This window comes from Aminobacter sp. DSM 101952, assembly GCF_001424795.1.
Classification (GTDB): Bacteria; Pseudomonadota; Alphaproteobacteria; order Rhizobiales; family Rhizobiaceae; genus Aminobacter; species Aminobacter aganoensis.
Window position 1 is genome coordinate 380 of record NZ_LMCL01000033.1, and the last position, 55346, is coordinate 55725.

The 55346-nt window shown below is 65.5% G+C and carries 56 protein-coding genes and 3 pseudogenes; 23 read left to right on the forward strand and 36 right to left on the reverse strand.

Features of this window, described 5'->3' with window-relative positions; translation table 11 throughout:
* The 22 genes and pseudogenes from ASC75_RS26810 to ASC75_RS21820 form a co-directional block, all read right to left on the reverse strand.
* Positions 1–581: pseudogene (locus ASC75_RS26810) on the reverse strand (NAD(P)/FAD-dependent oxidoreductase); the annotation flags it as partial.
* A gap of 1 nt (position 582) precedes the next feature.
* Positions 583–892 (reverse strand): annotated as a pseudogene (locus ASC75_RS26815) (electron transfer flavoprotein-ubiquinone oxidoreductase); the annotation flags it as partial.
* Between the two features lie 97 nt (positions 893–989).
* Positions 990–1310: pseudogene (locus ASC75_RS26820) on the reverse strand (NAD(P)-binding protein); the annotation flags it as partial.
* Between the two features lie 151 nt (positions 1311–1461).
* Positions 1462–3561, reverse strand: coding sequence for a molybdopterin cofactor-binding domain-containing protein (locus ASC75_RS21730; RefSeq protein ID WP_055980344.1), 2100 nt, complete (start codon positions 3559–3561; stop codon positions 1462–1464).
* Entirely contained in the window at positions 3558–4034 is a 477-nt protein-coding gene (locus ASC75_RS21735) for a (2Fe-2S)-binding protein (RefSeq protein WP_055980347.1), read from the reverse strand. The genes ASC75_RS21730 and ASC75_RS21735 overlap by 4 nt, the downstream gene beginning before the upstream one ends.
* Positions 4031–5107 carry an AraC family transcriptional regulator gene (locus ASC75_RS21740; protein WP_055980350.1) on the reverse strand — a complete coding sequence of 359 codons (1077 nt, stop codon included), beginning with the start codon at positions 5105–5107 and terminating at the stop codon, positions 4031–4033. The genes ASC75_RS21735 and ASC75_RS21740 overlap by 4 nt, the downstream gene beginning before the upstream one ends.
* Before the next feature lie 51 nt (positions 5108–5158).
* Entirely contained in the window at positions 5159–6109 is a 951-nt protein-coding gene (locus ASC75_RS21745) for an FAD-binding protein (RefSeq protein WP_055980353.1), read from the reverse strand.
* Positions 6109–6858 (reverse strand): electron transfer flavoprotein subunit beta/FixA family protein, encoded by a 750-nt coding sequence (locus ASC75_RS21750; protein ID WP_055980356.1) that lies wholly within the window; start codon positions 6856–6858, stop codon positions 6109–6111. Before ASC75_RS21750 ends, ASC75_RS21745 begins: the two co-directional genes overlap by 1 nt.
* A gap of 65 nt (positions 6859–6923) precedes the next feature.
* Entirely contained in the window at positions 6924–8168 is a 1245-nt protein-coding gene (locus ASC75_RS21755; protein ID WP_055980359.1) for an acyl-CoA dehydrogenase family protein, read from the reverse strand.
* A gap of 215 nt (positions 8169–8383) precedes the next feature.
* Positions 8384–9436 (reverse strand): alpha/beta fold hydrolase, encoded by a 1053-nt coding sequence (locus ASC75_RS21760; RefSeq protein WP_055980362.1) that lies wholly within the window; start codon positions 9434–9436, stop codon positions 8384–8386.
* A gap of 52 nt (positions 9437–9488) precedes the next feature.
* Complete coding sequence (locus ASC75_RS21765; RefSeq protein ID WP_055980365.1) at positions 9489–10046, reverse strand: gamma carbonic anhydrase family protein; 558 nt, start codon at positions 10044–10046, stop codon at positions 9489–9491.
* 10 nt (positions 10047–10056) lie between these two features.
* Positions 10057–10389, reverse strand: coding sequence for a cupin domain-containing protein (locus ASC75_RS21770; RefSeq protein ID WP_055980367.1), 333 nt, complete (start codon positions 10387–10389; stop codon positions 10057–10059).
* A 12-nt stretch (positions 10390–10401) separates the two neighbouring features.
* Positions 10402–11406, reverse strand: coding sequence for a zinc-binding alcohol dehydrogenase family protein (locus tag ASC75_RS21775; protein WP_055980370.1), 1005 nt, complete (start codon positions 11404–11406; stop codon positions 10402–10404).
* 32 nt (positions 11407–11438) lie between these two features.
* The gene (locus ASC75_RS21780) at positions 11439–12317 is read right to left on the reverse strand and encodes a 3-keto-5-aminohexanoate cleavage protein (RefSeq protein WP_055980373.1); all 879 of its coding nucleotides are present in this window, start codon (positions 12315–12317) and stop codon (positions 11439–11441) included.
* Positions 12317–13078, reverse strand: a complete 762-nt coding sequence (locus tag ASC75_RS21785; RefSeq protein WP_055980378.1) for an SDR family oxidoreductase — start codon at positions 13076–13078, stop codon at positions 12317–12319. The genes ASC75_RS21780 and ASC75_RS21785 overlap by 1 nt, the downstream gene beginning before the upstream one ends.
* A 3-nt stretch (positions 13079–13081) precedes the next feature.
* Positions 13082–14008 carry a dioxygenase gene (locus ASC75_RS21790; protein WP_055980380.1) on the reverse strand — a complete coding sequence of 309 codons (927 nt, stop codon included), beginning with the start codon at positions 14006–14008 and terminating at the stop codon, positions 13082–13084.
* A 23-nt stretch (positions 14009–14031) separates the two neighbouring features.
* Positions 14032–14817 carry a glutathione S-transferase family protein gene (locus ASC75_RS21795; RefSeq protein ID WP_055980384.1) on the reverse strand — a complete coding sequence of 262 codons (786 nt, stop codon included), beginning with the start codon at positions 14815–14817 and terminating at the stop codon, positions 14032–14034.
* 64 nt (positions 14818–14881) lie between these two features.
* Complete coding sequence (locus tag ASC75_RS21800) at positions 14882–15925, reverse strand: branched-chain amino acid ABC transporter permease (protein ID WP_244487910.1); 1044 nt, start codon at positions 15923–15925, stop codon at positions 14882–14884.
* Complete coding sequence (locus ASC75_RS21805; protein WP_055980390.1) at positions 15925–16803, reverse strand: branched-chain amino acid ABC transporter permease; 879 nt, start codon at positions 16801–16803, stop codon at positions 15925–15927. Before ASC75_RS21805 ends, ASC75_RS21800 begins: the two co-directional genes overlap by 1 nt.
* Positions 16804–16814: 11 nt before the next feature.
* Positions 16815–17543 carry an ABC transporter ATP-binding protein gene (locus ASC75_RS21810; RefSeq protein ID WP_055980393.1) on the reverse strand — a complete coding sequence of 243 codons (729 nt, stop codon included), beginning with the start codon at positions 17541–17543 and terminating at the stop codon, positions 16815–16817.
* Position 17544: 1 nt separating this feature from the next.
* Positions 17545–18291: an ABC transporter ATP-binding protein gene (locus ASC75_RS21815; RefSeq protein WP_055980977.1), complete on the reverse strand. Its 747-nt coding sequence runs from the start codon at positions 18289–18291 to the stop codon at positions 17545–17547.
* Between the two features lie 143 nt (positions 18292–18434).
* Positions 18435–19712, reverse strand: coding sequence for an amino acid ABC transporter substrate-binding protein (locus ASC75_RS21820; RefSeq protein WP_055980396.1), 1278 nt, complete (start codon positions 19710–19712; stop codon positions 18435–18437).
* 312 nt (positions 19713–20024) lie between these two features.
* On the opposite strand from ASC75_RS21820, the gene ASC75_RS21825 reads away from it, so the two are divergent.
* Positions 20025–21056: a LacI family DNA-binding transcriptional regulator gene (locus ASC75_RS21825; protein ID WP_055980398.1), complete on the forward strand. Its 1032-nt coding sequence runs from the start codon at positions 20025–20027 to the stop codon at positions 21054–21056.
* A 21-nt stretch (positions 21057–21077) separates the two neighbouring features.
* On the opposite strand, the gene ASC75_RS21830 is transcribed toward ASC75_RS21825, so the two are convergent.
* From ASC75_RS21830 to ASC75_RS21845, 4 genes are all read right to left on the reverse strand, one after another.
* The gene (locus ASC75_RS21830) at positions 21078–21638 is read right to left on the reverse strand and encodes an NADPH-dependent FMN reductase (RefSeq protein WP_055980401.1); all 561 of its coding nucleotides are present in this window, start codon (positions 21636–21638) and stop codon (positions 21078–21080) included.
* A 59-nt stretch (positions 21639–21697) separates the two neighbouring features.
* Positions 21698–22651, reverse strand: coding sequence for a ring-cleaving dioxygenase (locus ASC75_RS21835; RefSeq protein WP_055980405.1), 954 nt, complete (start codon positions 22649–22651; stop codon positions 21698–21700).
* Positions 22652–22788: 137 nt separating this feature from the next.
* Positions 22789–23475 carry a hydrolase gene (locus tag ASC75_RS21840; protein ID WP_055980408.1) on the reverse strand — a complete coding sequence of 229 codons (687 nt, stop codon included), beginning with the start codon at positions 23473–23475 and terminating at the stop codon, positions 22789–22791.
* Between the two features lie 129 nt (positions 23476–23604).
* Positions 23605–24471: a pirin family protein gene (locus ASC75_RS21845; protein ID WP_055980978.1), complete on the reverse strand. Its 867-nt coding sequence runs from the start codon at positions 24469–24471 to the stop codon at positions 23605–23607.
* Between the two features lie 120 nt (positions 24472–24591).
* Here ASC75_RS21845 and ASC75_RS21850 point away from each other — a divergent pair, with 120 nt between their 5' ends.
* Positions 24592–25512: a LysR family transcriptional regulator gene (locus ASC75_RS21850; protein WP_055980411.1), complete on the forward strand. Its 921-nt coding sequence runs from the start codon at positions 24592–24594 to the stop codon at positions 25510–25512.
* Between the two features lie 78 nt (positions 25513–25590).
* Here the strand turns inward: ASC75_RS21850 and ASC75_RS21855 are convergent, their stop codons facing one another.
* Complete coding sequence (locus tag ASC75_RS21855) at positions 25591–26757, reverse strand: Mrp/NBP35 family ATP-binding protein (protein ID WP_055980413.1); 1167 nt, start codon at positions 26755–26757, stop codon at positions 25591–25593.
* A gap of 207 nt (positions 26758–26964) precedes the next feature.
* On the opposite strand from ASC75_RS21855, the gene ASC75_RS26220 reads away from it, so the two are divergent.
* The 14 genes from ASC75_RS26220 (at position 26965) to ASC75_RS21920 (ending at position 38703) form a co-directional block, all read left to right on the forward strand.
* Positions 26965–27162 (forward strand): hypothetical protein, encoded by a 198-nt coding sequence (locus ASC75_RS26220; protein WP_156381352.1) that lies wholly within the window; start codon positions 26965–26967, stop codon positions 27160–27162.
* Positions 27143–27553, forward strand: coding sequence for a DoxX family protein (locus ASC75_RS21860; protein ID WP_055980416.1), 411 nt, complete (start codon positions 27143–27145; stop codon positions 27551–27553). Before ASC75_RS26220 ends, ASC75_RS21860 begins: the two co-directional genes overlap by 20 nt.
* Before the next feature lie 24 nt (positions 27554–27577).
* Positions 27578–28129: an SRPBCC family protein gene (locus ASC75_RS21865; RefSeq protein WP_055980420.1), complete on the forward strand. Its 552-nt coding sequence runs from the start codon at positions 27578–27580 to the stop codon at positions 28127–28129.
* A 90-nt stretch (positions 28130–28219) separates the two neighbouring features.
* Positions 28220–28597, forward strand: a complete 378-nt coding sequence (locus tag ASC75_RS21870; RefSeq protein WP_055980424.1) for a VOC family protein — start codon at positions 28220–28222, stop codon at positions 28595–28597.
* A gap of 62 nt (positions 28598–28659) precedes the next feature.
* The gene (locus ASC75_RS21875; RefSeq protein WP_055980427.1) at positions 28660–29559 is read left to right on the forward strand and encodes a LysR family transcriptional regulator; all 900 of its coding nucleotides are present in this window, start codon (positions 28660–28662) and stop codon (positions 29557–29559) included.
* Positions 29560–29700: 141 nt separating this feature from the next.
* Positions 29701–30180, forward strand: coding sequence for a formate dehydrogenase subunit gamma (locus ASC75_RS21880; protein WP_055980430.1), 480 nt, complete (start codon positions 29701–29703; stop codon positions 30178–30180).
* Positions 30177–31733 (forward strand): NADH-quinone oxidoreductase subunit NuoF, encoded by a 1557-nt coding sequence (locus ASC75_RS21885; RefSeq protein ID WP_055980434.1) that lies wholly within the window; start codon positions 30177–30179, stop codon positions 31731–31733. The genes ASC75_RS21880 and ASC75_RS21885 overlap by 4 nt, the downstream gene beginning before the upstream one ends.
* Positions 31734–31744: 11 nt before the next feature.
* Positions 31745–34624, forward strand: coding sequence for a formate dehydrogenase subunit alpha (fdhF, locus tag ASC75_RS21890; protein WP_055980437.1), 2880 nt, complete (start codon positions 31745–31747; stop codon positions 34622–34624).
* Between the two features lie 7 nt (positions 34625–34631).
* Complete coding sequence (fdhD, locus tag ASC75_RS21895; protein WP_055980439.1) at positions 34632–35459, forward strand: formate dehydrogenase accessory sulfurtransferase FdhD; 828 nt, start codon at positions 34632–34634, stop codon at positions 35457–35459.
* Between the two features lie 10 nt (positions 35460–35469).
* On the forward strand, positions 35470–35700 hold the full coding sequence (locus ASC75_RS21900; protein WP_244487911.1) for a formate dehydrogenase subunit delta: 231 nt from the start codon (positions 35470–35472) through the stop codon (positions 35698–35700).
* 93 nt (positions 35701–35793) lie between these two features.
* Complete coding sequence (locus tag ASC75_RS21905) at positions 35794–37347, forward strand: alpha/beta fold hydrolase (RefSeq protein WP_055980981.1); 1554 nt, start codon at positions 35794–35796, stop codon at positions 37345–37347.
* Between the two features lie 107 nt (positions 37348–37454).
* Positions 37455–37928, forward strand: coding sequence for a carboxymuconolactone decarboxylase family protein (locus ASC75_RS21910; protein WP_055980985.1), 474 nt, complete (start codon positions 37455–37457; stop codon positions 37926–37928).
* Positions 37929–37980: 52 nt separating this feature from the next.
* On the forward strand, positions 37981–38343 hold the full coding sequence (locus ASC75_RS21915) for a nuclear transport factor 2 family protein (protein WP_055980445.1): 363 nt from the start codon (positions 37981–37983) through the stop codon (positions 38341–38343).
* Between the two features lie 42 nt (positions 38344–38385).
* Complete coding sequence (locus tag ASC75_RS21920; RefSeq protein ID WP_055980447.1) at positions 38386–38703, forward strand: hypothetical protein; 318 nt, start codon at positions 38386–38388, stop codon at positions 38701–38703.
* 21 nt (positions 38704–38724) lie between these two features.
* On the opposite strand, the gene ASC75_RS21925 is transcribed toward ASC75_RS21920, so the two are convergent.
* Entirely contained in the window at positions 38725–39342 is a 618-nt protein-coding gene (locus ASC75_RS21925) for a DedA family protein (RefSeq protein ID WP_055980450.1), read from the reverse strand.
* Complete coding sequence (locus ASC75_RS21930; RefSeq protein ID WP_055980453.1) at positions 39339–39938, reverse strand: methyltransferase domain-containing protein; 600 nt, start codon at positions 39936–39938, stop codon at positions 39339–39341. The genes ASC75_RS21925 and ASC75_RS21930 overlap by 4 nt, the downstream gene beginning before the upstream one ends.
* A 220-nt stretch (positions 39939–40158) precedes the next feature.
* On the opposite strand from ASC75_RS21930, the gene ASC75_RS21935 reads away from it, so the two are divergent.
* A complete protein-coding gene (locus ASC75_RS21935; protein WP_055980455.1) occupies positions 40159–40833 on the forward strand; it encodes a response regulator transcription factor in 675 nt (224 codons plus the stop codon).
* A complete protein-coding gene (locus ASC75_RS21940) occupies positions 40830–42221 on the forward strand; it encodes a HAMP domain-containing sensor histidine kinase (RefSeq protein ID WP_055980458.1) in 1392 nt (463 codons plus the stop codon). Before ASC75_RS21935 ends, ASC75_RS21940 begins: the two co-directional genes overlap by 4 nt.
* On the opposite strand, the gene ASC75_RS21945 is transcribed toward ASC75_RS21940, so the two are convergent.
* On the reverse strand, positions 42218–42982 hold the full coding sequence (locus ASC75_RS21945) for a DeoR/GlpR family DNA-binding transcription regulator (protein WP_055980461.1): 765 nt from the start codon (positions 42980–42982) through the stop codon (positions 42218–42220). The genes ASC75_RS21940 and ASC75_RS21945 overlap by 4 nt on opposite strands.
* A gap of 214 nt (positions 42983–43196) precedes the next feature.
* Between ASC75_RS21945 and ASC75_RS21950 the strand changes: the two genes are divergently transcribed.
* From ASC75_RS21950 to ASC75_RS21970, 5 genes are all read left to right on the forward strand, one after another.
* The gene (locus ASC75_RS21950) at positions 43197–44081 is read left to right on the forward strand and encodes a choline/ethanolamine kinase family protein (protein ID WP_055980464.1); all 885 of its coding nucleotides are present in this window, start codon (positions 43197–43199) and stop codon (positions 44079–44081) included.
* Between the two features lie 2 nt (positions 44082–44083).
* Positions 44084–46525, forward strand: a complete 2442-nt coding sequence (locus ASC75_RS21955) for an FAD-dependent oxidoreductase (RefSeq protein WP_055980467.1) — start codon at positions 44084–44086, stop codon at positions 46523–46525.
* A gap of 90 nt (positions 46526–46615) precedes the next feature.
* The gene (locus tag ASC75_RS21960) at positions 46616–47179 is read left to right on the forward strand and encodes a hypothetical protein (protein ID WP_055980470.1); all 564 of its coding nucleotides are present in this window, start codon (positions 46616–46618) and stop codon (positions 47177–47179) included.
* A gap of 12 nt (positions 47180–47191) precedes the next feature.
* The gene (locus tag ASC75_RS21965; protein ID WP_055980473.1) at positions 47192–47563 is read left to right on the forward strand and encodes a hypothetical protein; all 372 of its coding nucleotides are present in this window, start codon (positions 47192–47194) and stop codon (positions 47561–47563) included.
* A 161-nt stretch (positions 47564–47724) separates the two neighbouring features.
* On the forward strand, positions 47725–48210 hold the full coding sequence (locus tag ASC75_RS21970) for a CAP domain-containing protein (protein WP_244487912.1): 486 nt from the start codon (positions 47725–47727) through the stop codon (positions 48208–48210).
* Positions 48211–48394: 184 nt separating this feature from the next.
* On the opposite strand, the gene ASC75_RS21975 is transcribed toward ASC75_RS21970, so the two are convergent.
* From ASC75_RS21975 to ASC75_RS22005, 6 genes are all read right to left on the reverse strand, one after another.
* Positions 48395–49315, reverse strand: coding sequence for a DMT family transporter (locus ASC75_RS21975; RefSeq protein WP_055980476.1), 921 nt, complete (start codon positions 49313–49315; stop codon positions 48395–48397).
* A 116-nt stretch (positions 49316–49431) separates the two neighbouring features.
* On the reverse strand, positions 49432–49686 hold the full coding sequence (locus ASC75_RS21980; protein WP_055980479.1) for a hypothetical protein: 255 nt from the start codon (positions 49684–49686) through the stop codon (positions 49432–49434).
* A 311-nt stretch (positions 49687–49997) separates the two neighbouring features.
* Positions 49998–51290 carry an amidohydrolase family protein gene (locus ASC75_RS21985; protein ID WP_055980482.1) on the reverse strand — a complete coding sequence of 431 codons (1293 nt, stop codon included), beginning with the start codon at positions 51288–51290 and terminating at the stop codon, positions 49998–50000.
* Positions 51287–52228 carry an ABC transporter permease gene (locus ASC75_RS21990; RefSeq protein ID WP_055980485.1) on the reverse strand — a complete coding sequence of 314 codons (942 nt, stop codon included), beginning with the start codon at positions 52226–52228 and terminating at the stop codon, positions 51287–51289. Before ASC75_RS21990 ends, ASC75_RS21985 begins: the two co-directional genes overlap by 4 nt.
* Before the next feature lie 271 nt (positions 52229–52499).
* On the reverse strand, positions 52500–53549 hold the full coding sequence (locus ASC75_RS22000) for an ABC transporter permease (RefSeq protein WP_055980997.1): 1050 nt from the start codon (positions 53547–53549) through the stop codon (positions 52500–52502).
* A gap of 222 nt (positions 53550–53771) precedes the next feature.
* Positions 53772–55292 carry an ABC transporter ATP-binding protein gene (locus ASC75_RS22005; RefSeq protein WP_055980492.1) on the reverse strand — a complete coding sequence of 507 codons (1521 nt, stop codon included), beginning with the start codon at positions 55290–55292 and terminating at the stop codon, positions 53772–53774.
* Between the last annotated feature and the right edge of the window lie 54 nt (positions 55293–55346).

A 55346-nucleotide genomic window follows, 5' to 3' on the forward strand; every position in this document is an offset into this window, starting at 1 on the left:
CGGCCTCGTAAGCGACGAGCTCGTCATTGGCGCGGCCGGCGGCGATGGCGTCGGCGACGTGCTCGGCGGCGAGCATGCCCGACAGCACGGCGTTGTGCGACCCCTTGATGCGGGGCACGTTGACCAGGCCTGCCGAGCAGCCCAACAAGACGCCGCCGGGGAACGACAGCTTCGGCACCGACTGGTAGCCGCCCTCGGTGATGGCGCGTGCGCCATAAGACAGGCGCTTGCCGCCCTCGAAGGTGGCGCGGATCGCCGGATGGGTCTTGAAACGCTGGAACTCCTCGAAGGGCGCGAGATAGGGGTTCTTGTAGTTGAGGTGGACGACGAAGCCGACCGCCACCATGTTGTCTTCGAGGTGGTAGAGGAACGAGCCGCCGCCGGTCTTGAAGTCGAGCGGCCAGCCGAAAGAATGCTGGACCAGGCCCGGCTTGTGCTTTTCGGGCGCGACCTGCCACAGCTCCTTCAGGCCGATGCCGAACTTCTGCGGCTCCTTGCCGGCGCCGAGGTCGTACTTTGCGATCAGCTGCTTGGCGAGCGAACCGCGGGCGCCCTCGCCGATCAGCACGTATTTGCCCATCNTTCTGCGGCTCCTTGCCGGCGCCGAGGTCGTACTTTGCGATCAGCTGCTTGGCGAGCGAACCGCGGGCGCCCTCGCCGATCAGCACGTATTTGCCCATCAGCGCCATGCCGGGCGCAAAGCCAGCACCGCGGCTGCCGTCGCGCTCGACGCCCATGTCGCCGGTGACGACGCCGGTGACGGCACCGTCGTCATTGTAGAGCAGGCCGGCTGCGGCAAAGCCGGGATAGATCTCGACGCCGAGCGCCTCGGCCCTGGTCGCGAGCCAGCGGCAGACATTGCCGAGCGAGACGATGTAGTTGCCGTGGTTGCNGGCAAAGCCGGGATAGATCTCGACGCCGAGCGCCTCGGCCCTGGTCGCGAGCCAGCGGCAGACATTGCCGAGCGAGACGATGTAGTTGCCGTGGTTGCCCATCAGCGGCGGCATCAGGATGTTGGGCAGCCTGACCGAGCCGGCCGGCCCGAGCACCAGGAAATGGTCGTCGGTGACCGGTGTCCTGAACGGATGGTCGGCATCGTCGCGCCAGTCCGGCAACAGCCGGTCGATGCCGATCGGATCGACGACAGCACCCGACAGGATATGCGCGCCGACCTCGCCGCCCTTCTCCAGCACCACCACCGACAGCTCGGGATTGACCTGCTTGAGCCGGATCGCCGCCGCCAGTCCCGCCGGCCCGGCGCCGACGATGACAACGTCGAATTCCATGCTCTCGCGTTCGATATCGCTCATCNCTGACCTGCTTGAGCCGGATCGCCGCCGCCAGTCCCGCCGGCCCGGCGCCGACGATGACAACGTCGAATTCCATGCTCTCGCGTTCGATATCGCTCATCTGTCCCTCGCTGCGGTCTTGGCAATAATCTGGTCGGAAGGCGGCAATCGCTCAGGCGCCCATGAGTGCTGCGACCAGCCTGTCGCGCGTCAGTGGCAGGTCGCGCATCCTGAGCCCGAGCGCCCGCGACGCGGCGTTTCCGATCGCCGCGGCCACCGGTCCTTGCGACGCCTCGCCGGCGCCGAGCGGCGGCCTCGCCGGGTCGACGATGAAGCGCGTCTCGATCTCGGGAATCTCCGAGAATTTGAGGATGGGATAGGCGCTCCAGTCGAAGGCCGGCACGCGGTCGTCCTCGACCCTGACCTCTTCCTTCAGGGTCCAGCTTGCCGCCTGGATCGCGCCGCCCTCGATCTGGCTGCGGGCGCCTTCCGGATTGATCACCAGGCCGATGTCGGCACACAGCCACAGCCGCTCCAGCCTGATCTCCTCGTCGACCGAAACCTCGGCGACGGCGGCCAGCCACGCACCCTTGTTCTTGTAACGGGCGGCGGCGATGCCGAGCGCCCGGCCCTCGCCCGCCGGATGGCTGCCGGGCCAGCCGCTCATTTCGGCCACGCCTTGGAGCACGGCACGGCAGCGGTCGTCGCTCAGATGGCGGAGCCGGAAATCGAGCGGATCGGCGCCGGCAAGATCGGCCAGTTCGTCCACCGCAGACTCGATGGCGAAGACATTGAGGTGGGCGCCGAGCGAACGCAGCGACGATGTCCTGATGCGGCTTGCCGTGTCGAGCCGGACCCCGACCTCCTGGCCGGGAAAATCATAGATCGCGACCGAGTTGCGCGCCGCTCCCCCGCCCGCCGCATCGGGAAGGTCGTCGACCTTCTGCGGCCGGCGCGCACCGTCGAGCGCTTCGGCCGAGCTGAGGTTGAAATGGCCACCGAAGCCAGGACGCTGGGCGTGCGGCGCGCTCACCACCGAAAGCTTCCATGAGGCCACTTGCCCGCCGGAATCGAGCTCGGCCTCGACCGAAGCGGACATCGCCGCGCCAAGCGGGCCGCGGCTGAGTTCGTCTTCGCGCGACCATTGCACCCGCACCGGCTGGCCCGGCATTTCCATCGCCACGATGGCCCCATCGAGCGCCACGTCGTCGGCGCCGTTGTGGCCGTAGGAGCCGGAGCCATGGGCGTGGATGACACGCACCATCGAGGGGTCGAGGCCAAGGCACTTGGCGATCTGGCCGCGCAGCGGGAAGATGCCCTGCGAATGGCTCCATACTGTCAGCCGCCCGGCGTCGAACTGCGCCAGCGCGCAGGACGGCCCGATCGAGGCGTGGGCGACATGCTGCCGCGAATACCGGGCGGCGATGCCTGGCGATCCGGCATGGGGCGCCGCGGCGCCCAGGACCGTGATCTTCTCGCCAGAAGTCGCGGCCGGTTGCCAGAGGCCGGCGACCTCCTCCCAGCGGGCAAACTTTTCGGCCTCGCCATGGGCCGAATGTACGGCATGTTCGTCGGCCGCGACCAAGGCGAGGAAGTCATTCTTCCTCACGGCCCTGACGCCGGGGTAGCGGCGCTGCAGCCACGCCATGTCGACATCGGCCAGGCGGGCCAGCCGGAACGGCTGCCTGATCACCCTGACATGGAGCATGCCTGCAAGCGACAGGTCGTGGATGAAGCCGGCGCCGCCGCGCTTCTGCGCCATGTCGATGCGCGGCTGGCTGGCGCCAACCGCGGAATAGGCACCGACGGGCATGGCCGGGACGTTGCCGGTGACATGCTGGCGCCAGTCGATATCGGCTGCCAGCATCCAGTAGTCGAGGCCGGTCGGCTGGCCGTCGATCAGGATCGCGCCGTCCCGGCAGGACAGGCTGGCGACATCGGCACCAAGGCGTGTCGCGGCGGCGTCGACCAGGGCCGACCGAGCCTGCGCCAGCGCGAGCCGGATCGACGCGCCGGAGACCTCGACGGATTGGCTGCCGGCGGTGATGCCTTCGTCCGGCGCACTGTCGGTATCTACCGGCAGCAGCGCAACCAGCACTGGATCGACCGCCAGTTCGTCGGCGGCGATCTGGGCCAGCGCGGTGAGGATGCCCTGGCCGAGCTCGACCTTGCCGGAGCCGACACCGATCAGGCCCGGCCTGTCGAATGACACCCAGCAGCCGAGCTCGGGATTGTCCTGAAGGCTCTTGGGCAGCGCGTTGCCGATCATCATGCGCCTCCACCAAGGCTGGCGGCGGCGCGCTCGACGGCGCGCAGGATGCTGCCATGGGCGCCGCAGCGGCACAGGTGCTTGTCGAGTGCCGAGACGATCGCCTCGCGGCCAGGCCGGCTCTCGGCCTTGAGCAGCGCGTAGGCGCTCATCAGGATGCCGGAGATGCAGTAGCCGCACTGGCCGGCCTGCTCTTGCTCGAACGCATCGAGCAAGGCCGCCCCGACAGGGTCGTCGCCAAGCGCCTCGGGGGTCGTCACGCTGGCACCGGCCAGCGCCGACACGGGCAGTGTGCAGGAATATCGCGCCTCGCCGTCGATGGCGACGACGCAGGCCCCGCACTGCTCGAGGCCGCAGCCGAAATGCGTCGCCTTGAGATCGAGCGCGTTGCGGAGCGCGAAGAGTAGCGGCTCGTCGCCACTGGCTTTCAGGCTCACCTCGGAGCCGTTGAGCCGAAACGAGATGGAATTGCTCATGACTTGCGCCCCGCAACCTTGTCGCGGCTGTCCCTGGAGGCCGCGAGTTTCGCGCCTGGCCGCGGCGCAGTGCGCACGCGCGGGGGACCGGCATCGGGCTCGGATGCCGCGGCGAGGCTTTCCTTAGCCCGCTTCAGCCGGTAGGCGCTCGGCGTCATGCCGACGGAATTCTTGAAGGCGCGAAGGAAGTACTTCTCATCGTTGTAGCCGACGGAATAGGCGATCTGGCCGATGGTTTCATCGGTCAGCACCAGGCGCTCGCGCGCGTCCTCGATGCGCATCTCGCGGATCAGGGCATTGAAGCTGGTGCCGGTGTACTGGCGGATCAGGGCGCAGAGCCGGCTCTTGGAGAGGCGCGCCGCGTCTGCCGCTTCGTCCAGGCTCGGGCCGCGCGTGTAGTTCTCGCCGATGAATTCGGCGATACGGCGCATGTGGCCGCTGTCGCGCCCGACGACCGGCAGCTTCTTCGACAGTTCGGCAAACTCGGCCTCGTAGTCCTGGCACAGGGTGGCGAGCATCAGTGTCAGTTCCGCACGCACGATCTCGGTCTCGCACATGCGCTCGGAACCATGCTGGGCGATCATCGAGGCGACCGCGCGATCCGTGCGCTCCGCCTGTGAACTCCCCAGATCGAAATTGACATGGTTCTGCCAGGCAAAGGGCGTCAATTCCGGCGCCAGCCGGACGAGTTCCGTCACCGGGTAGGACCGGGTGATGCTGGGGCGGAGGAAGTCGAGATCGAAGTAGATGACCGCGCAGCGCGTGGCATGGTCGAACCTGATCTGGTGCGGCACCATCGGCGCGATGAAATAGATCGACCCGGCCTTCGGCTTGTGCGAGGTCAGGCCGATCCGGGTCATCGGCGCATCGGACATGAAATAAATGATCTGGAAGTAGTCGTGCTTGTGGGCAGGGTAGAGCCGCTGGGTGTTTTCCACCAGCCGGATGTGGAACCGCGGACTGTCGGACCGGTCGAGCGCATAGGAGCGGAACGGAGCCGCCAGGGTCCCTTCCTCCTCCGCATCGCGTTCAGGACGAAAACGCACAGGCTTTTCGATCCCACCCTTTGCCATCTTGGCTCCTCCGGTCCGACATCGCCGCGACAAGCGGCTAGCCCGATTGACTCACGCCCTCATCTTTTCGGCAACCGTCGCGTGGAACTCCGGCACCGCCTCGAACAGGTCGGCGACCAGGCCATAGTCGGCGACCTGGAAGATCGGCGCTTCGGGGTCCTTGTTGATGGCGACAATGACCTTGGAATCCTTCATGCCGGCGAGATGCTGGATCGCTCCCGAAATGCCGCAGGCGATGTAGAGGTCGGGCGCGATGATCTTGCCGGTCTGGCCGACCTGCAGGTCGTTCGAGACGTATCCGGCATCGACCGCCGCCCGGCTCGCGCCGATCGCGGCACCGAGCCGATCGGCCAACGGGGCCAGGACGGTCTCGAAGTTCTCGGCCGAGGCCAGCGCGCGTCCACCCGAGACGACGATACGGGCGCCGGTCAGTTCGGGGCGCTCCGAACCTGACAGCTCGCTTCGCACGAATGACGACCGCGCGGGATCGGCCGAAATGGCCGCGGCTTCGATCGGCCGTGTGGCAGCGGTGACCGCGGCAGCCGGGAAGGACGACACGCGCACGGTCAGCACCTTCCTGGCATCGGTAGAGCGCACGGTCTGGATCACGTTGCCGGCATAGATCGGGCGCTGGAAGAGATCCGGGCCTTCGACCGCAATGACGTCGGATATCTGCATCACGTCGAGCAACGCGGCCACGCGCGGCATGATGTTTTTGCCGCTGGTGGTCGAGGGTGCAAGCAAGGCGTCGTAGCCGCCGGCGAGGCTGACGACCAGGGCCGCAACCGGCTCGGCAAGCCGGTTCGCCAGGCTTGGGTCGTCGGCAAGCAGGACCTTGGCGACGCCCTCCAGCCGAGCGGCGGCTTCGGCTGCGGCACCGCAACCTGAGCCGGCCACCAACACATGCACGTCGCCGCCCATGCGGCCAGCGGCCGAGACCGCCTTGGCGGTGGCCTCGTCGAGCTGCGTGTCCTGATGTTCGGCCAGAACGAGAATGGTCATCACAGAACTCCTGCTTCGGTGCGCAGCTTGTCGACGAGCTCGGCCACGGAGCCGACCTTGATGCCTGCCTTGCGGGTTGCCGGCTCGTGCACGCGCACGACGGTCAGGCGCGGCTCGACGGCGACGCCGTAGTCGGCGGGGGTCTTCTCGTCGATCGGCTTCTTCTTGGCCTTCATGATGTTGGGCAGCGAGGCGTAGCGCGGCTCATTCAACCTGAGGTCGGCCGTGACCAATGCCGGCAGCGGCAGGTTGACCGTCTGCAGGCCGCCGTCGACCTCGCGGGTGACCTCGATCGCAGCGCCGCCAATGGCGATCTTCGAGGCAAAGGTGCCCTGGCCCCAGCCGAGCAAGGCCGCCAGCATCTGGCCGGTCTGGTTGGCGTCGTCGTCGATCGCCTGCTTGCCGACGATGATCAGGTCCGGCTTCTCCGTCTCGGCGACAGCCTTCAGAATCTTTGCGACGGCAAGCGGCTCGACGACCGCGTCCGAACGCACCAGCAGGCCACGATCGGCGCCCATGGCGAGCGCCGTGCGCAACGTTTCGGCCGATTTCTCCGGGCCTACCGAAACGACCACGATCTCGGTCGCGTGCCCGGCTTCCTTGAGCCGAACCGCCTCCTCGACGGCGATCTCGTCGAAAGGATTCATCGTCATCTTGACGTTGGCGAGGTCTACGCCCGAACCGTCCGCCAAGGCGCGCACCTTGACGTTGGGATCGGCAACCCGCTTCACCGCAACCACTACCTTCATCTGTTCCTCCCTTGCCCGATCAGGGACGGCCACGCCTGCTGGCGCCGCCGCCCCGGCCGATTGCCTCAGCTTTCCGGACCGGCGTACTTGCCGGCGGTCGCGGGGAACATGTTCTTGATGATCTTCATCCGGCTGACGTCGACCGTCGCATCCATGTGCAGGAAGATCGCGGCGTCGCGGAACAGCTTCTCGATCCCGAACTCGAGCATCGCGCCATTGCCGCCGTGCAGTTCAAGCGCATGGGTGGCGACCTTCATGATCTCCTCCGAAGCATAGACCTTGGCCATATTGCAGAGGATGTCGGCGTCGGGATGGGCTTCATCGACCGCCTTCGCGGCACGCTCGACCAGCGACCGGACCGCCTCGATGCGGGTCGCCATGTCGGCGAGCCTGAGCGCCACGGCCTGGTGCTTGATCAGGATGCGGCCGCCCTGGACATAGTTCTGGACGTAGTCGGCGGTGCGCTCGAAACAGGCGACGCCGACGCCGAGGTTCTTGGCCGCCTGGATGATCTTGCCGGCCCGGAAGTACTGGCCGGCGGAGGCCAGCGCGGTGCTCTTGACGAGCAGGTGGTCGGCCGGCACGCGGCAATCCTCGAAGACCAGCTCGCCATTGTTCATGAAGCGGCAGCCCATCGTCTCGTTGCACTTGGTGATGGTGAGGCCGGGGGTGCCGCGGGGCACCAGGAAGCTCGACGTGCCCTGCAGCATGCCGACCGAAGGATCGGTGTTGGCATAGACGACGTAGAGGCTGGCATCGAAGCCGTTGGAGATGAACTGCTTGCGGCCGTTGATGACCCAATGGTCGCCGTCGAGCACGGCCTTGGTGTGCATCGAGGCCTCGGGCACGTTGTAGGGCAGCCAGCGGTCGGATGCGCCGCGCGGCTCGGTCAGGCAGTGCGCCAGCAGGAACTTGGGGTCTTCCAGCAGGCGCGGGAACCACTTCTCCTGAAGATGCTTCGGCGCGAACTGCCGCAGCACGATCGAGACCTTCCAGTTCTGCACCAGCTTGTCGGCGAGACCGGAATCGCCGCGGGCGATTTCCTCGGAGATCAGGGCGAAGGTGCGAACCTCCGTCTCCTTCTCCAGGTCGATGCCGCCGAATTCCTCCGGCACGCCGAGGGTGCGGACGCCAATCGCCTCAGCACCTTCGAGGATCGCGCTCGGCAGGCGCTCGCCGGGGCTCATGTCCCATTCGCGCTGCCAGTTCGAGCGGATGAACGGTGTCACCACGTCGTCGACAAACGACCGGCAGCTGTCGCGCATCAGGCGCTGTTCCTGGGACAGGATCCCATCATCGGCGTGAATCATTTTCGCTCCCTTCGAGTACAATTCGGTCGGCTGCCAGTGCCTTCCGTCCATGCCGAAATTGGTATCAGCGCCGGTGATCCAGGGTCAGGCCGTGATGTCCGCTAATGGTGGACTATCGTCCAATTGTTGGTGGATGCTTCACGCAACACGCTTGCACAATCAACCAATCAGCCGGCGAATGCCGGCTGATATCTGCGTCGGGAAGTTGATCTTCTCTAGGCTTTGAACCGCTCCGACAGCCAGTCAGCGACCAGCGGCCGGTAGAGCCAGGGGATGTTGTTGCAGACATGGTTTCCGGTGGGAAAGACATGCAGTTCGACGTCCCCTCGGCACATGTCGGCGCTTTTCTGCGCTTCCGAAGGCGGGAAAATCTTGTCGCGGGCGCCATGCAGGATGAGCGCGGGGACCGTTGGCCCCTCGACGCCGGCCAGGGTGAAGCGGCGGGCGCTTTCGAGAACGTCGTCCCCGCCGAGCGCGAAGGTCATGTTGTCCTGATAGACCTTCGGCAGCGTCGGCCACATCGCGCCAAGGTCATGGAAGCCGTTGATGGAGATCACGCCTGCGAGGCCGTCCAGCGCCGCTGCCGCCCGCAGCGCCATGAAGCCGCCGAAGGCCATGCCGACCAGGCCGACGGCACCCGACAGGCCAGGCTTTCCCTTGACCGCCGCGATGGTCGCCGCGATCGCGGCGGTGATGTCGGCGCGCAGGTGGCCGTGCGAGCGTCCTTCGCCCTGCCCCGGGCCGTCGAGCGACAGCGTTGCGATGCCACGCCCGAGGAAATGACGCTCGAACGCCGGAAACTCCTCCTTGGTGGAATCGGAACCGGGAATGATCAGTGCCAGCGGATGCGGCCCCGAGCCCTGCGGCCGCCTGAGATAGGCGCGCAGCACGCCGTCCTCGAACGGCACCTCGACCAGTTCGGCCGGCTGCTCGAGCAGGGGCGCGGCCTTGCGGTACAGCGCGACCTTGCGAGCCGACGCCGCGTCCTTGGCCTTGAGGTCGTCGAAGGCCATGAACTGACCGAAGTGATAAAACAGGCTCGCGCGGGAAAAGGCCTCGCCGGCGGTGATCCTGCGTCCAAGCGCGAGCGCTTCTTCGCCCATCGCGTCGTGGCGGTCGCCTTCGGCGCTCCAGGCCGTGAGCCAGTTCTCCCAGACGCCGGCGGCTTCGATCACCGACTTGGCCGTTGCCGATGGAATGCCGGCGACCTCCATGCGGGGCAGCCAGTGTTCCACCACGCTCAACAGCCGGTTTTCAGTCTCGCTCATTCTCAGTGTCCTTCCAGGGTTGGCACGTCGGGTGCCGGTCATCGCTTGGCCGCTACGGGTCGATCGCCTCGAGTTCGAGCGGATAGGTTTCGGCTTTTGAACGGTATCGAACGGCCCCCTGGGACAGCTTCGCGGCCGCCTCCGCATCGAGTTGCCTGACGATCTTGGCAGGAACGCCGATGACGAGCGAGCCGTCCGGCACGACCATGCCCTCGCGGACGAGCGAATTGGCGCCGACCAGGCAGCGTTCGCCGATCCTGGCTCCGTTGAGGACCGTCGCCCCCATGCCGACCAGGCTGCCATTGCCGATGCTGCAGCCATGGATGATCGCGTTGTGGCCGATGGTGACGTCCTCGCCGATCTCGACGGGATATCCGGGGTCGGTGTGGATGACGCAGCCATCCTGGACATTGGAACCCTTGCCGATGGTGATCGGCTCGTTGTCGCCGCGCAGCACGGCGTTGAACCAGATGCTGGTGCCGCTGGCGAGGCGCACATCGCCGATGACGGCAGCGCCCGGAGCAACGTAGCAATTGCCGTCCGCCGGCAGGCTGGGCATGCGTTCGCCCAGCCGGTAGATCGTCGCCTTGGTCACGCTGTGCCTGCCCATTGGTTGCGCTTCACGTCGGCATCGCCAGGAGGATCGAGGCCGGGGCGTTGGTGCGGTTGACCAGCGCGCGCGCCTCGCCGGGCGCCAGCCGGCAGCTGTCGAGCACGCCAAGCGTCACCGCGCCGTCCACGGTCTCGACCGTCACCTCGCCGGCAACGACGATGTAGATCTTCTCCACCGCCGCGTCCTTGAGCGACGTGCGCCCGCCCGGCAGCAGATGCGACAGACCGATCCAGATCGTGTCGGTCGTCGTCGCCTCCTTGCCCTGCAGGCGCAGACAGCGCATGTCGTAGTGCTCCGGCGCCTCGTAGGGCTTGGCCTCGCTGTAGCGGGTGACCTGCATGGCGGCTTCTCCTTACGGCTTGAGCAACACGCGCTCGGGGGTGCCGCGCAGCACCGAGGCATAGGCCTTGGCGGCATCGCCCAGACCGTAGCAGCAGGCCGGGTTGATCGGGAACGGCTTGAGCAGGCCTCCCTCGAACTTCAGCTTCAGCTTGTCGAAGATCCGCGCACCATCGATCGAAGACAAGGCCAGCGTGTCGACGCCGATGTATTTGTGGCGGCCGCGGAAGAAGTTGAAGATGTCGAAGGGCACGGCGCGATCGAAGGTCGAAATGAAGATCTGCCGCGCCTGCTTGGCCATCGCCTTGTTGGCGATCTCGAAATAGGGGCTGCCGACGGTGTTGAAGACGATGTCGGCGCCGTGGCCGCCGGTCATGTCGCGGACGATCGCCGCGACGTCGTCGACCGCGCTGTTCAGCATCGTGACCGGGCCGTTGGTGTGTCCCATCAGCGGCTGGTCGTTGTATTCGACGGCAAAGACCGTGGCGCCGGCCAGGGTGGCAAGCTGGATCGCGGCCTGGCCGACCTTGCCATTGGCGCCACAGACCAGGACCACGTCGGTCGGCTGGGCGCCGCCGGCCTCGCGCAGGCCTTCATAGGCGGTGATGAACGGGACACCGACCGAGCCGGCCTCCTCCATGGAGAAGTTCTTCGGCTTGGCGCGCACCGCCTTCTGGTCGAGCACCATCCACTTGCCGTGGCTGCCGTCCTGGCTGATGCCGAGTTCGCCGCCGCCGCCCCAGATTTCCATGCCGATCATCTGGGGGGGGCCTTCGCGGACGATGCCGCCGAAGTCGCGGCCCGGCGTGCGCGGCCAGATGGCATGCGGCATGTGGCCGAGCGATGCCTTGACGTCGCTCGGGTTGACGCCCGCCGCCACGATCTCGACCAGCACCTGGCCGGGACCGGGGCGCGGAGCACCCACTTCGGCCACGTCGATCAGGAGATTGTCGAGGTCGGGCGATTTCTGCGACACCCTGAGGGCGTTGCCGGACTTGGCGCTTGCTTGAATGTTCATCTTCTCAATCTCCTTGACTCAAGCTGCGCCGCTCAGGCGGCAAGCCCCAGCATTTCCCTGGCTTCCGACGGGCTGGCGATCTGCCCGCCGAGTTTTTCGATAAGGTCGCGGGCGCGCTCCACCAGTTCGCCGTTGTCCCTGGCGAGCACACCCTTGGCGATGTACGAATTGTCCTCCAGGCCGACGCGGACATGGCCGCCGAGCAGATAGGCCTGGACCGCCATCGGAAACGACATCCGACCGACACCGAAGCCGGTCCAGACCGCGTCGCGCGGCAGCATCCGCGCGGCGGTGGCCATGACGTCGGTCGTCGACGGGAAGCCGTATTTGACGCCGGTGACGATGGTGAACATGGCCGGCGACTTCAGCACGCCCGCCTTGATCAGGTCCTGTGCCAGCACGATGTGGCCGGTGTCGAAGACCTCGAGCTCCGGCTTGGAGCCGGCCTCGTTGATGATGTCGGCCATGATCTTGACGTTGGCAGGCGTGTTGATCACCACCTCATTGCCGAAGGTCATGGTGTTGAGGTCGAGCGTGGCGATGTCGGGCTTCAGCGCAACGATATGCTCGACGCGCTTTTCCGGCCGGATCAGCGTCGTGCGCGGCCCGGCCACCGCCGGGTTCTCGTCGCTCGGATGGTAGCGCCCGCCGGGTCCGGTGGTGACGTTGAGGATCAGCGCGTTGTTCTTCGCCCGGATCCGCTCGACCACCTCGCGATAGTGCTTCAGCTCCATCGACGGCTTCGCCGTCTCGGGGTCGCGGACATGGATATGGGCGATGGCCGCGCCGGCATCCGCCGCATCGAGGCAGGCATTGGCGATCTCCTCCGGGGTCACCGGCAGGCCGGGATGGTTTTCCCGGGTGGTCAAATTGCCGGTCACGGCACAGGTGATGATGACTTTCGGCTGCATTACAGGTGCCTTCCCCCGTCGACGACAATGCGGCTGCCAGTCGAGAATTTCAGATGCGTTGCGCAGGCGGCGATCGCCTCGGCGACGTCGACCGGGCTGGTGATCCGCTTAAGCGGCGTGGTTGCGGCGACCTTGTCGGTGAATTCCTTGCCGCGGCCGGGAACGAACTGCGTGTCGACCGCGCCGGGCGACACCGCCATCACCCGGATCGCCGGCGCCAGCGCACGACCGAGCGAGTTGGTCATGATGTCGACACCGGCCTTGGCGCCGCAATAGGCGACGTTGGAACCGATGCCTGTGAAGGCTGCGATCGACGAGACGTTGACGATCAGCCCGTCGCCGCTCGCCTTGAGCGCCGGCGCGAAAGCCCGGATCGTGGCGAACACGCCGCGCCAGTTGTTGATGAAGATGCGGTCGATCAGCTCGTCGGTCAGCGCGTCGAGATCGCCATGCGCCACCGGCTCGGTGATGCCTGCCGTGTTGACCAGGATGTCGGCCCGTCCGAACCTGTCCGCGACCGCGTCCCTGAACGCCTCGATCGTGGCCGTGTCCTCGATCGAAACCGGCAGCGCGAGGTGGCCCTCGCCGGCCAGACCTGTGGCGATCTGCTCGGCCTTGTCCTTGCCTGAGCGATAGCCGACGACGACGATGGCGCCGGCATCGGCCAGCATCCGGCAGGTTTCACGGCCAATGCCGCCCGAGCCGCCGACGACGACCGCGACCTTGCCTTCAAGCGGACGATGGGAATTCTGCGCAGTCATCGCTCAGCTCTTCTTTCCCGAGATCGGCGGGACGGGGAAAGTCGGCGTGCCGGCCACCAGCTTGAAATTGTACACGCAGGTGTAGAAGGGCAGCGTCGCTCCGGGATAATCGGGATGCGGCTCCGTGTGCATGACGAAGTCGCCGACGATCTGCTGCTTGGCGCCGAACACCACGTCGGCGGCGAGCGCCTCCGGAGAGTCGGAGAATATCTGCGTGATCAGTGTCTTGTGCTTCGGTGCCGAGACGATGAAGTGGATGTGCGCCGGCCGCATCGGCGTGCGCTTCTGGGCACGCAGCAGGACACCCACCGGGCCATCGGTCGGGACGGGGTAGCCTGCCGGCTTCACCGACTGGAAATGGAACCTGCCGTCGGCGCCGCTGGTGAACTTGCCGCGCAGGTTGCAATCCTCCTGGGTCTCGTCCTGGTTCTCGTAGAGGCCGACCGGCGAAGCCTGCCAGACATCCAGCGAGGCGCCCGCCACCGGCTCGCCGTCGGGGCCGACGACCTTGCCGGAGAAGAACAGCGAAGAGCCGGGAGTGTCCGAGCGCGCGATGCAATCGCCGTTCGCGCAGACCGGAGCACCGCCACGGTAGAACGGCCCGAGCAGCGCCGACATCGTCTCGCCCTGCATGCCGTCATTGTTGATCAGGTCGATCAGCGTCGAGGCACCCAGCACGTCGGCCGCAAGCACGACCTCGTTGTGGAACTCGTTGGTGCGCTGGCCGATCTCGACGATCCAGCGCAGTGCATACTCGAACTCCTCTTCCGTCGGGCGTGTTTCGAGCACGAACTGGTGCAGATGGTTTACCGCCGCCGTCATGATCTGCTTGAGGCGGAGATTGTCGGTGTCGTCCATCGCCGCCAGCACGGTCGGCGTGACGTCGGCTTCCTTGGTGATGAGCTTCGGCTCGATCCTGGTGTGGTCCATTTCAGTCTCCAATGCGTTCGAAGTCAGGCTTCGACAGGTTCCGCCCGCTTCGCGCCGGCCTGCAGATGCGGGTATTTTTCGGTCAGCAACGAGCCGTGGTAGTAGGTCCTGGCGAAGGCTCCGGTTGCCCGGATGTTGTCCAGCCAGCGGCCGATTTCGGGGGCCTGATCCCACATATTGCCGAGATTGATGTCGTCCATCCTGACGATGACCGGCATGATCGAGATGTCGGCGAGCGTCAGGTCCTTGCCCATCAGCCAGGGGCCGCCACTGGCTTCGAGCCATGCCGCCATGCGGTCGATGCCGCGCTGCAAGCGACCGAGCGCCTCGTCCATGTCGGCCTTGGGGAAGCCTGTCCGGCCCATCTTCATCAGGAATTCGCGGCGCAGGGGCTTGCTGTCGCAAAGCGCCTGGAACTCCTCCTCGGTCATCGCCTGGTAGTGCGGCAGGAAGGCGAGGTTGTACGACGGCACCCGGATCGCCGGCGTCGGCACCTCGTCGATGAAGCGCATCATTGCCCGCATCTCCGCCACCTTCAGCGGGTCGCGCGGCCTCAGCGGCGCGACGTTACCGAGGATGTCTTCGAGATATTCGACGATGACGGCGGAGTCGGTGACCGGAGCGCCGTCGTGCAGCAGCGTCGGCACCACACCGTTGGGGTTGATCGCGAGGTACTCGGGCCTGAGTTGGTCGCCCTTGAACAGGTCGAGCTTGTGTTCCTCGAAGGTCTTGCCCTTGGCGTGAAGGACATAGCGGACACGCTGGCTGCAGGTGGACTGCGGCGCATTGTGAAGCACGAATTCCGACATGTCTTTCTCCTCTCGCAGATTGCACGAGCTGCATTCGCAGGCTTTGTGGCTCAGTTGCTTCCAGCTAGTCCCAGTTGAGGATGCGCGGGAGCTTGCCGTTCCTGGCGAGCGTGCCCACCAGCCCGAGCGGGAAGAACATCAGGCCGAGCGCCATCACCAAACCGGTGCCCAGGATGTTGATTTCGGATGCACCCATGGTGGCGACGAAGAGCTCGTTGAGCGCGACGATCAGGATCGCCCCGATGACCGGGCCGGCGATCGTGCCCTTGCCGCCGAGGATGCACATCAGCACCATGTTGGCCGAGATCAGGATGAGCAGGAAAATGTTGGGCCGGAGATAGGTCAGGTATTCGCCCCACACCGCACCCGCCATGCCGACGAAGAATGCCGACAGGGCGAAGGCGACGACCTTGTAGAAGCGCGTGTCGATGCCGGCACTTTCGGCCTTGATCTCGTCCTTGGAGATGGCGCGCAGGCCAAGCCCGAACTTCGAGTGCTTGATCTTGTAGGTCGCCCACACGGTGAACGCCGCGATCGCCACCATCGCATAATAATACGGGACCTTGGACCACTGCACCGACAGGTCGTTGGGCGGAAGGGTCAGGCCGTTGGCGCCGCCGATGAAGTGCCAGTTGTCGAACAGGATGCGGGCGATCATCAGCAGAGCGATCGAGGAGATGATGAAGCTCGGGCCGCGCACCTTGAGCGTGACCATGCCGACGAGATAGCCAAGAGCGGCAGCGACAAGCCCGGCGAGCGGTGCAGTGATCAGCGTCGAGATGCCATAGCGCGCCAGGATCATGCCGGAGAAATAGCCGCCGACGCCGAAGAACACGGCGTGGCCGAGCGAGACGTAACCGGCGAAGCCGCCGAGGATGTTCCATCCCGAAGCCATGGCGACATAGGAGGCCGTGAACAGCACCAGGTGCAGTACATAGTTGTAGTTGCCGTAGAACTGCAGCAACGGCAGGGCAGCGAGGACGGCCAGAACCGCGACCGGGAACCACGTCGCCCGGGTCTGGTCGGCCTTGAGCGCCAGTTTTTCGTTGTGGGCGCGGCGCGCCTCGATCACAGCGCTGGCGCTGGAGTCCTGGAGGGTGACGGCCATCATGCCAACTCCGGTTTTTCGCCGAACAGCCCCTGGGGCCGGACCAGCAGAATGATGAAAAGGGCGAGGAAGAAGGTCAGCGTCGACCAGGTCGCCCCGATCCAGGTGCCGACGAAGGCGGCGACCACGGAGAGGAACAGCGCCCCCACCACCGTGCCGAGGATGCTGCCCATGCCGCCGAGCACCACCACCGACATCAGCATGGCGATCCACTCCCAGTGCTTGGCCGGGAAGAAGCTAAAGACGAAGCTGACCAGCGATCCGGCGGCACCCGCAAGGCCGATGCCGATGGCGAAGGCAAGGATGCTGATGAACTGGACGTTGACACCGAGCAGTTCCGCCGCCTCGCGGTTCTGGGTGGTGGCACGGATGGCGTAGCCGAGCCGCGAGTATTTGAGGAACAAGGACAGCGCGGCGATGATCGTAAGAGACACGACGCCGGCATAGAACTGCCCCTTGGGGATGAAGACGTCGCCGATGAAGAACGCCGCGGTGGCGTAGTCGGGCGAGGTCACCCGCTGGGTGTTGGTGAACAGGCCGCCGAGCAGGCCTTCCACCATCATCGCCAGCGCGAAGGTGAGCAGCACCGTCATTTCCGAATATTTGGCGCTCTTGGCCTCGCGCTGGAACACCAGCCGGTAGAGCACCACGCCGATGGCGGCCATGATGACGGCGGCGACCGGCAGCATGACGATCGGATCGACGCCGAGCGCCTTGAAAGCGAGGTAAGTGATGTAGGCGCCGCCGATGATCAGCGAGGGATGGGCGAGGTTGACGATGCGCATCACGCCGAAGACGAGCGACAGGCCCGAGCCCATCAGGGCAATGACGCCGCCAAGCGCCAGGCCCAAAATCAGTATCTGCAAAATCTCTGCCATGGTGTTCCCCGTCAGGCGGCCTTCTTGCCGCCGAGGTAAAGTTCCTGGATGCGCGGATCGGCCAGCACCGTTGCTGCCGGTCCTTCGAACAGCGTCCGGCCAAGGTCGAGCACGACGCCCCAATCGGCGTTCTTCAGCCCCATCAGGGCGTTCTGCTCGACCAGCAATACGGTGACGCCCTCCGCCGACATCATCTTCATGATGTCGAACATTTCCTGGACGATCTTCGGCGCCAGGCCGAGCGAGGGCTCGTCGAGCATGACGATGTCGGGCTTGATGATCAGGGTGCGGGCCATGGCCAGCGTCTGCTGCTGGCCGCCGGACATGGTGCCGGCATGCTGCTCGGCGCGCTCGCGCAGGATCGGGAAGCGTTCGAGGATGCCGTCGATGCGGCGTTCGAGCTCCTTCTTGTCGTCGAGGATGAAGCCGCCCATGCGCAGGTTCTCGCGCACCGTCATCTTCGGAAACAGCGCGCGTTCCTGCGGCACGAAGCAGATGCCCTTGCGCAGGATCTGGTCGGGGCGCAGGCCGTTCAGTCGCTCGCCCTTGAACACGACGTCACCCTTGCGGATCGACAGCATGCCGCAGATCGCCTTGAGCAGCGTCGACTTGCCGGCGCCGTTCGGGCCGATGATGCAGTGGACCTTGCCCGGCTCGACAGTCAGGTGGGCGCCGTCGAGGATGGCAGGGCCGTCGCCGTAGCCGGCGGTGATGTTGGTGACTTCCAGTAGCTTGGTCATCTCATGCCGCCTCGTCTTCGAGCACGCCGCCGAGATAGGCGTCGAGCACATGCGGGTCCTTGCGGACGACGTCGGGGGTGCCGGCGCAGATGACCTTGCCATGCGCCATGACCACGACCTTGTGCGAAAGCCGCATGATCAGTTCCATGTTGTGTTCGACGATCAGCACCGTCAGGCCCTTGTCGTTGAGGGCGCGGATATGGCCGACGATCTCTTCCATCAGCGACGGGTTGACACCGCCGGCCGGTTCGTCGAGCAGGATGATCTTGGGGTCCGACATCAGCAGTGCGGCCAGATCCATCAGCTTCTTCTGGCCGTAGGACAGGTTGTGGCCGTCCTCGTGGGCGATGCGGGTGATGCCGAGGAAATCGAGGATCGACATCGCCTTGTCCTTTTCTTCCGACGTCATCGCCGGGCGGAAAAGGCCGCGCAGGCCGTCGACCTTGGACTGCACGATGACGTTTTCGATCACCGTCATGTCGCCGAGGTTGCGCGAAATCTGGAAGGTCCTGCTCAGGCCCTTGGCCGTGACCTTGTGCGGCCGCAAATGGTCGATGCGCTCACCGTCGAGCCAGACCTCGCCGGAGGACGGCGCCGCCGTCCGGCTGATGCAGTTGAAGGCGGTGGTCTTTCCGGCGCCGTTCGGTCCGATCAGGGCGGTGATCGACCCTCTTTCGACCGTGAACGTGGCTCCGTCGACGGCCTTGATGCCGCCGAAATGCTTGCAAAGATTCTTGACTTCGAGCATCCGCCCGATCTCCCATTCCGAGTTGCGCCGGAGCACCGGCGGTGGGCCGAATTGCGCCGGAGCACCGGCGGCGGGCCAGACTACGCCGGCAGCCGCCGGCGGTGGGAAGACGCCCAGGTGGGGCGTCCTCCCTGCCAGTCTTGTCAGAACCCGTTCTTGGGGTAGCTGAACGGCGACACGCCTTCGAACTCGCCCGTCGGGTAGACGAACTTCAGCTCGCCGCCCTGCCACTGCGTCATGATGTGGGACTTCTCGACCGGCAGGCCGACCTCGTCCCAGGAGAAGCGGCCGAGCACGGTGCGGACCGGGTTGTCCTTGGTGCGCGCGTGCAACCATTCGCCCATCTTGGCGTTGTCGGTGGTGCCGGCGCCGATCATTGCCTGCTCGATGCCCTGGCAGACAGCGAACGGAATGGCGCTGTCCTCGTCCGGCTCGACGCCGTATTCAGCGGTGAAGGCCTTGACGAAGTCGGCATTGTTGAACGGCTTGCCGGCCAGCGTGCTCTCGAACGGCACGTCCTTGTGCCAGGTGGTGTGGATCAGCACGCCGTCGGCGGCCTCCTTGCCCACGCCCTCGATGAACTCGGTCTGCGCACCCTGGCTGAGGTAGACCAACTTGGGCGTGGCGCCGACCGTCTTCAGGCTGCGCGTCAACTGCACCGCCTCTTCCGCCGAGGCGGTCAGGCCGATGATCGTCTCGGCGCCGGAGCGCTTGATCGAGTTGGCGAGGTTCAGCCAGTCGTTGAAGCCTTCCTCGGGCCATTTCTCCTTCATCACCACTTCGATGCCGACATCGGCGAGGTAGCCCGGTGCGAGATCGGCGATCTCCTTGTCGGTCGCCGGGTCCTTCACCTTCTGTCCGAGCAGGCCGGCCTCGATGGCATTGGCAAAGAAGTCGTCAGCGGAAACGACGGCAACCGTCTTCGGCGCCTGGCCCTCGGCGATGAGCTGCTTGATCACCGCGGCCACGTCCTTGCCGGTATATTCGGCGGCATTGACCTGGAAGTAGAACAGGTTCTTGTAGCCCTGCTCATAGATACGCAGCGCGCCGCCCGAAGGGATGGCGTGCACCATGTTGTATTTCGACAGGATGCTGGCGACCGGGAAGGTCAGGCGGCTCGAAAACGTGCCGTAGACCGCCTCGACCTTGTCAACGTTGATGAAGCGCTCGTACTGGTTGATCGCGGTTGCCGTGTCAGAACGGTTGTCGCTGACGACCAGCTCGACCTGGCGGCCGAGAATGCCCCCGGCCTCATTGATCAGCTTGGTGCAGAGCTCGTAGCCCCGCTTGTGCTTCTCGCCGCTGACCGACAATCCGCCGGTGATCGGCAGTGAGGCGCCTATCCTCAGATTTTCGGCATGAGCCGCGCTTGCCATCAGCGCCGCTGCGGCTGCCGCAGCGAGCAATGTATTCAATCTCATACGCTTTCCTCCCGTTAGCGATCGACTGTATGCGTAACCAGGCGTCTACCTATCGAGACACGCTGGCTGGATTCCGAACCCCGACAGATCTCGTCCTGCGGCTTTGCCTGCTCCCTCTTGCGCAACTGTTGGGGTATCCGCTTCGCCATCCTCCCAGACGACAAAGCATTCCGCCTCGATGCACAAGCTCCTCCGTGCAATCGATTGCGAGGATGGAGTACCACGGCCCCGCAAGACGGTCAAGGAATTTTCGCAAACGATTGCGTGACACATGCCGGGTCTGTTAATTTGCACAAATCAGGGGTTGTCAGCATGCGGCAGAAACGGATCACACTTAAGGACATTGCGCGCGAGACGGGGGTCCACGTATCGACCGTGTCCCGCGCCCTGGATCCGGTCGAGCGCAAGTCGATCACCGAGGAAGTCGCAAGCCGCATCCAGGCTGCGGCGGACGCGCTGGGATATCGGCCGAACCGCATCGCCGCCGGCCTGCGCACCAATCGCACGATGACGGTCGGAGTGATGATCCCCGACATCACCAACGTCATCTTTCCGCCGATCCTGCGCGGCATCGAAAGCGTGCTGGAACCGCTCGGCTATGCATCGATCATCGTCAACACCGATAGCGAACGGGACCGCGAAAGCCGCCTCGTCGACGTGCTGCGCGACCGTGGCGTCGACGGCATCATCCATGCCGCCGTGCTGAGAAGCGACCCCACCATCGCGCGGGCCGCATCCGAGGGCCTCCCGGTGGTGACGCTCAACCGCATGGTCGAAAACTCCCAGATCCCCTACATCATCAACGACGAGGACGCCGGCATCTGCGAGATGCTGGGCCACCTTCGCGACCTCGGACATCGCGACATCGCCCACGTCGCGGGTCCGCAGGACCTGTCGACCGGCCAGCTCCGCCTCGCCGCCTTCCGCAATGCCGCAAAAAGGCTCTCGGTCGAATTCCGACCCGAGCTTGTCGTCACCGCCAGGCGCTTCGACGAAAAGGACGGGGCGCGCTGTGTCCAGGACCTTTTGGCCTCGGGCAGGAAATTCACCGCGATCCTGTGCGCCAACGACCGTCTCGCCCTTGGTGCGATCGACGAGTTGCGCGAGCGGGGCATCGACTGCCCGCGCCAGGTGTCGGTCACCGGCTTCAACGACATGCCCTTCCTGGAGCTGATCCGGCCAAGGCTGACGACCGTTCGGATCCAGTCGCATGTCGCCGGATGCACCGCGGCGACCGTGCTGCTGCAGCTGATGAACGGCGAGAGTGCCGAAAACGTGCCGATGGAGACGATCCTGCCCGTCGAGATCATCATCCGCGAAAGCACCGCCCAGGCAGCGCACTGACCGGAGCCGCTATCGGCCTGCCTAGGTCTTCGTGCGTTTGGCAAACTCGGCAAAGCCGTGGACGAAATCACGCAACTGCTGGCGCACGCCGTCGTCGACGATGGCGCCGGCCTGGTCAAAGACGCTGTGGGCGCGGGCGACGAGCATGCGGCCGCCGAACCACGGTTCGGTTCCGAGCGTGCGCAGGACCGGAAGCCAGGCATTCTGGCTGAGCACCGTGCCGAAACCACCCGCCGATGCGCCGAGCACGGCAACGGGCTTGCCGCCGAAGACGCGCTTGATGTCGCTCGCCGGACGGCTCATCCAGTCGACGGCGTTCTTGAACACGCCGGGGATCGAGTTGTTGTATTCGGGAGTGAACAACACCAGGCCGTCCGCGCCGGCGACAAGCTCCTTGAGTTGCGCAACCGTGTCGGGAATGCCGTCGGTCGCCTCGACGTCGGCGTCGTAGAGCGGAATGCCCCGGATCGAGGCGGGGTGGAGCTCGACGCCTTGCGGCGTCATCGCAACCGCCGCCCGCAACAGGGCGGAGTTGTAGGAGCCGTGCCTGAGGCTGCCCGAGATTCCCAGAAGCTTCGTCATGTCATTCACTCCACACCGTCATCGATTGCCGGGAGGTTGTCGCCTCCCGGCAGTGACGCTCAAACAAGCGGTTTCAGCTTGGCTTCGATCGAGGCCCGCTTCGGCTCGAGGAAGGGCGGCAGGGCCAGCCGTTCGCCCAGCGTTTCCAACGGCTCGTCGGCGGTGAAGCCCGGACCGTCGGTGGCGATCTCGAACAGGATGCCGTTCGGCTCGCGGAAATAGAGCGAGCGGAAATAGTAGCGCTCGACCTCGCCGCTCGACGGCAGGCGCACGCTGGCCAGCCGCTCGGTCCATTCATGCATCGAGTCCAGGTCCGGCGTGCGGAAGGCGACGTGGTGTACCGCGCCCGCGCCCTGCCGGGCCGGCTGGAGCTTGGGCTCCACCGCGACATGCAGCTCGGCCGCCGGACCGCCCTCGCCCATGGCAAAGACGTGGACATGCCCGTTGCCGTCGGCGGAGGCATGGTCGCGCACCTGGCGCATGTTCATGACCTTGGTCAGCACCAGCTCGGTGGGCGCAAGGTCGGGAACGCTGAGCGTGATCGGGCCAAGCCCCCTGATCTGGTGTTCTGCCGGAACCGGGCTCTTTGCCCACGGATGGGCATCGCCCTTGCCGCCATCGTCGATGAGGCGGAAGCGCTGGCCTTCGGGATCCTCGAAATCAATGGCGCGATGGCCGGCGATTTCGGCGATCTCGCTGGCCGCCACGCCCGACTGCTTCAGATGTTCCTGCCACCAGCCCAGGCTCTTTTCGCTCGAAACCCGCAGGCCCGTGCAGGCGACGCTGTGCGTGCCACGCCTTTCGCGGCCGACCGGCCAGTCGAAGAAGGTCAGGTCGGTGCCCGGCGTTGCTTCGCCGTCGGCATAAAACAGGTGGTAGGCGCTGGTGTCGTCCTGGTTGACCGTCTTCTTGACCAGCCGCAGGCCGAGCGTGTTGGTGTAGAAGCGCAGGTTCGCCGGCGCGTCCGCGGTGATCGCGGTCAGATGGTGGATGCCCGTCAGTTGCAAAGTCATTGGTGCCTCCTGCATGTGTTCTGTGATTGCAGCAGTCATATCGTCGTTCTTGCATCGCCCTATAAGAGCGCATTCCGGGACGCAGTGTTCTCAAAATCGGACCTGGCGGGGCAAATGCCCCGCCAGGCCTGTCGTCCTTACTTCTGCGAGTCGAGCTGCTCGTGATCCTTCTCGACCTGCTGCGCCTTGAGGTAGCTCTCGATCAGCAGCTGGTAGGGAGGGAAGATCTTGGTGTAGACCTCGGCCCATTCCTGGGCGTCCTCGCGGTGCCAGGTCTTCTGCAGCTCCGAGGCAACAGCCGCGGTATCCATCGGCACGACGCCGGCCTGGACGACGCGAGCAAGGGTGATCTCCTGCGCCATCTTCGAATAGGTGCCGGAAGCGTCGATCACGGCGAAGACCTTGTAGCCGTCATAGGCGGCGCTGATCGACGGGAAGGCCATGCAAACGCTGGTGATGGTGCCGGCGATGATCAGCGTGTTGCGACCGGTCGCCTTGACCGCGGCGACGAAGTCAGGATTGTCCCAGGCGTTGATCTCGCCCTTGCGGGCCACGTACTTGGCATGCGGTGCGTTCTGATGGATCTCCGGGATCAGCGGGCCGTTCGGGCCCTGCGGCACCGAGGCGGTGGTGATGACGGGGATGTTGGAGAGCGTCGCCATCTTGGCGAGCGCGGCAGCATGGTTGCGCAGCGTCGTCATCGGCATGTCGGCGACGGTCTGGAACAGGCCGCTCTGGTGGTCGATCAGCAGCAGCACGGCGTCGTTGGGGTCGATGACCGGGCGCTGGCCGTTGAAGTTCGCGATGTTGTTGTTCGTGCTCATTGTCGTCTCCTGGGGGTGATGAGCCATGTTCGTTGGGGGTAGTGGCTCGTTGCTGCTGTTCGGCTCGCGCTCTCGTACGGGCCGTGCTTGCAAGGGGCCGGCCGGAGCCGGGCCCTTGATCTCATCCGGTCAGCTTTCGATCCGACCGAAGCCGCCGCGCCGGAAATCGGCGAAGGCCTGCTGGAGTTCTTCCTGGGTGTTCATAACGAACGGTCCTTGCCAGGCGACAGGCTCGTCGATCGGCTCGCCGCTCAGAAGAAGCACGCTGGCGTCGCTCGACGCAGCGATGGTGAACTCGCCGCCGCTGCGGTCGAGCAGGACGAACTGGGCATCGTGCACCAGTTCTGTGCCGTTGACGACGATGTTGCCGCGCAGCACGACCAGGCCGGCTGCATGGCCCTCCGGCAGTTCCAGTGACGTCTCGCCACCGGACTTGAGCTGGAGATCCCACATGTTGATCGGCGTGAAGGTGCGGGCCGGTCCAGACTTGCCCTGGAAGTCGCCGGCGATGACGCGCAGCGTGCCGGCCTTGTCGTCAAGCTTGACTGCGGGAATGTCGGCATCGAGCAACGTCTGGTAGCCGGGGGTCGCGTTCTTGTCCCTGGCCGGCAGGTTGACCCAGAGCTGGATCATCTCGAGCACGCCACCTTGTTGGGTGAACGCCTTCGAATGAAACTCCTCGTGCAGGATGCCCTTTGCAGCCGTCATCCACTGGACGTCGCCGGGACCGATCAGGCCGCCTGCACCGGTCGAGTCACGATGTTCGACCTCGCCCTGGTAGACGATGGTGACGGTCTCGAAACCGCGATGCGGATGGACGCCAACGCCGCGCGGCCTGTCGGTCGGCGCAAAGTCGGCCGGGCCGGCATAGTCGAGATGCAGGAAAGGGCTGACATGCTGTCCGAGCGTCGTCTGGGAAAAGACCGAGCGAACCGGAAAGCCATCGCCGACCCAATGCGGCGACGAGGCGCTGTAGACCCCTAGTATCTTTCTCATCATCTTTCTCCTTGCGAACCCTCGACGGGTTGTGTTGCAAAGAGAATATGCGCAGGACACAAAACGCAGTAGACACCAGAATTCGGTCACACTGTCCTACAGACGAGACAATCGACGGCCATGCATGACCTGAATGATCTTTATTTTTTCGTCCAGGTCGTCGACCAGAACGGCTTCGCCGCCGCGGCGCGCAAGCTCGGCATGCCGCGATCGAGGCTCAGCCGGCGCATCGGCCTGCTCGAGGAACGCCTGGGCATCCGCCTGATCCAGCGCTCGACCCGGCGCTTCGCCGTCACCGAGATCGGCATGGAATACTATCGCCACTGTGTCGCCATGCTGATCGAGGCCGAGGCGGCGCAGGAGGTCATCGAGCGGACCCGCTCCGAGCCGCAAGGCATCGTGCGGGTGGCCTGCCCCTCCTCCGTCGTCTACTTCCAGGTCAGCGAGATGATCGCCGGCTTCATGGCCGAGTGCCCGAAGGTCGAGGTCCATCTCGAGAGCACCAACCGGCGCGTCGACGTGATCCGCGAGGGGTTCGACCTGTCGATCCGCGTGCGCTTTCCCCCGCTGGAGGAAAGCGACCTCGTCATGAAGGTGCTGGCAGACAGCCCGCAACGGCTGGTCGCCAGCCCCGCATTGCTCGCGCAATGCCCCGGCGGCGTGGTTCCCGCCGATCTCAGCACGTTTCCAAGTCTCGCCTGGGGTCCGGTGCATGGCGACTATGAATGGCGACTCGACGGCCCCAGCGGCGCAACGGCACGCATCCCGCACGTCCCGCGCTTCGTCACCGAGGACATGGTGACGCTGCGCCACGCGGCACTGCGCGGTGTCGGGGTGGTTCAGCTGCCGACCATGGTCGTCAGGGCGGACCTTGCCGCCGGAACGCTTGTCGACGTCCTGCCGGACTGGGCACCCAAGACCGGCATCATCCACGCAGTGTTCCCGTCACGCCGCGGCCTGCTGCCGTCCGTGCGCGCGCTGCTGGACTATCTGGCGGTCGAATATGCAGCGCTTGGCCGCGCCGAAGGCGAGCAAAACTAGCCCCGGTCACCGCTTCAAAAGCGGTTCCAGGCCTGCTTGCGCGCCGGGGAATGGGGCGGCGAACCGCCCCCGAAACGCCTATTCGAACACGATGGTCGGCGTGGCGGCAGCAGCGGCGCCCTGCTCCTGCTGGAGCCGCTCCCAGACCTTGGTGGCGATGTCGCGATAGGTTTTCGCCTCGACGCTGTCGGGCCGGGCCACCGTGACCGGCGTGCCGGCATCGGAGCTTTCGCGGATGCCCATTTCCAGCGGCACTTCGCCGAGGAAGGTGACGCCGAGGCGCTCGGCTTCCTTCTTCGCGCCGCCATGGCCGAAGATGTCGTAGCGTTTGCCGGTGTCGGGAGCGATGAAATAACTCATGTTCTCGACGATGCCGAGCAGCGGCACGTCGACCTTCTTGAACATGTTCAAGCCCTTGCGAGCGTCGATCAGGGCCAGATCCTGCGGCGTGGAGACGATGACCGCGCCGGCCAGCGGAACCTGCTGGGCCATGGTCAGCTGGGCATCGCCGGTGCCGGGGGGCATGTCGACCACCAGCACGTCGAGCGGACCCCATTCGACCTCGCGCAGCATCTGGGTCAGCGCCGACATGACCATCGGGCCGCGCCAGATCATCGGCGTCTCCTCATCGACGAGGAAGCCCATCGACATGACCTTGAGGCCGAAATTCTGCATCGGCTTCAGAATCTTGCCGTCGACCGTTTCCGGCCGACCATGGATGCCGAGAAGCTTGGGCATCGACGGGCCGTAGATGTCGGCGTCGAGCACGCCGACCTTGAGGCCGTTGGCGGCGAGGCCGAGCGCGATGTTGACCGCCGTCGTCGACTTGCCGACGCCACCCTTGCCGGAGGCAACCGCGATGATCGCGGCGATGCCGGGCACGCCACGCTTGCCTTGCGACTGCGAGGCGGGCGCGTGTGGGGCGGGACGGGCCGCGGGCGCTGCCGCCGGACGCGGCGCCGGCTTCGACGGCACCGGCGCTTCCATGCCGCCGCCCTTCTTCTCGGCGGTCAGGGCGACGACAGCGCCGTTGACGCCGGGAATGGCCTTGACGACGCGTTCTGCGGCGGCGCGCAGCGGCTCCATTTCCTGGGCCCGCGCGGCCGGCACGGTGATCGAGAAGAACACCTTCCCGTCAGCGATGAAGATGTCGGACACCAATCCGAGATCGACGATGTTGCCTGAGAAATCCGGGCCGTTGACCGTCTTGAGACGCTCCACAACGGTTTCTTTGGTGACTGTCATGTGACGAACCTGTCTGCTTCCCTGTTGGGTTTCAGATAATGCAGTTTGGCGAAAGAACCAAGCTACCCGAAATGGCAGCGGGCGGCGCAGGTTGGCACAGAGGCAAAGTGCCCCATGTGTCCAGGGCAGGATTTTTTTCGCCGATGTGTCGGCATCGACCAGCCCGGTGCGTCCTTGGTGAAGAAACCCCAGCCAGGGAGCCGTTCGATGAAATTCGTCAACCACCCGTTCTCCAACGGCAACTGCCGCGAGGCCTTCGGGTTCTATGCCAAGGTTTTCGACGGCGAGATCGTCGGCAATGCTGACGCATCGCGAAATGCCTTGGATGATCAGCCGCGGCAATGCAGGCGCATAGGCGGCGCAAACGCAATTTCACGAGGAAAACATGACCTATCCAGCCATTGAAACGCCCGCAAGTTCGAACGCGGCACTGTGGACCGGCCGCGTGTTGAGCGGCGCGCTGATCACCTTCCTGGTGTTTGACGCGGCAATCAAGCTCGTGCCGCTTCAGGTGGTGATCGAGACCACCGCGGCACTCGGCTTTCCGCCTGAACTTGCCCGGACCCTCGGCGCGCTGACGCTCATCTGCACGGCCCTGTATGCCTGGCCGCGGACGGCGATCCTCGGTGCGATCCTGCTGACCGGCTATCTCGGCGGCGCCATCGCCATCCATCTGCGCATCGGCAACCCGCTGTTTTCGCACACTTTGTTCGGCGTCTATCTCGGGCTGATGGCCTGGGGCGGGCTCTACCTGCGGGATCAGCGCCTGCAGGCGCTGATCCCGTTCCGCCGCTGATCCTGCCATTCCAAGGAGACGACAATGCAGTTCCTCGCCATCATCCTCGGCCTGGCCGTGCTCGCGATCATCGCCATCCTGGCGATCGCCACCACCAAGCCTGCCACTTTCACCATCCGGCGAACGACCTATGTGGATGCAGCACCGGAGGCGATCTTTCCGCTGATCAACGACTTTCGCAGATGGCGCGACTGGTCGCCTTATGAAGACAGGGACGCCGACCTCAAGCGCACGCTGAGCGGCGCCGAAGCAGGCGAAGGCGCGGTCTACGAATGGAGCGGCAACAAGAATGTCGGCACCGGCCGGATGGAGATCACCGATGTGGCGGAGCCGCACAAGATCGTCATCAAGCTCGACTTCATGAAGCCGTTCGAGGCGCACAATGTGGCGCGCTTCACGATGGAGCCACAGGGCGCAAGGACGCGGCTGGGCTGGGAAATGACCGGCCCGTCGCCCTTCATGTCCAAGGTGATGCAGGTGTTCATGAACTTCGACAAGATGGTCGGCGCGGACTTCGAAATGGGCCTCGCCCGGCTCAAGGCGATCGCCGAACAAGAGCGTCTTGCCGCCACGTGACGTCACCGATCAGGCGCCACGAGACCTGTCGCCCCGCCGGGACGGCGCTATTTCATCAGAATGCGGGGGCAACACCAGAAGGAGACTGACATGCTTGGTCAAGTCAACGCCGTTGCCAATCTGGCCGTCAAGGACCTCGGACGCGCCAAGACCTTCTACGAGCGCACGCTCGGCCTCAGGGAAGTCGACCACATGGGCGAGGACGTGTCGGTGCTGAAGAGCGGCGACACCGTGATCAACGTCTATCGGTCGGACTTTGCCGGAACCAACAAGGCGACGGCGGTAAGCTGGGCCGTCGGCGACAAGATCGACAGGCTGGTCGACGAGTTGAAGTCGAAAGGCGTCACATTCGAGCACTACGACATGCCCGATACCCGCCTCGAAGGCGACGTGCATGTCTTCGGCGACATCAGGGTTGCCTGGTTCAAGGATCCCGACGGGAACATACTGAACCTCATCAACCAGTGATTTTCGCAGCAAGTGCAATGTGATGGCTGGCCTAATCGATCGGCGCCGGATAGTTTTCCGGCATGATCGACAAGCTCGAATTCTTCATCGCGCTCGCCAGAGAGCAACATTTCGGACGCGCAGCCGAGGAATGCGGCGTGACCCAGCCGACGCTTTCGGCCGGGATCAAGCAGCTCGAGGACATATTGGGCGTGATGCTGGTGCAGCGCGGTTCGCGGTTCCAGGGCCTGACGCCGGAAGGCAGGCAGGTGCTGGACTGGGCCCGGCGAATCGTCGGCGACACGCGCGCCATGCGCGAGGAGATGCGCGCCGCGCGCCACGGCCTGTCCGGCCGCATCCGGATTGCCGCCATCCCGACGGCGCTGGCGATGATTCCGAGGCTGACGACGCCGTTTCGCGACAAGCATCCCGGCGTCACCTTCTCGATCCTGTCGCGCACGTCGATCGAGGTGCTGTCGCTGCTCGGCAATTTCGAGATCGACGCGGGAATCACCTATCTCGACAACGAACCGCTCGGGCGCGTGACCAGCGTGCCGCTCTATGCCGAGCGCTACCAGTTGATCACCGCCACGGGAAACGAGTATTCCGATCGGGACAAGGTGACGTGGGAAGAGGTGAGCACGCTGCCACTGTGCCTGCTGACCCCCGACATGCAGAACCGCCGCATCATCGACCAGCATCTGGCCGACGCCGGCGTGCAGGTGCGGCCGACACTCGAATCGAATTCGATGATCGTGCTGTTCTCGCACATCCGGACCGGCAAATGGTCGTCGATCATGCCTCTGAACCTCGCGGAAACCTTCGGTTTTGCCGAGCCCATCCGGGCGATCCCGATCATCGAACCGGACGCCAGCCACAATGTCGGGCTGGTGGTGGCGCGCCGCGATCCGAACACCACGCTGGTGCAGGCGTTGCTTGACGAAGCCATGACGCTGGCAGGCGATTTCCGCCGCAAGGCCTGAGCTATACTCCACCTGGTTTTGTCCACTCGATAGAAAATTTTTATCATGTGACGAAACAGCTTTATTGATTCCGGCGGCCAAGATCGGTTTCAATAGGAATATAGCGCCCATGTAAGGCGCCAGTGTCAGGGAGGGCGCTGCGTGGTCATGCAGCCAGCAAGTACCGAACTCGCCGCGCGTACGGCCGCGGTGATCAGCGAAATGAAGAACCTCGAGGGTCCGCTGATCCCGATTCTTCACGGTGTCCAGGAAGAGTTTGGCTATGTTCCGCAGGAGAGCCTGCCGATCATCGCCGAGGCGCTGAACATTTCGCGGGCCGAAGTCCACGGCGTGTTCACCTTCTACCATGATTTCCGCCACAACCCGGCCGGACGGCATGTGCTGAAGGTCTGCCAGGCCGAGGCCTGCCAGTCGATGGGCAGCGACGCCATCGCCGCCCAGATCAAGCAGACGCTCGGCATCGGCTTCCACGAGACCAGCAAGGACGGCGCGGTGACCCTGGAGCCGATCTATTGCCTCGGCCTGTGCGCCTGTGCGCCGGCCGCGATGCTCGACGGCGAAGTGATCGGCCGGCTCGACGCAGACAAGATCGAAGAAATCGCCGAAGAGGTGCGCAAATGAGCGTGACGATCTACGTTCCCGGCGATTCCGGCGCGCTTTCGCTCGGTGCCGAAAAGGTCGCCAAGGCGATCGCCAAGGAAGCTGCCGACCGCGGCGTCGATGCCAAGATCGTGCGCAACGGCTCGCGCGGCCTGTACTGGCTCGAGCCGATGGTCGAAGTTGTGACCGACGCCGGCCGCGTCGCCTACGGCCCGGTAGCGGCCAAGGACGTGGCCTCGCTGTTCGACGCAGGTTTCGTCACCGGCGGCCAGCACAAGCTGTCGCTCGGCGACCCGGAAAAGCTGCCCTACGTCGCCAAGCAGACGCGCCTGACCTTTGCGCGCTGCGGCATCACCGACCCGCTGTCGCTGGAAGACTACGAAGCGCATGGCGGCCTGACCGGCCTGCGCAACGCGGTCAAGATGGCCCCCGCAGACGTCGTCAAGCAGGTGACCGAGTCCGGCCTGCGCGGCCGCGGCGGCGCCGGCTTCCCGACCGGCATCAAGTGGAAAACGGTCCTCGATACGGCAGCCGACCAGAAATACATCGTCTGCAATGCCGACGAAGGCGACTCGGCGACCTTCGCCGACCGCATGATCATGGAAGGCGACCCCTTCGTGCTGATCGAGGGCATGGCAATCGCCGGCCTCGCGACCCACGCCACCAAGGGCTACGTCTACATCCGTTCCGAATACCCGCATGCCATCGCGGTGATGACGAAGGCGGTCGAGGTCGCCAGGAAAGCAGGCGTACTAGGCAAGAGCGTTCTCGGATCCTCCCAAGGCTTTGACATCGAGATTCGCTCCGGCGCAGGGGCCTATGTCTGCGGCGAGGAAACCTCGCTGCTGAACAGCCTCGAAGGCAAGCGCGGCGTGGTGCGCGCCAAGCCGCCGCTGCCGGCCATCCAGGGCCTGTTCGGCAAGCCAACCGTCATCAACAACGTGATCTCGCTCGCCTCCGTGCCGATCGTCATGGACAAGGGCGCGCAGTACTACAAGGACTTCGGCATGGGCCGCTCGCGCGGCACCATCCCGATCCAGATCGCCGGCAACGTCAAGCATGGCGGCCTGTTCGAAGTGGCCTTCGGCCTGACGCTGGGCGAGATCGTCGACGAGATCGGCGGCGGCACCGCATCGGGACGTCCGGTCAAGGCGGTGCAGGTCGGCGGCCCGCTCGGCGCCTACTTCCCGCGCGCCCTGTTCGACACGCCGTTCGACTACGAGGCCTTCGCGGCCAAGGACGGCCTGATCGGCCACGCCGGCATCACCGTGTTCGACGACAGCGCCGACATGCTGAAGCAGGCACGCTTCGCCATGGAATTCTGCGCCATCGAAAGCTGCGGCAAGTGCACGCCCTGCCGCATCGGTTCGACGCGTGGCGTCGAGACGCTCGACAAGCTGGCCCAGAACATCGAGCCGGAAAAGCAACTCGCGCTGGTGACCGACCTCTGCAATACTATGAAGTTCGGTTCGCTCTGCGCCCTCGGCGGCTTCACGCCCTATCCGGTGATGAGCGCCATCAATCACTTCCCTGAAGACTTCCGGCCGGCAACGGTCGCCCAGGCAGCGGAATAGGAGACAGCATCATGGGTCTCGTACACGAAATCGACTTCGGCACCCCCGCCTCCAAGTCCGAGAAACAAGTCACCCTCACCGTCGACGGCTTCGAGGTCACCGTGCCCGAGGGCACCTCGATCATGCGCGCCTCGATGGACGCCGGCATCGAGATCCCGAAGCTGTGCGCCACCGACATGGTCGACGCCTTCGGCTCCTGCCGGCTCTGCCTGGTGGAGATCGAAGGCCGCAACGGCACGCCGTCCTCCTGCACGACGCCGGTGGCGCCGGGCATGGTGGTGCACACCCAGACCGGACGTCTCAAGGACATCCGCAAGGGCGTGATGGAGCTCTACATCTCCGACCACCCGCTGGACTGCCTGACCTGCGCTGCCAATGGCGACTGCGAACTGCAGGACATGGCCGGCGCCGTCGGCCTGCGCGACGTGCGCTATGGCTATGAAGGCGACAACCACGTTCGCGCCAAGAACGACGGCGCCGAAAACTTCAAGTGGATGGCCAAGGACGAATCCAACCCCTACTTCACCTACGATCCGTCCAAGTGCATCGTCTGCTCGCGCTGCGTCCGTGCCTGCGAAGAGGTGCAGGGCACCTTTGCGCTGACGATCGAAGGCCGTGGCTTCGACAGCCGCGTTTCGCCGGGCGCACATGAACTGTTCCTCGACAGCGAGTGCGTGTCGTGCGGCGCCTGCGTGCAGGCCTGCCCGACGGCGACACTGACGGAAAAGTCGGTCATCGAGATCGGCCAGCCGGAACACTCGGTCGTCACCACCTGCGCCTATTGCGGCGTCGGCTGCTCGTTCAAGGCCGAGATGCGCGGCGAAGAGCTGGTGCGCATGGTGCCGTGGAAGGACGGCAAGGCCAATCGCGGCCACTCCTGCGTCAAGGGCCGCTTCGCCTATGGCTACGCCACCCACAAGGAGCGCATCCTCAACCCGATGATCCGCGAGAAGATCTCCGATCCGTGGCGCGAAGTGTCGTGGGAAGAGGCGATCGAATACACCAACAAGGAATTCCGCCGCATCCAGTACCAGTACGGCCGTGGCGCCGTCGGCGGCATCACCTCGTCGCGCTGCACCAACGAGGAGACCTACCTCGTCCAGAAGCTGATCCGTCAGGGCTTCCGCAACAACAACGTCGATACCTGCGCCCGCGTCTGCCACTCGCCGACCGGCTACGGCCTCGGCCAGACCTACGGCACCTCGGCCGGCACGCAGGACTTCGATTCGGTCGAGCAGACTGACGTGGCTCTGATCATCGGCGCCAACCCGGCCTCGGCACACCCGGTCTTCGCCTCGCGCCTGAAGAAGCGCATTCGCGCCGGTGCCAAGCTGATCGTCATCGATCCGCGCCGCACGGAAATGGTCAAGTCGGCGCACATCCAGGCCGAGCATCACCTGGCGCTGAAGCCGGGCACGAACGTGGCCGTGGTTACCGCGATGGCGCATGTCATCGTCACCGAGGGCCTGTTCAACGAGGCGTTCATCCGCGAGCGCTGCGACTGGTCGGAATTCCAGGACTACATCGAGTTCGTCTCGGATCCGCGCCACAGCCCCGAGGAAGTCGAGAAGCTGTCGGGCGTTCCGGCGGAGACGATCCGCGGTGCGGCCCGCCTCTACGCAACCGGCGGCAACGGCGCGATCTACTACGGCCTCGGCGTGACCGAGCACAGCCAGGGTTCGACCACCGTCATCGGCATCGCCAACCTCGCCATGCTGACCGGCAACATCGGCCGGCCGGGCGTCGGCGTGAACCCGCTGCGCGGCCAGAACAACGTGCAGGGCTCGTGCGACATGGGCTCGTTCCCGCACGAACTGCCGGGTTACCGCCACGTCTCGGGCGATGCGGTGCGCGACATCTATGACAGCCTGTGGGGCGTCAAGCTCGACGAAGAGCCGGGCCTGCGCATCCCCAACATGCTGGACGCGGCCGTCGACGGCACGTTCAAGGGCATCTACATCCAGGGCGAAGACATCCTGCAGTCCGACCCCGACACCAAGCACGTCTCCGCCGGCCTCGCCGCGATGGAATGCGTGGTGGTGCAGGACCTGTTCCTGAACGAGACGGCGAACTACGCGCACGTCTTCCTGCCGGGCTCGACCTTCCTCGAGAAGGACGGCACCTTCACCAACGCCGAACGCCGCATCAACCGCGTGCGCAAGGTGATGACCCCGAAGAACGGCTACGCCGACTGGGAAGTGACGCAGTTGCTCGCCCAGGCCATGGGCCTCAACTGGAACTACAAGCACCCGTCCGAGATCATGGACGAGATCGCCAAGACCACCCCGTCCTTCGCGCTCGTCTCCTACGACCGGCTGGAGAAGATGGGTTCGGTCCAGTGGCCGTGCAACGAGAAGGCACCGGAAGGCACGCCGATCATGCACATCGACGGCTTCGTCCGCGGCAAGGGCAAGTTCATCCGCACCGAATACGTGGCCACGGACGAAAAGACCGGCCCGCGCTTCCCGCTGCTGCTCACCACCGGCCGCATCCTCAGCCAGTACAATGTCGGCGCGCAGACGCGGCGCACCGAGAACGTCGCCTGGCATGCGGAAGACCTGCTCGAAATCCATCCGCACGACGCCGAGAACCGCGGCCTGCGCGATGGCGACTGGGTCAGGCTGAAGAGCCGCGCCGGTGAGACGACGCTGCGGGCGCAGGTTACCGACCGCGTGTCGCCGGGCGTGGTCTACACGACCTTCCACCACCCCGACACGCAGGCCAACGTCATCACCACCGACTTCTCGGACTGGGCAACCAACTGTCCGGAATACAAGGTGACGGCGGTGCAGGTGTCGCCTTCCAACGGTCCGTCCGACTGGCAGAAGGAATACAACGAGCAGGCACAGCAGAGCCGCCGCATCGCCGGCCATCTGGAAGCTGCGGAGTAACCCAGCGGTGAGCGACCGTCCCGCCATCACCCAGACATCCCGCCTCGCCCGACGGGCGAGCGGGACCTCGGCGGCCAATCGCATGGTGCCCGAGGAGACGCCGGTGGCGCTGTCCTATGGCGGCACCACGCATGCGGTGATGATGGCGAGCCCGGCCGACTTCGAGGATTTCGCGCTCGGCTTTTCGCTGACCGAAGGCATCATCGGCTCGGTCGAGGAGATCGAGTCGATCGAGGTGCTCGACGTCGAGGCCGGCATCGACATCCAGATCCGGCTCAAGGACAAGGCCAACAAGCGCTTCGAACAGCGTCGGCGCCGCCTCGCCGGCCCCGTCGGCTGCGGCCTGTGCGGCATCGAATCCATCGAGGAAGCGATGCGCTCGGTCTGCGACGTGCACCGGCCGGTGCTCGGCCTTGCCGCCGAGGACATCGTGCAGGCGGTCAAGATGCTGTCCAAGATGCAGCCGCTTCACGCCGAAACGGGCGCGGTGCATGCCGCCGGCTTCTACGTGCCGGGCAAGGGCGTGGTCGCGGCGCGCGAGGACGTCGGGCGCCACAACGCGCTCGACAAGCTGGCCGGCGCGCTTGACCGGGCCGGCATCGCCGGCGGTTCGGGCGCGGTGGTGGTGACCAGCCGCGTCTCGGTCGAGATGGTGCAGAAGACGGCGGCCATCGGCGCGCCCTTCATCATCGCCGTCTCGGCGCCCACGGCATTGGCCATCCGCACCGCCGAACAGGCGGGCATGACACTCGTCGCGCTGGTGCGCGGCGACGATTTCGACATCTTCACCCACCCTGACCGCGTGAATACCGGAGCCGCGAAAAATGTCGCATGATGACGGCAGGATGAGCACCAAGCAAAAGCTCGTCTACATGGCGAACCAGATCGCCACTTTCTTCGATTCGAAGCCGCACGAGGAAGGTGTGGCGGGCATCGCCGAGCACATCAACAAGTTCTGGGACCCGCGCATGCGCCGCCAGTTCTTCGAGATGCTGGACGCCGGCGGCGACGGCATGAAGCCGACCGTGATCGAGGCTGGAGCCACGATCCGGCGCCCCAGGCAGGACGCCGCCTGAGCGCATAGCGACGGGCGGAACAGGCCGTTCCTCCCGACCAAACATCTGCTATGTTAACCATCCCTAATGGTTTTTGCCGACGGGGTGGCTCCGATGAGGCCGATCGCGACCCGGTATGCGCGCAGCGGTGACGTCCATATTGCCTATCAGGTGGTCGGCCAGGGGCCGATCGACCTGGTTTTCGTGCCGGGTTTCATCTCCAATCTCGACCTGCACTGGGAAGACGAAGGCTACAGCCGGCTGTTGCACCGGCTGTCGGCCTTTTCCCGGCTGATCCTGTTCGACAAGCGCGGAACCGGGCTGTCCGACCGGGTCGACGCGCATGCCCTGCCCAGCCTCGAAACGCGCATGGACGACGTGCGCGCGGTGATGGACGCCGTCGGATCGAGCCGTGCCGCGATCCTGGGCGCGTCGGAGGGCGCGCCGATGGCGATCCTGTTTGCCGCGACCTATCCGGAGCGCACCCGGTCGCTGGTGCTCTATGGCGGCTACGCGCAGTTCCACAGATGGGTGATGGCGCGGGACCGGCTCGACGCCTTCATCGAGGCGGCGGCGACCGCGTGGGGCACAGGCGCAACCCTGGCGCAGTTCGCGCCCGGACGTGTCGACGACAGCCGCTTCGCCAACTGGTGGGCCCGCTTCGAGCGCCTGTCGGCGAGCCCGGCCGCCGCCGCCGCACTGGCCCGGATGAACGCGGACATCGACGTACGTGGCGAGCTGGCGCGCATCCGCGCGCCGACGCTGCTGATCCATCGCCGCAACGACGCGCGGGTCAATCCCGACGCCAGCCGCTACCTCGCGCAGAAGATCCCCGGGGCGCGGCTTGCCGAGATCACCGGGCGCGACCATCCGATCTGGACGGGCGACGTCAACCGTGTCGCCGACCTGGTCGAGGAATTCCTGACCGGGGCGCATGCGGCACCCGACACGGAACGGGTGCTGGCCGCCCTGCTGGTCACCCGCATTTCGGATACGGCACGGCTGGGCGACCGGATGTGGAGCGAGCGCAGCCTGCGCTTCCACGAGACCTGGCGCCTCCTGGTCGGGCGACACGGCGGCCGCGTCGCCGACCAGCATGGCGAAATGCTGGTCTCGCGCTTCGACGGCCCGGCACGGGCGGTGCGCTGCGCCGCCGCCCTGCGCGAGGCGGCCCAGGACATCGGCATCGCCAGCGCGCAAGGCGTGCATGTCGGCGAAGTCGAGATGCGCGGGCCTCTCTCCGGTCTGGCGATCCGCGTGGCGGCGCAGATCGCCGACCATGCCGGGCGCGGCGGCATCCTCGCCTCGCGGCTGGTCGCCGATCTTGCCGCCGGTTCGGGCCTGCGTTTCATCGATGCCGGAAGGTTGCCCCTCGACGATCTCGACGAGCCGCTGGCGCTGGTCGAGGCGACGTCGGAACAGCACCTGGAACCGGCCTGCCGCAGCCGGGCGATCACGGTGGAGCCATCGACCCTGACGGTGCGCGAGAACGAGGTGGTGGCACTGATCGCCGACGGCAAGAGCAATGCCGCGATCGCCGCGGAGCTCAGCCTCAGCGAGCACACGGTCAAGCGCCATGTCGCCAACATCCTGCTGAAGCTCGACCTGCCGTCACGCGCGGCGGCAGCGGCGTTTGCCGCCCGCCAGGCTGGCCCGGACGGGCCATAGCGGAAATGGCCCTTTCGGGCGAAGCGGAAAGGCGTCGCCGGCGGCTACAAATTCTCCCCATGCAGGCAGGCTGAAATCGGGCCTCGCACCTGCCGATGGAGGAAAAGATGAGCAAGAGCAGACTGTTCGCATCGCTCGCGGTTGCCGCCGGACTCGCCGCTTTGGCCACATCCGGCGCCATCGCCGAAGACGCCACTGCCGCGACGACCTACAAGGACATCGAGGCCACGCTCGGCTCGGTGCCCGGCTTCTTCAAACAGTTTCCGGAGGCCGGCGTCGCCGGCGCCTGGGCCGAATTCAAGGGCATTCAGCTCAACCCCAAGACCGAGCTGGACGGCAAGACCAAGGAACTGCTCGGCCTGGCGGTCGCAGCGCAGATCCCGTGCCAGTACTGCATCTATTTCCACACCGCGGCCGCCAAGGCCAACGGCGCCACCGACGAGGAGATCCGCGAGGCCGTGGCGATGTCGGCGATCGTGCGTCACTGGTCGACGGTGCTGAACGGCATGCAGGTCGACTACCCGCAGTTCAAGCAGGAGGTCGACACGGCCATGGCAGCGGCCAAGGCCAAGTCGCAATAGGCCCACCGACCGATCAACCAGGTGCCCAACGCGGCACCGAAAGGAGGAACACATGCTTGCCACCAAGGAAGCCGTGACCGGTGCCTCGATCAAGAAGGCGATCGAAGGCCGCGACGGCAAGATGCTGTCCAGCTTCTATGCCGACGACGCGCTGGTGCGCGTCATCGACCGCAACAACCCGCCGAGCAAGCCACGCGAGATCCGCGGCCGGGCTGCGATCACCACCTTCTGGGATGACATCTGCAGCCGGGCGATGACCCACCGCGTCGACACCACCATCGCGCAAGGCGACAGCCTCGCCTTCTCGCAAGCCTGTGCCTACCCGGACGGCACCAAGGTTTTCTGCGCCGCCATGCTGGAACTCAAGGATGGCAAGATCGCGCGGCAGACCGTCGTGCAGGCCTGGGACGAGTGATCGGATGCGGGCGAATGGTCGCCCGCAGAATGGGAGGAAGCCATGTTCGTCGCACGCTGGAAGATCGATGCCCGCTTCGGGCACAAACAAAGCGCCATCGATCTGTTGCGCCAATGGGAACGTGAAATCGGTCCGCAAGCCGGGACCGACAAGATGGCGATGCAGATCCTGACCGGATCGATCGGCGCCAAGGAAGCCACGATCGAGGTCAACCACAACGTCGAAAGCCTGGCGCAGATCGAAGAGATGTTCGCCAAGCTGTCGAAGATCGACGCCCACGCCCAATGGGGAAAGAAGCTCGAGCCCTTCGTGGTCTCAGGCTCGTCCTACTGGAACTTCTATCGCGTGATCCAGGACTGACGGCCACCGGTCCACCAATGCCTATCGGGGCGGTTCGCCCGGAGGGCGGTCTTCGGCCGGCCTCCGGGTGCTGTGGCGCAATGCCAGGAGGAAGACGATCTCGGCGGCGACGACGATCGCAACGATGCGGAAGCCGATGGTCACCGGATCGTGGTCGCCGTCGCGCATCAGATAGCCGCCGACCAGGAAGGCGGAATTCCAGATCAGGGCGCCGCACAGCGTGGCGAGTGCGAAGGGCAGGAAGGAAAGCCGCAGGACGCCGGCCTCGAGCGCCAGGTAGGTGCGCGCCACCGGCACCAGTTGCGCCACCAGCGAAGCCCGGAAGTTGTTGCGGCGATAGGCCTGCGTCAGCCGGTGGTAGGTGGCGTGCTTGAGGAAGACGAATTTGCCGAAACGCCGAACGAAGGCATCGGCGCGGTCAGGCCCCAGCCAGTTGCCGCCGGCGTACCAGATCATCGAACCAAGGGTCGACCCGATCATGGTCGCAAACATCAGCGCGACGAGCGTCTGCATGTCCGGGGCGGCGGTCATGCCGAGAAACAGCAGCAGCACATGCGACGGTGGGACCGGCGATATCTTCTCGGTGAAGGCAAGACACGCCGCGCCAAACAGTCCGAAGCCCAGGATCGATGGAATCATGCAAAACGCCAGTCGTAACTCTTTGCCGGCTTCATCCTGATGATCCGATAGACTGCGGCCGGCGGCAGATTGCGGAAAGTATGGCCAACGCGCGTCACTTCGAGATCGAGCCTGTCGAGCAGCGGCTGATCGATAGGACAACGGAAGCCGTAAGTGAATATATACATCGCCCCATCGGGCCTGACATTAGCGAAAACGCCTTCGAGGATGGCGAGCGTCTGGCGCGGCGGGATCGCCAGGAAAGGCAGGCCGCTGACGGCGGCGCCGGCGACCGGGCCATCAAAGAGCGGCCGGCTGCGCAGTTCGGCTGCGTCCATTTCCAGCACGCGCGCGCGGGGAAAGCGGCGGCGGAGCAGGTGGGTCAGGCTGGCGTCGAACTCGATCAGCGTCAGGTCCTCCTCGCGAACGCCGCGCGCCAGCATCGCCCGGGTGAGTGACCCGGTTCCGGCGCCGAGTTCCAGCACCGGACCGGTCTCCGGCCCGAGGTGACGCGTCATCAGGGTCGACAGGCTGGCACCCGATGGCGCGACAGCGCCCATCTTCAGCGGCGCACGGGCCCAGGCCTTGAGAAAGGTCAATGTTTCGCTCGCAGTCATTTCCGAACCTCTTTCGTATTCATCACGGCCGGCGAATCGGCCGCCGACGGCTGGTCGGGGCTGTTTGCGGCCACTGGATTACACAGGCATTGCGGGAAATCCGGAGTTCCGGCATTTCTCGGTTGCATCGCCGGGCGGTTGTTTCGCAATGCTTCGGCAATGTTGAGTCGTTAGCCCGGCCACATCTCACATCCGTTCGTGCACCTATCGGGGACGTTGAATGCGTATATTGCTGGTCGAAGACGAGCCTGAACTGGCCTCGGCCCTGCGCACAGCGCTGAAGCGGCACGACATGGTGGTCGACCACGCCGCCTCCCTGCTGGAAGCCGGCGACTTCGCCGCCGAAGATGCCTATGACGCCATCCTGCTCGACCGCCAGCTGCCCGACGGAGACGGCCTGACGCTGGTGCCCAAGCTGCGGGCACGCGGCAACGCCACGCCGGTGCTGGTTCTGACGGCACGCAGCGACACCTCCGACAAGGTCGACGGCCTCGACATGGGCGCTGACGACTACCTGGCCAAGCCCTTCGCCTTCGAGGAGCTGCTGGCCCGCTTGCGCGCCCTGCTGCGCCGGCCCGCCAACATGCAGACGCAGGTGATCCGGGCCGGCCAGATGGCATTCGATTTCGGCCATCGCGAGGTTTCGATCCGCGGCGAGGCGCTGACCCTGCCCCGCCGCGAGCTTCTGGTGCTGGAGGCGCTGCTGAGGCGCATGGGACGCATGGTGCAACGCGCCTCGCTGATGGAGGCGGTGTTCGGTCTCGACGACGAGATCCAGTCCAACGCGCTCGACACCCACGTCTCGCGCCTGCGGCGCAAGCTTGCCGAGGCGGACGGCGGCGTTGAGATCAACGGCGTGCGCGGCGTCGGCTACATGCTGCGCGAGACGTCATGAACGCCGTCCGCATTCTCCGCTCGCTCAAGCGCTTCTTCCGCCCGATCTCGCTGAAATGGCGGTTGGTGTGGCGGCTCGTCGTGCTGCAGGTGGTTCTGCTGACGCTGCTGATCGGCGTGGTATTCGGCGCCCTGATCGTCACCGGCGTCATTCCCGACAATTACGAGGGGCGTGCCGTCCAGGTGCTGGTGAAGGACGTGCGCAAGGATCCCTCGGGCGAACTTGTGCTGAAGAACGGCAAGGCATTGGCCGACCTGCGCAAGGAAGTACCCGAGCTTTGGTTCGTGCTGCGCGACGAGCACGGGCATTCGATGTCGGAAGGCACCGTGCCGCCGGAGTTTGCCCGGATGGCCGCCGCGCTCGACCATATCGACAGTGCGAGGCTGGTCTGGAAGAAAGGAACGACGCTGCCTGCGGCGTCGGTGGACTGGTACGACACCAACGCCGGCAGGGTCCAGATATTCACCGGCGCGCAAGGTCGCTTCAAGATCACGGCGCTGCTGGAAATAACGCCAGAGATATTCACCGACTTCATCCTGCCGGTCGGTGGCGTGATGTCGGTGGCGACGCTGCTGGTGATCCCGCTGGTGGTCCGCAACGCCTTCGCCGGCCTGCGGCGCGCGGCCGCCGAGGCGCAGAAGATCGACATCGACGAACGTGGCGTTCGCCTGCCGGTGGAGCAGATACCCTTGGAGATCGCGCCTCTGGTCAAAGCCGTCAACGGGGCGCTCGACCGCCTCGACAAGGGCTATGAACGGCACAAGCGCTTCCTGATCGACGCCGCGCATGAGCTGCGCACGCCCGTCGCCATCCTCAACACGCGCATCACCTCCCTGCCGGCGACGCCGGAGCGGGCACGGCTGCTGCAGGACACAGCCCGGCTGTCGACGCTGACCGACCAGCTGCTCGACATCCAGCGCCTGGGGCGGCAATCGGAACGTCTCGTCCGCGTCGACCTCGTGGCCCTGGCGCGCGGCGTCATCGTCGATCTCGCGCCGATGGCTTTTGCCGCGGGCTACGAGATGACATTCGAACCGTCAGTTGGAGAGCTGATCATCAGCGGCGACCAGACGGCGATCGAACGGGCCGTCACCAATCTGGTGCAGAATGCCATCGAGCATGGCGGCAATGCCGGCCGGATCGGCATTGCGATCGAGCTGCCGGCGACGATCGAGATCTCCGATGAAGGCGAAGGCGTGCCGGCATCCGAACGCGACAAGATCTTCGAGCCGTTCTACCGGCTGCGCTCGCGCGGGCATGGTGCCGGCCTCGGCCTCAACCTGGTCCAGGAGATCATGCAGATGCATGGCGGCCGCATCGAACTGGCCAGCGGCGAGCAACGCGGCGCCCGCTTCAGGCTGGTGTTTCCACGCGAGCCGCTGGCCTAGCGGCCGGATATCGACAGTTGCGCGCCCGCCTCGGCCAGCGCCCCGGCGAGGTCGTCCGGGGGCTGGCGGTCGGTGAAAAGCTCGGTGAAGCCGGAGAAGCCGCAGACCTGGACCAAGCCCTGGCGGCCGAACTTGGTGTGGTCGGTCACGACAACGGAACGCTGGCCGCGCGCCAGGACCATGCGGGCGAACTCGGCTTCCTCAAGATTGTAGTCCATCACCCCATTGGCGGCGTCGACGGCACCGGCGGAAATCACCGCATGGGTGACGGCGAACCGGCTGACGAACTCGATGGCCGAGACGCCGAAGGCAGCGCCGCTGTCGCTGCGCAGCTCGCCGCCGGCCATGTAGACCTTGTTGCCGTTGACGGTGGCCAGCGTCCGGGCGATGTCGGACGAGTTGGTCACCACCGTCAGGCGGCGATGGCCAAGCAGTTCCCGGGCGAGATAGCTCGTCGTCGTGCCGGTATCGAGCATGACCGACTCTCCGTCATGGATGGTGGCGGCGACGGCCTTGGCGATGGCCCGCTTGGCCTCGGCATTTTCGCGCATGCGGCGCTCGAAGGGCGCTTCGCCGACGGCCGACGGCAGGCCGATGGCGCCGTGCATCTTGAGGATCGCACCATCCGAGGCCAACGGCTTGACGTCGCGGCGCACGGTTTCCAGCGAGACCCCGAGCTTGTCGGCAAGGTCGGCGATGGTGATCGTGCCCTCGTCTTCGAGCAGGCGCAGGATTTCGCTGTGGCGCTTGGAGTGATTCATCAGGCGGCCCCGCTCGAGCGGCCGGAATGGCCGGTTTTGAGTTCCGATTTGACTGACTCTACCGCATTCACGACGCCATTCTCAACAGATACGGGCAAAATAACAACAAAAACCACAAATCCAGATTGACACCGCAGCTTTCGCCGCGTGAGACTGCCCCTCAACAAGACAAAGGCGCAAGGGGAACGCGCCGGACACGGCACGGAGAGGCTGGATGTCGAACAGCGAAGACCGCATCCGCGCCTTGCCCTTGTGGAACGGGGCGGTGACGATCGCGCCGCTCAAGGGCGGCATCAGCAACGAAAGCTGGGTGGTGAGCGATGCGTCGGGGGCGCATGTCGTGCGCTTCGGCAAGGACTTTCCCTTCCATCACGTCATCCGCGAGCGCGAGGTGATGGTGGCGAAGGCAGCCTTCGAGGCGGGCTTCGCGCCGGAGCTGCAATATGCGGCACCCGGCGTGATGGTGACCGCGTTTCTCGGCGCCCGGACCTATGGCGGCGGCGACGTCCGGGCCAATGCAACGGGCATCGCCCGCATGGTCAGGCGCTTTCATCTGGAGATGCCCAGGTATGTTTCGGGGCCCGGCTTCATGTTCTGGGCCTTCCACGTGATCCGCGACTATGCCCGCACGCTTCAGGCCGGCGGCAGCCGGATGACGGCCGACCTGCCGCGCTATCTCGAACTGGCAGACGCGCTCGAGGAGGCACAGGCACCGCTGCCGATCATCTTCGGCCACAACGACCTGCTGCCGGCCAACTTCCTCGACGACGGCGACAGGCTGTGGCTGATCGACTTCGAATATGCCGGGTTCTCGACCGGAATGTTCGACCTTGCCGGCATCGCCTCCAATGCGGGGATGACGGAGCAGGAGTCGGACGAACTGCTCACCACCTATTTCGGCGGGCCGCCCAACCTGGATATCCGCCGCTCGCATGCGGCCATGCAGTGCGCCTCGCTGCTGCGCGAGGCGATGTGGAGCATGGTCTCGGAACTCCACCTCTCCGCGCCCGGCAGCGACTATGTCGCCTACACCACGGAAAACCTCGGCAAGCTCGAGGTCGCGCTCGAAACCTACCAGAACCAATACGGGAAACTGTAGTCATGGCCCTCCCCTCGCACGCGCAGATCGTCGTCATCGGCGGCGGCATTATCGGCTGCTCGACGGCCTATCACCTGGCGCGCGACCACAAGGCCGACGTGATCCTGCTCGAACAGGGCAAGCTGACCTCGGGCTCGACATGGCATGCGGCGGGACTGGTCGGTCAGTTGCGCTCGTCGGCCTCGATCACGCGCGTGCTCAAATACTCGGTCGAACTGTACAAGGGGCTTGAGGCCGAGACCGGGCTCGCCACCGGCTGGAAGATGACCGGCTGCCTGCGCCTCGCCACCAACCAGGACCGCTGGACCGAATACAAGCGGCTGGCGACGACGGCCAAGAGCTTCGGCATGGACATGCAGCTGGTGTCGCCGGATGAGGTCAAGCGCATGTGGCCGCTGATGGACACCTCGGATCTCGTCGGCGCCTCCTGGCTGCCCACCGACGGCCAGGCGAGCCCGTCCGACATCACCCAGTCGCTGGCCAAGGGAGCGCGCATGCATGGCGCGAAGCTGTTCGAGAACGTGCAGGTGGCCGGCTTCGAGATGAAGGACGGCCGCATCGTCAAGGTTAGGACCGACCAGGGCGACATTTCCTGCGACAAGGTGGTGAACTGCGCCGGCCAGTGGGCGCGGCAGGTGGGCGCGATGGCCGGCATCAACGTGCCGCTGCAGCCGGTCAAGCACCAGTACATCATCACCGAGAAGCTGCCCGGGCTCGCCACCGACGCGCCAACGCTGCGCGACCCCGACCGCCGCACCTATTTCAAGGAGGAGGTCGGCGGGCTGGTGATGGGCGGCTATGAGCCCAACCCGCAGGGCTGGACGACGGGCGACGTGCCCAACGACTGGGAATTCCGCCTGTTCGACGACGACTACAATCATTTCGAGCAGCACATGGTGCAGGCGATCGAGCGCGTGCCGGGACTGGCTGACGTCGGCGTCAAGCAGATGATCAACGGCCCGGAAAGCTTCACGCCCGACGGCAACTTCATCCTCGGTGCTGCGCCCGAATGTTCGAACATGTTCGTCGGCGCCGGCTTCAACGCCTTCGGCATCGCCTCGGGCGGCGGCGCCGGCTGGGTGCTGGCGCAGTGGGTGGTCGACGGCGAGGCGCCGCTCGACCTCTGGGTCGTCGACATCCGGCGCTTTTCGGGCCTTCACCGCGACCGGCAGTGGGTGTCGGACCGCACGCTCGAAGCTTATGGCAAGCACTACACGATCGGTTATCCGCACGAGGAATATGACAGCGGGCGGCCCTACATCGTCTCGCCGCTCTATGAGCGGCTGAAGGCGCACGGTGCGGTGTTCGGCTCGAAGCTCGGCTGGGAGCGGCCTAACTGGTTTGCGCCAAAGGGCATGGAGGCCAGGGACATCTACGCCATGGGCCGGCAGAACTGGTTCGAGCCGGTCGGCGACGAGCACGCCCATGTGCGCAAGGCGGTGGGCGTGTTCGACCAGTCGTCCTTCGCCAAATACGAGATGACGGGCAAGGATGCGCAGAAGGCGCTCGACTTCATCTGCGCCAACGACGTGTCGAAGCCTGCGGGGCGGCTGACCTACACGCAGTTGCTCAACACGCGCGGCGGCATCGAGGCCGACCTCACCGTGGCGCGGCTTGCGGACGACAAGTTCTACATCGTCACCGGCACCGGTTTCCGCACCCACGACCTCGCCTGGATCAGCGACCACATTCCATCAGGGCTGGACGCGACGCTGGTCGATGTCACCGAACAGTTCGGCACATTGTCGCTGATGGGGCCGAACGCGCGCAAGGTGCTCGAAGCGGTCAGCGACACCGACGTCACCAACGCCGCCTTCCCCTTCGGCCATGTGCGTGAGATCACCATCGCCGACGCCACGGTCCGCGCGTTGCGCGTCACCTATGTCGGCGAGCTCGGTTGGGAGCTGCACGTGCCGATCGGCGTCACCGGCGAGGTGTTCGACACGCTGATGGCGGCGGGCAAGGCGCATGACATCCGCCCGGTCGGCTATCGCGCGCTGGAATCGTTGCGGCTCGAAAAGGGCTACCGCGCCTGGGGCTCCGACATTACGCCCAACGACACGCCCTTCGAGGCGGGCCTCGGCTGGACGGTGAAGCTGAAGAAGGACACCGGTTTCCTCGGCCGCAAGGCGCTGGAAAAGCTCGACAACGCGCCGCTGACCAAGCGGCTCGCCTGCTTCACGGTCGATGACAAGGAGGTCGTGCTTGTCGGCCGCGAGACGATCCTGCGCGACGGCCAGCCGGTCGGCTACCTCACCAGCGGCGGCTATGGCTACACCGTCGGCAAGAACATCGGCTTCGGTTATGTCCGCAATGCCGGGGGAGTCGACGACGCCTTCCTGACCGGCGGCAGCTATGAGCTGGTCGTGGCGATGAAGCGGGTGCCAGCGCAGATCCATCTCGAGCCGCTGTTCGATCCGGAAGGCACGCGCGTGAAAGGATAGATTTCAAGCCAAGCGGTTCTTCTATTTATGGTTGTATTTTACACATGCAGCAACCTGGAGTAACATTCATGACGAAGCAGGGGGGCGTTCATGAATGGTTTCCAATCGCCAGGCGGTTGCGTCCAGGCAACCGGGCCATCGCATCTGATCGGCTTCAAGCTGACATTGGTTCGGCTGCTGTTGCCCATCCTGCTCGCGCTCAACATGGCAGGCTGCGCGATCCAGCTTGCACCGATGTTCGACAAGACAATCGTTCAAGGTCTCACGACGGCGAACGAGCAGACAATGATCCTGTTTGCGTCTGTCTCGTCCGGCAGCAAGGCGCAGAGCTTTGGCAAGCGGAAGCCCGAATACGATTCCCTCATCGGCCAGTTTGACGCACTCCGGCTGCAAGCCAAATCGCGGCCCTCGCCGCCACCGCCGTCGCTGTTCCTGAAGACCCGCTCACTGGCCAGTGAAAGGGCCGGGCAGATTGACCTGCTCAGCCAGGCCCCCACCATCGAAGCCACGGAACAGATCGTGTTGCTGCTGACGCGAATGCGCGACACGGACGAGCGCCGCGGCCTTTCCACGACAAGTACCGGGCTTTTCAAGAATCAGTTCGAAATCCTGATCCGGAATGCCCTGATCTATGAAAAGGCCCTCGAACGATAGCGGGAGGTAATCATGGCGCTTCCATTCAAGCCCGAGGCCGTCAGCAAGAAAATCTTGTCCTCGCTGACCAAGATAATCGGAGACGATGTCAGGGATCATGTGCAGTTCGCGGAGGAGCAGACAAAACTGTTGGCCAAGCAGGCTGCACTGATCGCGCAAGCTGCAATCAGCGGCGACATCGACGCGGACGACCGCGATTTCTTCACCGAGAGCCTGAGGGCGTCGGCGGAGAATTTTGCCCGCACCCTGGTGGCCTTGACGATCCTGACCATCGAGAAAGCCTGGAATGCGCTCGTCTCCATTCTGTGGGGAGCAATCAACAAAGCAATCGAAAGCGCAGGCCTGCCCATCTCGTTCCCCATCCCCGGCGCGCCCGCCGCGTGACGGGCGGTAGCTCAAGCCGCCACTCGATCCGGCGGGGACAAGGGCATAAAACGTTCCAACCGCGATCTTAACGCGGCCGGCCGGGCGAGCAGCACTCGCCAAAAAGCCATGATCTGCCTTATCAAGGCTCGCAAGGACGGGCACGAGACAAGGACCGGATGATGGCGAAGAAGATGGCTCGCGCGGCATTGCGCGCAACGGCAATCGGCGGACTGCTGTTCCTGGCCGCGTGCCAAACCGGTTCGAACCTCGCGGGTGACGGCGCCGGTGCGTCGGCGACGGGTGTCGCTTATCTCGAGACCATCCGCTCGGAGCACGGCTTGCCGCCGTTGCGCCCCGATACAACGCTGGAACGTGCCGCCCTGCAGCAGGCGGGCTACATGGCACGCAGCGGCAAGATGGAGCACACCACCGGCTGGGGCAAGGATTTTGCCGCCCGCATGAACGACAACGGCGTCGAGGGGGCGGCAGCGGAAAACGTCGCCCATGGCGGCATGGAGCCGGCCAAGCTGTTTTCAATGTGGATGAACTCCGCCGGGCACCGCCGCAACATGCTCGACCCCAGGTTCAGCAAGTTCGGGCTCGCCTATGTCCGCGAGGGCAAGGGCAGCGACAAGCGCTACTGGGCGCTGGTGCTGGGGCGGTAGCTTCCTTCAGGATTGCGGCAACATACCCCACCCCTAACCCCTCCCCACAAGGGCGGAGGACCGGCGGCTTCGCGAACACTTGATGCCAACCTTTAATGAGGTGGCAGGAAGAGGCTGCGAGGCCATCCCCTCCCCCTTGTGGGGAGGGGATGGGGGTGGGGTAATTTCCAGTTTGTTTAGGTGCTCAATGCACGCTGGTCGGCACCGTCTCGGGCTCTGCCTTGTCGACCACCTTCTGGCGGTGGAAGATGAACAGGCCGGCAACGACGATGATCGCCGAGCCGACGAGGCCCTGGGCGTCGGGATAGTCGCCGAAGAAGGCGATGCCCATCACCACCGCCCACAGCAGCAGCGTGTATTGCAGCGGCGCCAGCAGCGAGGCGGGCGCAAGCTTGAGCGCGCGCGTGATCATCAGGTGCGCCGCGCATGAGACGACGCCAAGCAGCAGCATGGCCGACCAGTCGAGCGCACTTGGCGCCCGCCAGTCGGCGACCGCCAGCACGCCGCCGGCGGCGAGCGCGCCAAGCGTCTGCCAGGTGACGAGGGTGGTGTCGTTGGTGGCGCGCAGCTTGCGGCTGAGGATCAGCGTGACGGAGAAGGACAGGCTGCCGACGATGGCGAACAGCGACGGCCACGACAGCGAGGCGGTCGACGGGCGCAGCGCGATGACCACGCCGCAGAAGCCGAGCACGATGGCGATCCACCTGCGCCAGCCGACCTTTTCGCCCAGGAAGAAGTGCGAAAGGGCGGCGATGTAGATCGGGCCTGCCATGTAGAAGGTCATGACGTCGGCAAGCGGCAGATAGGCGACGGCAGCGTAAAAGAATCCCGTGTCGGCCGTGGCGAGCACGACGCGCAATACCTGCAGGCCGGGACGCTCGACCCTGGTCAAGGGGCCCACGCCTTGCTTGGCGATCATCGGGCCGAGGATGATGAAGGCGCCGATCGAGCGGATCAGGAGCACCTGGCCGACGGAAAAGCTGGCGACCAGCCATTTGCCCATGGCATCGTTGAGGGCGAACATGAAGTCGCCCAGGAGCATCAACAGGACGCCGGCAAGAACGAGATTGTTCTTGGGCAGCGCAAGGGCTTGTCGGAAGGTCATGGCACAGGAATCCGCCCGGGCAACGGGCCCGGATCGCGCCTATCTAGGCCCGCAACGCGGCGTTTGCGAGGGCTAAGTGCCCTGGACCATGCGTTGCTGCGTCGCAGCGCCAGCGATCACGGCCTGGGCGCGACGACGACAGGCCTGTAGACCACGACAGGCCTGGTCCAGTCGTCGAAGTCGCTGCGGCGGCGGAACTCGGCGCGGCGGTCGAGTTCGATGCGCTGCAGGCACTCGGCAAAGGCGTCGTTACGGGCGCTGAACCCGTAGGAGCGGCACTTTTCCTCGTCACGGGCACGCTGTTCTTCCGATGACACGCAGCCGGCAAGAACGGCGGCGGTAAGCAGCAACAAGACGGTCCTGAACTTCATGGCTACGCCTCGCATTCAAGTGGTCCGGCAAACTTGATTCCGGATGGCTACTTTAGGCGTTTGACCGGAGTTCGGAAAGAGCATGCCTAGAGACAAGCGCTCTGGCAGCAAGGCCCCTCTCCGCCTCGCTTCGCTCGGCACCTCTCCCCAGAAGGGCGAGGAACCTGGATTCTGAACCGCATCGGTTCATCACCGTATCCGTTCGATGTCGGGGTATTTCCAGCTGGGTTCCTCGCCCCTTTGGGGGAGGTGGCCTGAAGGGCCGGAGAGGGTAACGCCGTACGCTTCCCGTCGCCGGTCTGACTTTCAGCTCAGTTCGCCTGCGGCGGCACCACGTGGCGGCGGTTGATGGAGGCCGGGCGGCCCTTGATCGACAGTGCCGTGTCGCGCTTGGAACGCTCGGCCACGACCTTGCCCCTGGCGACGACGCAAAGCCGCTCGGCGCGCAGGCGCACCGCCTCGACAGGGTTTCCAGCGTCGAGCACGACGAGGCTCGCCGTCTTGCCGATTTCCAGACCGAGATGGTCGAGGCCCATGATCTCGGCATTCACCTTCGTCACCATGTCGAAACAGCGGCGCATGTCGGCGGGCGAGGACATCTGGGCGACGTGCAGGCCCATGAAAGCAACGTCGAGCATGTCGGCGGTGCCGAGCGAATACCAGGGATCGAGGACGCAATCCTGGCCCCAGCCGACGCGGATGCCGGCCTTCAGCATCTCCGGCACGCGGGTCATGCCGCGGCGCTTGGGATAGGTGTCGTGGCGGCCCTGCAGCATGATGTTGATCAGCGGATTGGGGATCGCCGAGACGCCGGCCTCGGCAATGAGCGGCAAAAGCTTCGAGACGTAGTAGTTGTCCATCGAGTGCATCGACGTCAGGTGCGAGCCGGCCACCCTGCCCTGCAGGCCAAGCCGCTGCGTCTCGTAAGCCAATTGCTCGATATGGCGCGACAGCGGATCGTCGGTCTCGTCGCAATGCAGGTCGACCATCAGGCCGCGATCCGCCGCGATCTCGCAGAGCTCGGTCACCGAGCGGGTGCCGTCGGCCATGGTGCGCTCGAAATGCGGGATGCCGCCGACGATGTCGACGCCTTTGTCCAAAGCGCGAATGGTATTCGCGCGGGCTGTCGGCGAGCGATAGAGCCCGTCCTGCGGGAAGGCGACGAGCTGGAGATCGATGTAGGGCGCGATCTCCTTCTTGACCTCGAGCAGGGCCTCGACGGCGAGCAGGCGGTCGTCGCAGGTGTCGACATGGGTGCGAATGGCGAGCAGGCCCATCGAGACCGCCCAGTCGCAATAGGCGAGTGCGCGTTCCTTGACCGCCTCATGGGTCAGCAGCGGCTTGAGCTCGCCCCACAGCGATATGCCTTCGAGCAGCGTGCCCGAGACGTTGATGCGCGGCAGGCCGTAGGACAGCGTCGCATCCATGTGGAAATGCGGGTCGACGAAGGGCTGGCTGACGAGGTTGCCGGAGGCATCGACGACACGCCCGGCCGCGGCATCGATCCTTGGCTCGATCGCGGCAATCTGCTCGCCCTTGATGCCGATGTCGGCAACGGTTCCATCGGGCAGCGTGCCGCCCTTGACGATCAGGTCGAAGCTCATCTTTCGCCTTTCTGGTACGGTATCATCAGCGCTTTCGGATAGGTGGCGCGGCGCGCCACCAGGATCAGGGCCAGGATCGACAGCGCATAAGGCATCATCAGGAACACCTGGTAGGGCACGATGCCGCCCGACATCTGCTGCAGGCGCACCTGGTAGGCATCGAAGGCGGCGAACAGGATGGCGCCGATCAACGCCTTGCCCGGCCGCCACGAGCCGAACACGACGAGCGCGATGCAGATCCAGCCGCGCCCGTTGATCATCTCGAAGAAGAACGAGTTGAAGGCCGACATGGTCAGGAACGCCCCGCCGACCGCCATCAGCGCGCTGCCGACCATGACCGCGCCGATGCGGATGGCGGTGACCGAAATGCCCTGCGCCTCGACCGCCGACGGATTTTCGCCGGCGGCGCGGACGGCGAGGCCAACCGGCGTGCGGTAGAGCACCCAGGCGACCACGGCGACGGTGAGGAAGGCGAGATAGGTCAGCGGCGTCTGTGTAAACAGCGCTTCGCCGATAACGGGGATCTTCGACAGTCCGGGGATCGGCAGCGGCTGGAACGGCTCGATCTTGGGGGGCGACGTCACTTCCGGCAGCGCCAGGCGATAGGTGAAATAGGTCAGGCTGGTGGCCAACAGCGTGATGCCGATGCCGACGACGTGCTGCGACAGGCCTAGCGGCACGGTCAGCGTGGCATGCAAAAGCCCGAACATGGCCCCGGCAAGTGCTGCCACCAGCACGCCGGTCCACAGATCGCCGCCGGCATAGACGGTGAACCAGCCGGCGAAGGCGCCAGCCGTCATGATGCCCTCGATGCCGAGATTGAGCACGCCTGCCCGCTCGCAGATCAGTTCGCCCATGGTGGCGAAGATCAGCGGCGAGGCGATGCGGATGGCTGCGACCCAGAAGGAGGCGGTGAAGAGGATTTCAAGCGCGTCCATCAGAGGCTCCTGGCCTTGGTTGCCGCCATCGGATGGCTCCGGTGCTCTACGTCGCCCCCCTCTGGCCTGCCGGCCATCTCCCCCTCAAGGGGGGAGATCAGGCGGTCACCACGGCCTCGCCCACTCGTCAGCAGATAAAGCAGGGCTCCCGGTCGGTCAGTGCGCTCTGCCACGCTGCAAGCATTGGCGTGGCGTCGACTCGACTGATCTCCCCCCTTGAGGGGGAGATGGCCGGCAGGCCAGAGGGGGGCGCGACGGATCACAACCATCATCACTTCCACCTCACCCGGAACCGCGTCAAAAGGATCGCCACCACCATCGTCAAAAGCGACGTCGCCACCATGACGTCGGCGATGTAGCTCGGCACCTTGGCGACGCGGCTCATGGCGTCGGCGCCGACGAAGATGCCGGCGACGAAGATGGCCGAGGCGATGACGCCGAGCGGGTTCAGCATCGCCAGCATGGCAACGACGATGCCGGAGTAACCGTAGCCCGGCGACAGGTCGAGGGTCAGGTTGCCCTTGAGCCCCGACACCTCGGAGAAGCCGGCGAGTGCAGCGAGACCACCCGACAGGAGTGCCGTCTTCATCAGCACGCGGTTGACGGGGATGCCGACGAAGCGCGCGCCCTCAGGATTGTGGCCGACGGCGCGCATCTCGTAGCCGAGCACGGTCTTCTTCATGATGACCCAGACGACGATGGCCGAGATGATGGCGATGACGAAGCCGTAATGGAGGCGCTTGCCCTGGATGATGCGCGGCAGCTGCGCCTCGGCGATGACCTTCTGCGACTGCGGCCAGCCGAGTCCCATCGGGTCCTTGAGCACGCCTTCGAGCAGCATCGAGACAAACAGAAGCACGATGAAGTTGAGCAGCAGCGTGGTGACCACCTCGTCGACGCCGAAGCGGGTCTTCAGCACCGCCGGCCCGAGCAACAGAAGTCCGCCGGCCATCATCGCAGCCAGCATGATGACGGGAATGAGGACGACCGAAGGCAACGGCAAGGCACCGGTGCCGAGCACGACGGTGACGATGCCGCCGACATAGAGCTGGGCCTCGGCGCCGATGTTCCAGAGCTTGGCGCGGAAGGCGACGGCAACGGCGAGGCCGGTGAAGATCAGCGGCGTCGCGCGCGTCAGCGTTTCGAGCAGGGCGAATTGCGAACCGGCAGCGCCCTTGGCGACGAGGTAGAACACCGACAGCGGCGAAGCGCCGGCTGCGAGCACCAGAAGCGAGGTGAGGAGCAGCGTGGCGACGATGGCAGCAACGGGGAACAGGAGGGTGATGGCCAGCGACGGCGCGGGTTTGGGCTCAAGCCGCATGATGTTGCCTTCCAACGGCTTGAGATGGCTGTGGGACAGCACCCCCCTCTGTCCTGCCGGACATCTCCCCCGCAAGGGGGGAGATTGGCAGCGTCAGCCTCACCGCCCCTCCTGAAACATTGGCGATTGGCACGGGCGGCGATGAAAGCTGATCTCCCCCCTTGCGGGGGAGATGTCCGGCAGGACAGAGGCGGGTGGCGTGGAGTGCTACTCGTTCCATGCTCACGCCGCCTGCTCCCCGCCGTGACCCGCCATCAGTTCACCCAGTTCCCGGATGCTGCGTTCGCCGCGCGCCGACGGCACGGACAGCCGCCCCTTGGACATCACGACGATGCGGTCGGACAGCGCCAGGATTTCCTCCAGGTCCTCCGAGATCAGCAGCACCGCGGCACCGCGCTCGCGGGCAGCGAGCAGCATGCGGTGGACATAGGCGACGGCGCCGACGTCGAGGCCGCGCGTCGGCTGGCTGGCAAGGATGACTGCAGGCTCGGGATCGAGCGCGCGGCCGAGGATCAGCTTCTGCATGTTGCCGCCCGAAAGCAGCCGGATGCGCGCCTCGGGCGACGGGCATTTGACGTCGTAGTCGGCGATGATCTCCTCGGCGAAGGCGCGGGCCGCCTTCCAGTCGAGAAAGCCCATGCGGCTGAAGCGCGGACTGCCATAGCGCTCGGCAATCACGTTCTCCATCACACTCATGTCGCCGATGGTGCCGACGGCATGGCGATCCTCGGGGATGCGGGCGATGCCATGGCCGAGCGCTGCCTGTGGCGACCAATCGCCGATCGCCCGGCCGGCAACGGAAATGCTGCCGCCGGTGGGGCGCCGGGTGCCGGCGATGAGCGCGGCAAGGGCTGCCTGGCCGTTGCCGGAAACGCCGGCCAGGCCGGTGATCTCGCCTGCGCTGAGGGTCAGCGACACCTCGTCGAGCCCGGCGCCGTTATGGCGGGCAGTCGAGACGCGGTCGAGCAAAAGCAGCGGCGCGCCGAGCTGGACGGGCGTGACTTCCGCCGGCTTGACCTCCTGGCCAACCATGAGGGCCGCCAGTTCCTTACGGTCGGTCGATTTCGTCCCCCGCTCACCCGCGAGGCGGCCGGCGCGCAGCACCAGGACGCGGTCGCTGACGGCCATCACCTCATGCAGCTTGTGGGAAATGAAGATGATCGACAGACCCTTGGCGACGAGCAGCTTCAGCGTGCGGAACAGCGCGTCGGTCTCGACCGGCGTCAGCACCGCCGTCGGCTCGTCGAGGATCAGGATGCGGGCCTCGCGGTAAAGCGCCTTCAGGATCTCGACGCGCTGGCGTTCGCCGACGGAAAGGGTCGAGACGGTCGCGGCGGGATCGACCGCCAGGCCGAAGTCGGCGGACAGCTGCCCGATGCGGCTGCGCGCAGCAGCCCGGTCGAGGCGCGGACGCCACAGGCTCTGGGTGCCGAGCGCGATATTTTCCAGCACCGTCATGTTGTCGGCGAGGGTGAAATGCTGGTGCACCATGCCGATGCCGGCATCAAGCGCTGCGCGCGGATCGCCCGGCGGCAACGGCTTGCCAAACGCCTCGACGGTGCCCTCGTCGGCGACGTAGTGGCCGAACAGGATGTTCATCAGCGTGGTCTTGCCGGCACCGTTCTCGCCGAGCAGGGCGATGACCTCGCCGCGCTTCAGCTCGAAGGAAATGGCGTCATTGGCCACGAGCGGGCCGAAACGCTTGGTGATGCCGGAGAGGCGAAGGACGGGAGGCGCGGCCATCCCTCCCCCTTTATGGGAGAGTGCCGAGCGCAGCGAGGCGGGTGGGGTCATATC

Excerpts from the sequence above, each read along its gene's own strand:
- ASC75_RS21835 (WP_055980405.1), bottom strand. The coding sequence starts at position 22,651 with ATGACTTTGCAACTGACGGGCATCCACCATCTGACCGCGATCACCGCG.
- ASC75_RS21735 (WP_055980347.1), bottom strand. The coding sequence starts at position 4,034 with ATGAGCAATTCCATCTCGTTTCGGCTCAACGGCTCCGAGGTGAGCCTG.
- ASC75_RS21810 (WP_055980393.1), bottom strand. The coding sequence starts at position 17,543 with ATGACCAAGCTACTGGAAGTCACCAACATCACCGCCGGCTACGGCGAC.
- ASC75_RS21865 (WP_055980420.1), top strand. The coding sequence starts at position 27,578 with ATGCAGTTCCTCGCCATCATCCTCGGCCTGGCCGTGCTCGCGATCATC.
- ASC75_RS21965 (WP_055980473.1), top strand. The coding sequence starts at position 47,192 with ATGGCGCTTCCATTCAAGCCCGAGGCCGTCAGCAAGAAAATCTTGTCC.
- ASC75_RS21930 (WP_055980453.1), bottom strand. The coding sequence starts at position 39,938 with ATGACTGCGAGCGAAACATTGACCTTTCTCAAGGCCTGGGCCCGTGCG.
- ASC75_RS21910 (WP_055980985.1), top strand. The coding sequence starts at position 37,455 with ATGAGCAAGAGCAGACTGTTCGCATCGCTCGCGGTTGCCGCCGGACTC.
- ASC75_RS21785 (WP_055980378.1), bottom strand. The coding sequence starts at position 13,078 with ATGACTGCGCAGAATTCCCATCGTCCGCTTGAAGGCAAGGTCGCGGTC.
- ASC75_RS21800 (WP_244487910.1), bottom strand. The coding sequence starts at position 15,925 with ATGGCCGTCACCCTCCAGGACTCCAGCGCCAGCGCTGTGATCGAGGCG.
- ASC75_RS21790 (WP_055980380.1), bottom strand. The coding sequence starts at position 14,008 with ATGGACCACACCAGGATCGAGCCGAAGCTCATCACCAAGGAAGCCGAC.
- ASC75_RS21985 (WP_055980482.1), bottom strand. The coding sequence starts at position 51,290 with ATGAGCTTCGACCTGATCGTCAAGGGCGGCACGCTGCCCGATGGAACC.
- ASC75_RS21745 (WP_055980353.1), bottom strand. The coding sequence starts at position 6,109 with ATGACCATTCTCGTTCTGGCCGAACATCAGGACACGCAGCTCGACGAG.
- ASC75_RS26220 (WP_156381352.1), top strand. The coding sequence starts at position 26,965 with ATGAAATTCGTCAACCACCCGTTCTCCAACGGCAACTGCCGCGAGGCC.
- ASC75_RS21845 (WP_055980978.1), bottom strand. The coding sequence starts at position 24,471 with ATGAGAAAGATACTAGGGGTCTACAGCGCCTCGTCGCCGCATTGGGTC.
- ASC75_RS21960 (WP_055980470.1), top strand. The coding sequence starts at position 46,616 with ATGAATGGTTTCCAATCGCCAGGCGGTTGCGTCCAGGCAACCGGGCCA.
- ASC75_RS21780 (WP_055980373.1), bottom strand. The coding sequence starts at position 12,317 with ATGCAGCCGAAAGTCATCATCACCTGTGCCGTGACCGGCAATTTGACC.
- ASC75_RS21815 (WP_055980977.1), bottom strand. The coding sequence starts at position 18,291 with ATGCTCGAAGTCAAGAATCTTTGCAAGCATTTCGGCGGCATCAAGGCC.
- ASC75_RS21915 (WP_055980445.1), top strand. The coding sequence starts at position 37,981 with ATGCTTGCCACCAAGGAAGCCGTGACCGGTGCCTCGATCAAGAAGGCG.
- ASC75_RS21860 (WP_055980416.1), top strand. The coding sequence starts at position 27,143 with ATGACCTATCCAGCCATTGAAACGCCCGCAAGTTCGAACGCGGCACTG.
- ASC75_RS21850 (WP_055980411.1), top strand. The coding sequence starts at position 24,592 with ATGCATGACCTGAATGATCTTTATTTTTTCGTCCAGGTCGTCGACCAG.
- ASC75_RS21905 (WP_055980981.1), top strand. The coding sequence starts at position 35,794 with ATGAGGCCGATCGCGACCCGGTATGCGCGCAGCGGTGACGTCCATATT.
- ASC75_RS21935 (WP_055980455.1), top strand. The coding sequence starts at position 40,159 with ATGCGTATATTGCTGGTCGAAGACGAGCCTGAACTGGCCTCGGCCCTG.
- ASC75_RS21830 (WP_055980401.1), bottom strand. The coding sequence starts at position 21,638 with ATGACGAAGCTTCTGGGAATCTCGGGCAGCCTCAGGCACGGCTCCTAC.
- ASC75_RS21750 (WP_055980356.1), bottom strand. The coding sequence starts at position 6,858 with ATGAAGGTAGTGGTTGCGGTGAAGCGGGTTGCCGATCCCAACGTCAAG.
- ASC75_RS21740 (WP_055980350.1), bottom strand. The coding sequence starts at position 5,107 with ATGGCAAAGGGTGGGATCGAAAAGCCTGTGCGTTTTCGTCCTGAACGC.
- ASC75_RS21920 (WP_055980447.1), top strand. The coding sequence starts at position 38,386 with ATGTTCGTCGCACGCTGGAAGATCGATGCCCGCTTCGGGCACAAACAA.
- ASC75_RS21945 (WP_055980461.1), bottom strand. The coding sequence starts at position 42,982 with ATGAATCACTCCAAGCGCCACAGCGAAATCCTGCGCCTGCTCGAAGAC.
- ASC75_RS21805 (WP_055980390.1), bottom strand. The coding sequence starts at position 16,803 with ATGGCAGAGATTTTGCAGATACTGATTTTGGGCCTGGCGCTTGGCGGC.
- ASC75_RS21940 (WP_055980458.1), top strand. The coding sequence starts at position 40,830 with ATGAACGCCGTCCGCATTCTCCGCTCGCTCAAGCGCTTCTTCCGCCCG.
- fdhF (WP_055980437.1), top strand. The coding sequence starts at position 31,745 with ATGGGTCTCGTACACGAAATCGACTTCGGCACCCCCGCCTCCAAGTCC.
- ASC75_RS21990 (WP_055980485.1), bottom strand. The coding sequence starts at position 52,228 with ATGGACGCGCTTGAAATCCTCTTCACCGCCTCCTTCTGGGTCGCAGCC.
- ASC75_RS21795 (WP_055980384.1), bottom strand. The coding sequence starts at position 14,817 with ATGTCGGAATTCGTGCTTCACAATGCGCCGCAGTCCACCTGCAGCCAG.
- ASC75_RS21820 (WP_055980396.1), bottom strand. The coding sequence starts at position 19,712 with ATGAGATTGAATACATTGCTCGCTGCGGCAGCCGCAGCGGCGCTGATG.
- ASC75_RS22000 (WP_055980997.1), bottom strand. The coding sequence starts at position 53,549 with ATGCGGCTTGAGCCCAAACCCGCGCCGTCGCTGGCCATCACCCTCCTG.
- ASC75_RS21975 (WP_055980476.1), bottom strand. The coding sequence starts at position 49,315 with ATGACCTTCCGACAAGCCCTTGCGCTGCCCAAGAACAATCTCGTTCTT.
- ASC75_RS21955 (WP_055980467.1), top strand. The coding sequence starts at position 44,084 with ATGGCCCTCCCCTCGCACGCGCAGATCGTCGTCATCGGCGGCGGCATT.
- ASC75_RS21950 (WP_055980464.1), top strand. The coding sequence starts at position 43,197 with ATGTCGAACAGCGAAGACCGCATCCGCGCCTTGCCCTTGTGGAACGGG.
- ASC75_RS21925 (WP_055980450.1), bottom strand. The coding sequence starts at position 39,342 with ATGATTCCATCGATCCTGGGCTTCGGACTGTTTGGCGCGGCGTGTCTT.
- ASC75_RS21885 (WP_055980434.1), top strand. The coding sequence starts at position 30,177 with ATGAGCGTGACGATCTACGTTCCCGGCGATTCCGGCGCGCTTTCGCTC.
- ASC75_RS21855 (WP_055980413.1), bottom strand. The coding sequence starts at position 26,757 with ATGACAGTCACCAAAGAAACCGTTGTGGAGCGTCTCAAGACGGTCAAC.
- ASC75_RS21870 (WP_055980424.1), top strand. The coding sequence starts at position 28,220 with ATGCTTGGTCAAGTCAACGCCGTTGCCAATCTGGCCGTCAAGGACCTC.
- ASC75_RS21825 (WP_055980398.1), top strand. The coding sequence starts at position 20,025 with ATGCGGCAGAAACGGATCACACTTAAGGACATTGCGCGCGAGACGGGG.
- ASC75_RS21730 (WP_055980344.1), bottom strand. The coding sequence starts at position 3,561 with ATGATGATCGGCAACGCGCTGCCCAAGAGCCTTCAGGACAATCCCGAG.
- ASC75_RS21840 (WP_055980408.1), bottom strand. The coding sequence starts at position 23,475 with ATGAGCACGAACAACAACATCGCGAACTTCAACGGCCAGCGCCCGGTC.
- ASC75_RS21875 (WP_055980427.1), top strand. The coding sequence starts at position 28,660 with ATGATCGACAAGCTCGAATTCTTCATCGCGCTCGCCAGAGAGCAACAT.
- ASC75_RS22005 (WP_055980492.1), bottom strand. The coding sequence starts at position 55,292 with ATGGCCGCGCCTCCCGTCCTTCGCCTCTCCGGCATCACCAAGCGTTTC.
- ASC75_RS21770 (WP_055980367.1), bottom strand. The coding sequence starts at position 10,389 with ATGCAGGTCACCCGCTACAGCGAGGCCAAGCCCTACGAGGCGCCGGAG.
- ASC75_RS21970 (WP_244487912.1), top strand. The coding sequence starts at position 47,725 with ATGGCGAAGAAGATGGCTCGCGCGGCATTGCGCGCAACGGCAATCGGC.
- ASC75_RS21980 (WP_055980479.1), bottom strand. The coding sequence starts at position 49,686 with ATGAAGTTCAGGACCGTCTTGTTGCTGCTTACCGCCGCCGTTCTTGCC.
- ASC75_RS21760 (WP_055980362.1), bottom strand. The coding sequence starts at position 9,436 with ATGAGCGAGACTGAAAACCGGCTGTTGAGCGTGGTGGAACACTGGCTG.
- ASC75_RS21900 (WP_244487911.1), top strand. The coding sequence starts at position 35,470 with ATGAGCACCAAGCAAAAGCTCGTCTACATGGCGAACCAGATCGCCACT.
- ASC75_RS21765 (WP_055980365.1), bottom strand. The coding sequence starts at position 10,046 with ATGGGCAGGCACAGCGTGACCAAGGCGACGATCTACCGGCTGGGCGAA.
- ASC75_RS21775 (WP_055980370.1), bottom strand. The coding sequence starts at position 11,406 with ATGAACATTCAAGCAAGCGCCAAGTCCGGCAACGCCCTCAGGGTGTCG.
- ASC75_RS21755 (WP_055980359.1), bottom strand. The coding sequence starts at position 8,168 with ATGATTCACGCCGATGATGGGATCCTGTCCCAGGAACAGCGCCTGATG.